At 73.1% G+C, this 57,671-nt stretch carries 42 protein-coding genes and 2 pseudogenes (2 of these 44 cut by a window edge); 31 read left to right on the plus strand and 13 right to left on the minus strand.

Features of this window, described 5'->3' with window-relative positions; all coding sequences use genetic code 11:
* A protein-coding gene (locus ACFYM0_RS30030) for a chitinase (RefSeq protein ID WP_388506752.1) crosses the window boundary here: on the plus strand, positions 1-734 show its 3' portion. It extends 1,078 nt beyond the left edge of the window; 734 of the gene's 1,812 nt are visible here — the last part of the coding sequence; its start codon lies off the left edge, out of view; its stop codon occupies positions 732-734.
* On the opposite strand, the gene ACFYM0_RS30035 is transcribed toward ACFYM0_RS30030, so the two are convergent.
* Together ACFYM0_RS30035 and gabT are read right to left on the minus strand one after the other, a co-directional pair.
* The gene (locus ACFYM0_RS30035; protein ID WP_388506754.1) at positions 719-1,300 is read right to left on the minus strand and encodes a phosphatase PAP2 family protein; all 582 of its coding nucleotides are present in this window, start codon (positions 1,298-1,300) and stop codon (positions 719-721) included. The genes ACFYM0_RS30030 and ACFYM0_RS30035 overlap by 16 nt on opposite strands.
* Before the next feature lie 453 nt (positions 1,301-1,753).
* A complete protein-coding gene (gene gabT, locus ACFYM0_RS30040; RefSeq protein WP_388506756.1) occupies positions 1,754-3,088 on the minus strand; it encodes a 4-aminobutyrate--2-oxoglutarate transaminase in 1,335 nt (444 codons plus the stop codon).
* Positions 3,089-3,350: 262 nt separating this feature from the next.
* On the opposite strand from gabT, the gene ACFYM0_RS30045 reads away from it, so the two are divergent.
* The 11 genes from ACFYM0_RS30045 to ACFYM0_RS30095 all read left to right on the plus strand — a co-directional run bounded on the left by ACFYM0_RS30045 (position 3,351) and on the right by ACFYM0_RS30095 (position 20,297).
* Positions 3,351-5,525, plus strand: a complete 2,175-nt coding sequence (locus tag ACFYM0_RS30045; protein ID WP_388506758.1) for an ATP-binding protein — start codon at positions 3,351-3,353, stop codon at positions 5,523-5,525.
* Positions 5,526-5,684: 159 nt separating this feature from the next.
* Complete coding sequence (locus tag ACFYM0_RS30050) at positions 5,685-7,262, plus strand: PucR family transcriptional regulator (protein ID WP_388506760.1); 1,578 nt, start codon at positions 5,685-5,687, stop codon at positions 7,260-7,262.
* 534 nt (positions 7,263-7,796) lie between these two features.
* Positions 7,797-9,242 (plus strand): aldehyde dehydrogenase family protein, encoded by a 1,446-nt coding sequence (locus ACFYM0_RS30055; RefSeq protein ID WP_327255191.1) that lies wholly within the window; start codon positions 7,797-7,799, stop codon positions 9,240-9,242.
* A gap of 162 nt (positions 9,243-9,404) precedes the next feature.
* Positions 9,405-11,378: an acyl-CoA dehydrogenase family protein gene (locus ACFYM0_RS30060; protein ID WP_388506762.1), complete on the plus strand. Its 1,974-nt coding sequence runs from the start codon at positions 9,405-9,407 to the stop codon at positions 11,376-11,378.
* A gap of 102 nt (positions 11,379-11,480) precedes the next feature.
* Positions 11,481-12,797, plus strand: a complete 1,317-nt coding sequence (locus tag ACFYM0_RS30065; RefSeq protein ID WP_388506764.1) for a hypothetical protein — start codon at positions 11,481-11,483, stop codon at positions 12,795-12,797.
* 20 nt (positions 12,798-12,817) lie between these two features.
* The gene (dxr, locus tag ACFYM0_RS30070) at positions 12,818-14,071 is read left to right on the plus strand and encodes a 1-deoxy-D-xylulose-5-phosphate reductoisomerase (RefSeq protein ID WP_388506766.1); all 1,254 of its coding nucleotides are present in this window, start codon (positions 12,818-12,820) and stop codon (positions 14,069-14,071) included.
* A complete protein-coding gene (locus tag ACFYM0_RS30075) occupies positions 14,068-15,369 on the plus strand; it encodes a M50 family metallopeptidase (protein WP_388506768.1) in 1,302 nt (433 codons plus the stop codon). Before dxr ends, ACFYM0_RS30075 begins: the two co-directional genes overlap by 4 nt.
* Before the next feature lie 197 nt (positions 15,370-15,566).
* Positions 15,567-16,724, plus strand: coding sequence for a flavodoxin-dependent (E)-4-hydroxy-3-methylbut-2-enyl-diphosphate synthase (gene ispG, locus ACFYM0_RS30080; RefSeq protein ID WP_243337575.1), 1,158 nt, complete (start codon positions 15,567-15,569; stop codon positions 16,722-16,724).
* 291 nt (positions 16,725-17,015) lie between these two features.
* Positions 17,016-17,861 (plus strand): GNAT family N-acetyltransferase, encoded by an 846-nt coding sequence (locus tag ACFYM0_RS30085; RefSeq protein WP_388506770.1) that lies wholly within the window; start codon positions 17,016-17,018, stop codon positions 17,859-17,861.
* 88 nt (positions 17,862-17,949) lie between these two features.
* A complete protein-coding gene (locus ACFYM0_RS30090) occupies positions 17,950-18,519 on the plus strand; it encodes a GNAT family N-acetyltransferase (RefSeq protein WP_388506836.1) in 570 nt (189 codons plus the stop codon).
* A 74-nt stretch (positions 18,520-18,593) separates the two neighbouring features.
* Positions 18,594-20,297 (plus strand): proline--tRNA ligase, encoded by a 1,704-nt coding sequence (locus ACFYM0_RS30095; RefSeq protein WP_388506772.1) that lies wholly within the window; start codon positions 18,594-18,596, stop codon positions 20,295-20,297.
* A 143-nt stretch (positions 20,298-20,440) separates the two neighbouring features.
* Here the strand turns inward: ACFYM0_RS30095 and ACFYM0_RS30100 are convergent, their stop codons facing one another.
* Genes ACFYM0_RS30100 through ACFYM0_RS30115 form a run of 4 tightly spaced genes read right to left on the minus strand, consistent with a single transcriptional unit; the run spans position 20,441 to position 23,422 of the window.
* Positions 20,441-21,364 carry a slipin family protein gene (locus ACFYM0_RS30100; protein ID WP_388506773.1) on the minus strand — a complete coding sequence of 308 codons (924 nt, stop codon included), beginning with the start codon at positions 21,362-21,364 and terminating at the stop codon, positions 20,441-20,443.
* Between the two features lie 42 nt (positions 21,365-21,406).
* The gene (locus ACFYM0_RS30105) at positions 21,407-22,309 is read right to left on the minus strand and encodes an aminoglycoside phosphotransferase family protein (protein WP_388506775.1); all 903 of its coding nucleotides are present in this window, start codon (positions 22,307-22,309) and stop codon (positions 21,407-21,409) included.
* A gap of 52 nt (positions 22,310-22,361) precedes the next feature.
* Positions 22,362-22,823: a ferritin-like domain-containing protein gene (locus ACFYM0_RS30110; protein ID WP_388506777.1), complete on the minus strand. Its 462-nt coding sequence runs from the start codon at positions 22,821-22,823 to the stop codon at positions 22,362-22,364.
* A complete protein-coding gene (locus ACFYM0_RS30115) occupies positions 22,820-23,422 on the minus strand; it encodes a hypothetical protein (RefSeq protein ID WP_388506779.1) in 603 nt (200 codons plus the stop codon). Before ACFYM0_RS30115 ends, ACFYM0_RS30110 begins: the two co-directional genes overlap by 4 nt.
* A gap of 154 nt (positions 23,423-23,576) precedes the next feature.
* Here ACFYM0_RS30115 and rimP point away from each other — a divergent pair, with 154 nt between their 5' ends.
* The 9 genes from rimP (at position 23,577) to ACFYM0_RS30160 (ending at position 35,937) form a co-directional block, all read left to right on the plus strand.
* Positions 23,577-24,074, plus strand: coding sequence for a ribosome maturation factor RimP (gene rimP, locus ACFYM0_RS30120; protein ID WP_388506781.1), 498 nt, complete (start codon positions 23,577-23,579; stop codon positions 24,072-24,074).
* Between the two features lie 2 nt (positions 24,075-24,076).
* Positions 24,077-25,168 (plus strand): transcription termination factor NusA, encoded by a 1,092-nt coding sequence (nusA, locus tag ACFYM0_RS30125; RefSeq protein ID WP_388506783.1) that lies wholly within the window; start codon positions 24,077-24,079, stop codon positions 25,166-25,168.
* Positions 25,169-25,356: 188 nt separating this feature from the next.
* The gene (locus ACFYM0_RS30130) at positions 25,357-25,644 is read left to right on the plus strand and encodes a YlxR family protein (RefSeq protein ID WP_266881406.1); all 288 of its coding nucleotides are present in this window, start codon (positions 25,357-25,359) and stop codon (positions 25,642-25,644) included.
* A gap of 151 nt (positions 25,645-25,795) precedes the next feature.
* Positions 25,796-28,954 carry a translation initiation factor IF-2 gene (gene infB / locus ACFYM0_RS30135; protein WP_388506785.1) on the plus strand — a complete coding sequence of 1,053 codons (3,159 nt, stop codon included), beginning with the start codon at positions 25,796-25,798 and terminating at the stop codon, positions 28,952-28,954.
* 163 nt (positions 28,955-29,117) lie between these two features.
* Positions 29,118-29,411: a DUF503 domain-containing protein gene (locus ACFYM0_RS30140; RefSeq protein WP_030161467.1), complete on the plus strand. Its 294-nt coding sequence runs from the start codon at positions 29,118-29,120 to the stop codon at positions 29,409-29,411.
* Positions 29,412-29,439: 28 nt separating this feature from the next.
* On the plus strand, positions 29,440-29,898 hold the full coding sequence (rbfA, locus tag ACFYM0_RS30145; protein WP_327255205.1) for a 30S ribosome-binding factor RbfA: 459 nt from the start codon (positions 29,440-29,442) through the stop codon (positions 29,896-29,898).
* The gene (gene truB / locus ACFYM0_RS30150) at positions 29,895-30,803 is read left to right on the plus strand and encodes a tRNA pseudouridine(55) synthase TruB (RefSeq protein ID WP_327255206.1); all 909 of its coding nucleotides are present in this window, start codon (positions 29,895-29,897) and stop codon (positions 30,801-30,803) included. Before rbfA ends, truB begins: the two co-directional genes overlap by 4 nt.
* A 326-nt stretch (positions 30,804-31,129) precedes the next feature.
* Entirely contained in the window at positions 31,130-34,924 is a 3,795-nt protein-coding gene (locus tag ACFYM0_RS30155) for a serine protease (protein ID WP_388506787.1), read from the plus strand.
* Positions 34,925-34,980: 56 nt separating this feature from the next.
* A complete protein-coding gene (locus ACFYM0_RS30160) occupies positions 34,981-35,937 on the plus strand; it encodes a bifunctional riboflavin kinase/FAD synthetase (RefSeq protein ID WP_388506789.1) in 957 nt (318 codons plus the stop codon).
* Positions 35,938-35,991: 54 nt separating this feature from the next.
* Here ACFYM0_RS30160 and ACFYM0_RS30165 read toward each other — a convergent pair.
* From ACFYM0_RS30165 to eccE, 4 genes and pseudogenes are all read right to left on the minus strand, one after another.
* A pseudogene (locus tag ACFYM0_RS30165) lies at positions 35,992-37,709 on the minus strand (AAA family ATPase); the annotation flags it as partial.
* A gap of 666 nt (positions 37,710-38,375) precedes the next feature.
* Positions 38,376-38,648, minus strand: a pseudogene (locus tag ACFYM0_RS30170) (SCO5717 family growth-regulating ATPase); the annotation flags it as partial.
* Positions 38,649-39,640: 992 nt separating this feature from the next.
* Positions 39,641-40,369, minus strand: a complete 729-nt coding sequence (locus ACFYM0_RS30175; RefSeq protein WP_388506791.1) for a hypothetical protein — start codon at positions 40,367-40,369, stop codon at positions 39,641-39,643.
* The gene (eccE, locus tag ACFYM0_RS30180) at positions 40,366-41,670 is read right to left on the minus strand and encodes a type VII secretion protein EccE (RefSeq protein WP_388506793.1); all 1,305 of its coding nucleotides are present in this window, start codon (positions 41,668-41,670) and stop codon (positions 40,366-40,368) included. Before eccE ends, ACFYM0_RS30175 begins: the two co-directional genes overlap by 4 nt.
* A 221-nt stretch (positions 41,671-41,891) precedes the next feature.
* Here eccE and eccB point away from each other — a divergent pair, with 221 nt between their 5' ends.
* From eccB to ACFYM0_RS30200, 4 genes are all read left to right on the plus strand, one after another.
* On the plus strand, positions 41,892-43,526 hold the full coding sequence (gene eccB / locus ACFYM0_RS30185) for a type VII secretion protein EccB (RefSeq protein ID WP_388506795.1): 1,635 nt from the start codon (positions 41,892-41,894) through the stop codon (positions 43,524-43,526).
* The gene (gene mycP, locus ACFYM0_RS30190; RefSeq protein WP_388506796.1) at positions 43,526-44,767 is read left to right on the plus strand and encodes a type VII secretion-associated serine protease mycosin; all 1,242 of its coding nucleotides are present in this window, start codon (positions 43,526-43,528) and stop codon (positions 44,765-44,767) included. The genes eccB and mycP overlap by 1 nt, the downstream gene beginning before the upstream one ends.
* A gap of 93 nt (positions 44,768-44,860) precedes the next feature.
* A complete protein-coding gene (locus tag ACFYM0_RS30195; protein ID WP_388506798.1) occupies positions 44,861-45,202 on the plus strand; it encodes a WXG100 family type VII secretion target in 342 nt (113 codons plus the stop codon).
* Between the two features lie 67 nt (positions 45,203-45,269).
* Positions 45,270-45,578 carry a WXG100 family type VII secretion target gene (locus tag ACFYM0_RS30200; protein ID WP_388506799.1) on the plus strand — a complete coding sequence of 103 codons (309 nt, stop codon included), beginning with the start codon at positions 45,270-45,272 and terminating at the stop codon, positions 45,576-45,578.
* Between the two features lie 92 nt (positions 45,579-45,670).
* Here the strand turns inward: ACFYM0_RS30200 and ACFYM0_RS30205 are convergent, their stop codons facing one another.
* Together ACFYM0_RS30205 and eccCa are read right to left on the minus strand one after the other, a co-directional pair.
* A complete protein-coding gene (locus tag ACFYM0_RS30205; protein WP_327255216.1) occupies positions 45,671-45,916 on the minus strand; it encodes a DUF397 domain-containing protein in 246 nt (81 codons plus the stop codon).
* Positions 45,917-46,057: 141 nt separating this feature from the next.
* On the minus strand, positions 46,058-50,041 hold the full coding sequence (eccCa, locus tag ACFYM0_RS30210) for a type VII secretion protein EccCa (protein WP_388506802.1): 3,984 nt from the start codon (positions 50,039-50,041) through the stop codon (positions 46,058-46,060).
* Positions 50,042-50,288: 247 nt separating this feature from the next.
* Here eccCa and eccD point away from each other — a divergent pair, with 247 nt between their 5' ends.
* The 6 genes from eccD to ACFYM0_RS30240 all read left to right on the plus strand — a co-directional run bounded on the left by eccD (position 50,289) and on the right by ACFYM0_RS30240 (position 57,456).
* Positions 50,289-51,794, plus strand: a complete 1,506-nt coding sequence (eccD, locus tag ACFYM0_RS30215; RefSeq protein WP_388506803.1) for a type VII secretion integral membrane protein EccD — start codon at positions 50,289-50,291, stop codon at positions 51,792-51,794.
* A gap of 172 nt (positions 51,795-51,966) precedes the next feature.
* A complete protein-coding gene (rpsO, locus tag ACFYM0_RS30220; RefSeq protein WP_243337509.1) occupies positions 51,967-52,254 on the plus strand; it encodes a 30S ribosomal protein S15 in 288 nt (95 codons plus the stop codon).
* A gap of 297 nt (positions 52,255-52,551) precedes the next feature.
* On the plus strand, positions 52,552-54,783 hold the full coding sequence (locus tag ACFYM0_RS30225) for a polyribonucleotide nucleotidyltransferase (protein ID WP_388506837.1): 2,232 nt from the start codon (positions 52,552-52,554) through the stop codon (positions 54,781-54,783).
* Positions 54,780-56,159, plus strand: a complete 1,380-nt coding sequence (locus ACFYM0_RS30230; protein WP_388506806.1) for a M16 family metallopeptidase — start codon at positions 54,780-54,782, stop codon at positions 56,157-56,159. The genes ACFYM0_RS30225 and ACFYM0_RS30230 overlap by 4 nt, the downstream gene beginning before the upstream one ends.
* Before the next feature lie 72 nt (positions 56,160-56,231).
* Positions 56,232-56,984: a 4-hydroxy-tetrahydrodipicolinate reductase gene (gene dapB, locus ACFYM0_RS30235; protein WP_388506808.1), complete on the plus strand. Its 753-nt coding sequence runs from the start codon at positions 56,232-56,234 to the stop codon at positions 56,982-56,984.
* Between the two features lie 19 nt (positions 56,985-57,003).
* Positions 57,004-57,456: a hypothetical protein gene (locus ACFYM0_RS30240; RefSeq protein WP_388506810.1), complete on the plus strand. Its 453-nt coding sequence runs from the start codon at positions 57,004-57,006 to the stop codon at positions 57,454-57,456.
* 59 nt (positions 57,457-57,515) lie between these two features.
* Here ACFYM0_RS30240 and ACFYM0_RS30245 read toward each other — a convergent pair whose 3' ends face one another.
* A protein-coding gene (locus ACFYM0_RS30245; RefSeq protein ID WP_388506812.1) for a PH domain-containing protein crosses the window boundary here: on the minus strand, positions 57,516-57,671 show its 3' end. Its footprint extends 402 nt past the window's final position; only the last 156 of its 558 coding nucleotides appear in the window; its start codon lies beyond the right edge, outside the window — the gene reads right to left on this strand; the stop codon is at positions 57,516-57,518.

The following is a 57,671-nucleotide window of genomic DNA, read 5'->3' on the forward strand; positions in this document are numbered from 1 at the left end:
GCACCACGGCGGCCCGCGACACCTTCGTCTCCTCGGTCGGCAAGATCATCGACGAGTACGGGCTCAACGGCCTCGACATCGACTTCGAGGGCCACTCCCTCTCCCTCGCCACGGGCGACACCGACTTCCGCGCCCCCACCACCCCGGTGATCGTCAACCTGATCTCGGCCGTGAAGACCCTGAAGGCCAAGTACGGCCCGGACTTCATCCTGACGATGGCCCCCGAGACCTTCTTCGTCCAGCTCGGCTACCAGTACTACGGATCCGGCCCCTGGGGCGGCCAGGACCCGCGCGCCGGCGCCTACCTCCCCGTCATCCACGCCCTGCGCGACGACCTCACCCTGCTCCACGTCCAGGACTACAACTCGGGCTCGATCATGGGCCTCGACAACCAGTACCACTCCATGGGCGGGGCCGACTTCCACATCGCCATGACGGACATGCTGCTCACCGGCTTCCCGGTGGCCGGCAACACCGCCCGCGTCTTCCCGCCGCTGCGCGCGGACCAGGTCGCCATCGGCCTGCCGGCCACGACCAACGCGGGCAACGGCCACACCTCCCCGGCGGAGGTCAACAAGGCGCTGGACTGCCTGACCAAGAAGACGAACTGTGGCCCGTACCAGACCCACGGCACCTGGCCCGCCCTGCGCGGCCTCATGACCTGGTCGATCAACTGGGACCGCTTCGGCAGCTGGGAGTTCTCGAAGAACTTCGACGCCTACTTCGGCGGCTGACCCTCGGACGCGTGACCGTCGGACGCGGCAGGGCCGGGGCGCGCACGCCCCGGCCCTGCCGTGCGTCCCCGCCTCGCCGCGCTTCGCACCGCGAGCAGCAGCGGCGTGCACATCAGGAGGCTGGCCAGGACGTCCAGGGGCCAGTGGTAGCCGCGCAGGATCAGCCCCGTCGCCGTCAGGGCGGTGAGGGCGGCCGCGAGGGGGAGGGGCCAGCGGCCCCGGGCGTACGGGCGCACGAGCAGGGCCGCGCCCGCGTACGCCACGTACGCGGTGGCCGTGTGGCCCGAGGGGTAGTAGCCGGAGGCCCAGGGCTCCAGGGGGCCCGGACGGCCGGTCCACTCCTTCAACGGGACGATCAGGGCCGGCACCAGGGCCATGGCCAGCGCCGCGGCCGCCGCGCCCCGGCGGTTGCCGCGCCGGACGGCGTAGAGGACCGCGAGGAGCAGGACGGGAACCGCGACCGGGACGTTGCCGAGGTCGGAGAGGCGCTGGGTGACCGCGTCGGGGACCGTGCGCACCAGCAAGCGGCTGAGGGCGGCGTCCGGGACCAGCAGGGGCCCGGACACGAGGACCTGCCAGGTGGTCAGGGCGAAGAGCGCTACGCAGAGTGCGGAGATCGCGTAGGCCGCCGAGGTCCCGGAGATCCCGGAACGGAGAGTGGCCGGCCGCCCCGGAACAGGGGGGGTGGTTCCGGGGCGGCCGCCCGGATCGGGTTGCCGGGCGCCCCGGGGGGTTTGGGGCGTGCGGCCGTCCGATCGCTGAGGAGTGTGCGCGAACGCATGCCCAGTGCGGCGCTGGGGAAGCCCGGTACTGGTGTCGCCCCCGGTTTCCCGGAAGCGGGGTGTCTCACTCATCTGCAGAAACCGTACGGCAGCGGAAGGGGGACCGACAGCAGGAAAACGTTCCCGCCATCGGCCCCCCACACCTTCTTCACAGCGCCCGACCGTTACCCGCGGTAGTGAACGCTTGGTGATCGAGGATTGCGTCCCCGCGTTCTACCGCCTGTGTCAGACGTTCGATCAGAGGGTCGCGAACGCGGCCTCGATGACGTCCAGGCCCTCGTTCAGCAGGTCCTCGCCGATGACCAGCGGCGGCAGGAAGCGGAGCACGTTGCCGTAGGTGCCGCAGGTGAGGACCAGCACGCCCTCGGCGTGGCAGGCCTTGGCGAGCGCGCCGGCCGCCTCCGGGTTCGGGGTCTTGGACTCGGGGTCCTTGACGAGCTCGATCGCGATCATGGCGCCGCGGCCGCGGATGTCGCCGACGATGTCGTACTTCTCCTGGATGGCCGTCAGACGGGCCTTCATGATGGACTCGATCTTCTTCGCCGCGGCGTTGAGGTCGAGCTCCTTCATGGTCTCGATGGAGCCGAGGGCGCCGGCGCAGGCCACCGGGTTGCCGCCGTAGGTGCCGCCCAGGCCGCCGCCGTGCACGGAGTCCATCATCTCGGCGCGGCCGGTCACCGCGGCGAGCGGCAGACCGCCCGCGATGCCCTTGGCGGTGGTGATGAGGTCGGGGACGATGCCCTCGTCCTCGCACGCGAACCACTGACCGGTGCGGCAGAAGCCGGACTGGATCTCGTCGGCGACGAAGACGATGCCGTTGTCGTTGGCGAACTTCACGATCGCCGGGAGGAAGCCCTTGGCCGGCTCGATGAAGCCGCCCTCGCCGAGGACCGGCTCGATGATGATCGCGGCGACGTTCTCGGCGCCGATCTGCTTGACGATGTTGTCGATCGCCTGGGCGGCGGCCTCGGGGCCGCAGTTCTCGGCGCCGGTCGGCCAGCGGTAGCCGTAGGCGACCGGGACGCGGTAGACCTCGGGGGCGAACGGGCCGAAGCCCTGCTTGTACGGCATGTTCTTCGAGGTCAGGGCCATCGTGAGGTTCGTACGGCCGTGGTAGCCGTGGTCGAAGACGACGACGGCCTGGCGCTTGGTGTACGAACGGGCGATCTTGACGGCGTTCTCGACGGCCTCGGCGCCGGAGTTGAACAGTGCCGACTTCTTGGCGTGGTCACCCGGGGTGAGCTCGGCGAGGGCCTCGCAGACCTCCACGTAGCCCTCGTAGGGGGTGACCATGAAACAGGTGTGGGTGAAGTCGGCGAGCTGCGCGGCGGCGCGGCGCACGACGGCCTCGGCGGAGGCGCCGACCGAGGTCACGGCGATGCCGGAGCCGAAGTCGATCATGCGGTTGCCGTCGACGTCCTCGATGATGCCGCCGCCCGCGCGGGCCGTGAAGACGGGGAGCACGGAGCCCACGCCACCGGCCACCGTCGACAGACGGCGGGCCTGCAGCTCCTGCGACTTGGGGCCGGGGATCGCGGTGACGATGCGGCGCTCCTGCGGGACAGCGGTCATAGGGGGCTCCTGGGGGGTGTTTTCGGACGCACTTGTGTCTTTGTCCGCAGGCTAGGCCCGGGAGGCGTGGTCCTGCATGCTCCGTTCGGGAGTGGTGCCCGCGTGTCCTTGTCCGTGACGGCCATAGGAAGGAATCCGCGGCATGTCTTGTGGATCATGACCGGGTACGGGCCGCGGGGCGGCGGCGGCCACTAGATTGAGCGCGCGGCGCGGTGCAGGGCGGCGCAGGGCAGTGCGGTAACGGGCAGGGGGCAGGGGTTACATGGACACCGACGGCACGCAGGGCGGGGAGCGGCGGACGCCGTTCGCGGCCGGGCACGTCCCGCGCCCGGCCGGCCCCCCGGGCACCCAGGGCCTCCCGCCGAAGCCCGCCCACGCCCCGGCCCCGGGAACGGCCACCGGGGCGGCGGCGGGCCCGGCGGCGCAACCGGTGGCAGGCGCTGTGGCAGGCCCCACCCTCGCCGACTGGCTGCGCGTCCCGCGCCCGGACGCCGGCCCCGGCGTCTGGTCGTACGGGCACGTCCCCCGTGCCGCGCAGGAGCCCGAGGTCACCCCGACCCGCCAGCTGGTCAGCGGGGCGCTCATCTCCCTGCTGGCCGGACTGCTGCTGTGGTCCCTCCTCTGGAACGGCTACCTAGGCGGCTTCTGGCTCTGGCCGCTCTACATGTTCACCCCCGACTCCTGGGCGGGGACGCTCCCCGCCGTCGTCGCCTCCTACATCTGGTACGCCATCGTCGCGGCGACCCTCACCATCGGATTCGGCCGGCTCGGCCGCTGGCCCGAGCTGGCCCGCCGGATCCTCGGCGGCCGCGCCGCCGCGCGGACCCAGGCCCCGCCGCCGCGGCCGGTGGAACCGGGCGGCCCCGACGACCCCGCGGCCTGGACCGAGGTGCGGGCGGCCGGGCTGCTGGAGGCGGCCGACCGGCTGGGGGCGGAGGTGCGGGCCGGGCGGATGAACGACGTGGACCACGTGCGGATCCGGCGTGCCTGGCAGACCGTACGGGCCGACCCCTCGCGGACGCGGGCCTTCGCCGACGCCGTACGGGACAAGGGGGCCGGGGCCTGCGTCCACCCGTCGGGGGCGCGCGATCTGCCCGTCCGCGCCGCCCGGCACGATCTGCTCGCCCGGCAGGTGCTGCTCGGCACCGTCCAGGACGGCGAGCGCAACCCGTACGCCCGCCGCGGCAGCGGCCTCGCCCTCGACCCCACGGTCCTCGGCACCTCACTGCTCGCCATCGGCCCCTCCGGCGCCGGCAAGACCTCCCGCCTGGTCCGCCCCGTCGTGGAGTCGCTGGCCCTGCAGGCGCTGGCCGGCCAGGCCGCCGTCGTCGTGGTCGCCTCCGCCGGAACCGCCCTCGGACCCGACGCGGGCTACGACGTCGTCGTCCGCGTCGGCGACCCCGACTCCGTCTACGACCTGGACCTCTACGGCGGCGCCACCGACCCCGACGAGGCCGCCATGCTCCTCGCGGAGGGGTTCGTGGGCGACCTGCCGGGAATCGACGTACGCCGCGCCGCCACCGCACTCGCCCAGCTCCTCGGACCGTTCCGGGCCGCGTACGGCCGCTTCCCCGCCGTGCCCGAGCTGCGGGAGCTCGTCGACCGCGTGCCCATGGCCCTCGCCGCCCTGCGCGAGGCCCTGGAGGCCGCCGGGCAGCAGCGCATGCTCCGCGAGCTCGACGCGCGCGAACGCCAGCACGGCGCCCCCGCCGATCCGGGCCCGGCCCTCGCTGACCGGATCGCACTGCTGGACCGGCCCGCCTTCGCGGGGTTCTTCGACACCACCGGCGCCGGGCGGCCGTTCTCCCTGCGGGCCCTGGAACACCCGCTGCGGGTCCGCGTGGACCTTCCCGAGCGCGGGCACGCCGACGCCTCCCGGATGCTGGCCCGGCTGCTGCTCGCCCAGTTCAACGCCTCAGCCGCGGCCCGTACCGACCGCACGCTCTTCGCGCTCCTCGCCTTCGACGACGCCTCCCACACGCTCACCCCGGAAGCCGTACGCGGCATCCAGCGGCTCCGCTCGGCCAACGCGGGCGTCCTGCTCACGCTGCGCACCCTGGACGACGTGCCGGAGGCCCTGCGCACCCCGCTGCTCGGGGCCGTGGGCTGCCGGATGGCCTTCTCCGGGGTCACCACCTGGGACGGCAAGCGGTTCGCCGAGACCTGGGGCACCGAATGGGTGGAGACCCGCGACGTCACCCACCGGACGGTCTTCGCCGACCAGCCGCTCACCCGGGCCATCCACGCCTTCCGGAAGCTGGTCTCCGGCAAAGCGGTGACCACCGACGCCGTGACCGTGCGCCAGGTGGAGCGGGAACGCTGGTCGGCCTCCGACCTGGCGCACGTGGTGCCCCCCGGCCACGCCGTGCTCTCCCTGACCTCCGTCCGCGGCGAGCGGGCCGCCCCGCTGCTGGTGCGGCTCGGGGGACAGGGCTGAGCGGGGATGCGACCGGAGGGAGCGAACCCGTACGGGGTGGCAGAATCAAGGGAGCCGTTCGTACGACACGGCGAAATCCGCGGTGGTGGTCCACGGCGAGAATCCTCCGTCGGCACCTCGCCGCCGAACCCCTCCTCTCCCTAAGGCGCCCCGGTACCCATGCCGCTCACCCTCGCCTCGCTCGTCCAGCACTCGGCGCTCAAACTCAGCGTCCGGGCCGGGGAGGGCCGTCTCGACACCCCCGTGCGCTGGGCCCACGTCAGTGAGCTCGCCGACCCCGTCCCGTACATGGAGGGCGGTGAGCTCCTCCTCATCACCGCGATGAAGCTGGACGCGGACGACCCCGAGGAAATGCGGCGCTACGTCCGCAGGCTCGCGGCGGCCGGGGTCGTCGGCATCGGCTTCGCCGTCGGCGTGAACTACGACGCCGTGCCCGAGGCGCTCGTGGAAGCCGCCACCGCCGAGGACCTGCCGCTGCTGGAGGTGCCCCGGCGCACCCCGTTCCTCGCCATCAGCAAGGCGGTCTCCGCGGCACTCGCCGCCGACCAGTACCGGGCCGTGACCGCGGGCTTCGAGGCGCAGCGCGAGCTGACCCGGGCCGCGCTGTCCGCCGACGGGCCCGCCGAACTGCTGACGAAGCTGGCGGCGCACGTGCACGGCTGGGCCGCGCTCTACGACACCTCGGGCGCCGTCGTCGCGGCCGCACCCGACTGGGCCGCGCGCCGGGCCGCCCGGCTCACCCCCGACGTGGAACGGCTGCGGGAGCGGCCGGCGCCGGCCAGCGCCGTGGTCGGCGGCTCCGAGGACCGCGTCGAACTCCAGTCGCTGGGCACGGGGCGGCGGGCCCGCGGAGCCCTCGCGGTCGGCACCGGGGCCCCGCTCGGCACGGCGGAGCGGTACGCCGTCCACTCCGCGGTGGCCCTGCTGACCCTCACCACGGAACGCTCCCGCTCCCTGCACGACGCGGAGTCCCGGCTCGGCGCCGCCGTACTGCGCATGCTCCTCGCCGGCCAGGCGGAGCACGCCCAGGCCGTGGCCGGGGACCTGTACGGGGCCCTGCTCGACGCACCGTTCCGGATCCTCGTGGCGGAACCCGCGCTGGCCGGCACGGCGCAGCCGGAGGGCCTGGCGCTGCTGGCCGACGCCGTGGAATCGGCGGCGGCGCGCACGGGGGAGAGCCTGCTGGTGGTGCCGGAGCCCGGCCGGCTCGTGGTCCTGGCGGCCGACGGGGGCTCGGCGGTCCAGGCGTGCGCGGAACACGCGGAGGCCCTGGAATCCCGGCGCGGCCGGGAAGCGGCCGAACCGGAGCCGGACGAGCTGGTCCTCGGCCTGTCCGCGCCCGCGGTGGCCTCCGGCGTGGCGGCGGCCTTCAAACAGGCCGACCAGGCCCTGGCCGTGGCCCGGCGGCGCGGCCGCCCCATGGTCGAACACGAGGACCTGGCGGCGGGCTCGGTGCTCCCGCTGCTCGCCGACGACGCGGTACGGGCCTTCGCGGACGGCACGCTGCGGGCGCTGCGCGAGCACGACGAGAAGGGGCGGGGAGACCTGGTGGCCTCCCTCCAGGCCTGGCTGTCCCGCCACGGCCAGTGGGACGCGGCCGCCGTCGACCTGGGCGTCCACCGCCACACCCTGCGCTACCGCATGCGGCGGGTGGAGGAGATCCTCGGCCGCTCCCTGGACGACCCGGACGTCCGCATGGAGCTCTGGCTCGCCCTGAAGGCGACCACACCTTCTTGACGCGCTCCTCGCACCGCTGCGCGGGCTTCGTCGCGCTGCGCCGGACTCCGTCCGGCGGCGGCTGGGCGGGGTGCCCGCCACTGCCGTCCCGGCCTGGGGTGCGTGGGCGGGTGGGGCTGGGTCGGCCCTGCGGGGCTGTCCCCTACCCGCCCTTCGCCCGTACCCCGGGCTCTGCCCGGACCCGGTCCTCAAACGCCGGACGGGCTGAAAAGATCGGCATCGCCGGCGTGTGAGGCGCGGGGTCCGGGGCACAGCCCCGGGGAACGGGCGAAGGGCGGGTAGGGGACTTCGGCCCGAGTGGCGGGGCCCCGCGTGGCGCAGCCGAGCCCGCCCGCCCCGCCCAGCAGTGCGGCCGGCTGCCCCGTACGAGCCCCCGGCGGGGCCCCGCACGGGCTGCGGGCGCCCCGACACTGACAAAGCGGCGCGCCGCGCCACGCACGTACTCCACCCCGGACAAACGCCGAAACCCCGGCGGAGTCCTACGGTGGAGGGGACAAGGACCCACCGCACACACTCCGAAGGGCCGGGATCAGCATGACTTCCACCCACGCCTTCTGGCTCGCCGGCCGCCAGGCCACGGGCGACGACAGCTTCGACGTCCACTCCCCGTGGGACGGCCGCCTCGTCGGCACCGTGAGCGTCCCGACCGACGCCCAGGTCGAAGAGGCCGTGGCCGCCGCCTACGCCGTGACGGCGGAGTTCTCCGCGACCCCGGCCCACGTACGCGCAGAGGCCCTGGCCCACGTCGCCCGCCGGCTCGCCGAGCGCACCGAGGAGATCGCGCTGCTGATCTCCGCCGAGAACGGCAAGCCGATCAAGTGGGCCCGCGGTGAGGTCGGCCGTGCGGTGTCCGTGTTCCGCTTCGCTTCCGAAGAGGCCCGCCGCTTCAACGGCGGAGAGGCCCAGCGCCTGGACACCGACGCCGGCGGCGTCGGCCGTCTGGCCCTGACCCGCCGCTTCGTCAAGGGTCCGGTCCTCGGCATCGCGCCCTTCAACTTCCCGCTGAACCTGTGCGCCCACAAGGTGGCCCCCGCCATCGCCGTCGGCGCGCCGATCATCCTGAAGCCGGCCCCGGCCACCCCGCTCTCCGGTCTGATCCTCGGCGAGCTGCTCGCCGAGACCGACCTGCCGGCCGGTTCCTGGTCCGTGCTCCCCGTCGCCAACGACAAGATGCCGGAGCTGGTCAAGGACGAGCGCCTGCCCGTCATCTCCTTCACCGGTTCCGACAAGGTCGGCTACGCCATCCAGCAGGCCGTGCCCCACAAGCACTGCACCCTGGAGCTCGGCGGCAACGCCGCGGCCGTGGTCCTGGAGGACTGGTCCTCGGAGGCCGACCTCGACTGGGCCGCGACCCGCATCGCGACCTTCTCGAACTACCAGGCCGGCCAGTCCTGCATCGGCGTGCAGCGCGTGATCGCGGACGCGACGGTCTACGACCGCCTCGTCGAGAAGGTCGTCGCCAAGGTCCGCGAGCAGGTCACCGGCGACCCGAACGACTCCGCCACCGACGTCGGCCCCCTCGTCTCCGAGGACGCCGCCAAGCGGGTCGAGTCCTGGGTCGACGAGGCCGTGGCCGCCGGAGCCAAGCTGCTCACGGGCGGCAAGCGCGAGGGTGCCTCGTACGAGCCCACCGTCGTCGCGGAGGTGCCCGCGGGCGTCACCCTGGCCACCGAGGAGGTCTTCGGACCGGTCCTCACGCTGCGCCGGGTCGAGAACACCGACGAGGCCTTCGCCGCCGTCAACGACTCGAAGTTCGGTCTGCAGGCCGGCGTCTTCACGCGGAACATCCAGACCGCGTTCCGCGCCCACCGCGAGCTGGAGGTCGGCGGCGTGATCGTCGGCGACGTCCCGTCCTACCGCGCCGACCAGATGCCGTACGGCGGCGTCAAGCAGTCCGGCGTGGGCCGCGAGGGCGTGCGCTACGCGATGGACGACTACACCTACGAGCGGGTCCTGGTCCTCAGCGGCCTCGACATCTGACCCCACTCGTACGGCCACCAAGCCGACGGCCGGAGCCTACTGTGCGGGGGCTCCGGCCGTCCCCCTTTTACCGCCGCTTCCCCGCCGCCCGAAACGGGTACGACTCACTGGTAGCACCCACCGGTAAGCACCCCCTCTCTCGGCGGCGAGGTGAGCCCCCTCATGTCCGCAACACAGCCCGGCGACAGCGAGACCCAGCCCGAACGGCCCGTACGGCCCAAGGTGACCGAGCGCGAGGCACGGCAGGTCGCGGAAGCGGCCCGGGAACAGAACTGGCAGCGGCCGAGCTTCGCCAAGGAGCTGTTCCTCGGACGGTTCCGGCTCGACCTGATCCACCCCCACCCGCTCCCCGCCGACGAGGACGTCCGGCGCGGAGAGGCCTTCCTGGCCCGGCTGCGGGAGTTCTGCGAGACCTCCGTCGACGGGGCGCGCATCGAGCGCGAGGCGAAGATCCCCGACGAGACGGTGCGCGGGCTCAAGGAGCTCGGCGCGCTGGGCATGAAGATCGACCCGAAGTACGGGGGCCTCGGTCTCACCCAGGTGTACTACAACAAGGCGCTCGCCCTCGTCGGCTCCGTCAGCCCGGCCATCGGCGCCCTGCTCTCCGCCCACCAGTCGATCGGCGTACCCCAGCCGCTGAAGATGTTCGGCACGCAGGAGCAGAAGGACGCCTACCTGCCGCGCTGCGCGACCACCGCGATCAGCGCCTTCCTCCTCACCGAGCCGGACGTCGGCTCCGACCCGGCACGCCTGGCCACCACGGCGGTCCCGGACGGGGAGGACGCGTACGTCCTGGACGGCGTGAAGCTCTGGACCACCAACGGAGTCGTCGCCGACCTGCTCTTCGTCATGGCGCGGGTCCCCAGGAGCGAGAACCACCGCGGCGGGATCACGGCCTTCGTCGTCGAGGCCGACTCGCCGGGCATCACCGTCGAGCACCGCAACGCCTTCATGGGCCTGCGCGGCCTGGAGAACGGCGTCACCCGCTTCCACCGGGTCAGGGTCCCCGCGGCCCAGCGCATCGGCGCCGAGGGAGCCGGGCTGAAGATCGCGCTGACCACGCTGAACACCGGCCGGCTGTCGCTGCCCGCGATGTGCGTGGGCGCGGGGAAGTGGTGCCTGAAGATCGCCCGCGAGTGGTCGGGCGTACGCGAGCAGTGGGGACGGCCGGTCGGCCTGCACGAGGCCGTCGGCGCCAAGATCTCCTTCATCGCGGCCACCACCTTCGCCCTGGAGGCCGTGGTCGACCTCGCCTCCCAGATGGCCGACGAGGACCGCAACGACATCCGCATCGAGGCCGCCCTCGCCAAGCTCTACGGCTCCGAGATGGCCTGCCTGATCGCCGACGAGCTGGTCCAGATCCGCGGCGGGCGCGGCTTCGAGACCGCCGAGTCCCTCGCCGCCCGCGGCGAGCGGGCCGTCCCGGCCGAGCAGATGCTCCGCGACCTGCGCATCAACCGGATCTTCGAGGGATCCACCGAGATCATGCACCTGCTGATCGCCCGCGAGGCCGTGGACGCCCACCTGTCGGTGGCCGGCGACCTCATCGACCCGGAGAAGGCACTGGGCGACAAGGCGAAGGCGGGCGCCCGCGCCGCGGGGTTCTACGCCCGCTGGCTCCCCAAACTGACCACCGGGCCCGGCCAGGTCCCCGGCACCTACCGGGCCTTCCACCCGAACGGCCACCCCGACCTCGCCACCCATCTGCGCTACGTCGAGCGCGGATCGCGCAAACTCGCCCGCTCGACCTTCTACGCCATGTCCCGCTGGCAGGGCCGGATGGAGACCAAGCAGGGGTTCCTCGGCCGGATCGTCGACATCGGCGCCGAGCTCTTCGCGATGAGCGCGGCCTGCGTGCGCGCCGAGCACCTGCGGGCCTCCGCAGAGCACGGCCGCGAGGCCTACCAGCTGGCCGACGCCTTCTGCCGGCAGTCCCGGCTCCGCGTGGAGGAGCTCTTCGGGCGGCTCTGGGACAACACCGACGACCTGGACCGCAAGGTCGTCGCCGGGGTCCTGAACGGCACCTACACCTGGCTGGAGGAGGGAGTGCTCGACCCCTCCGGCGACGGCCCGTGGATCGCCGACGCCACCCCCGGCCCCTCCACCCGCGAAAACGTCCACCGGCCGCTGCGCTGACCTGAAATCATCGCCGGACATCGGACAGATGTACGAGGATGAGTACGGGACCGGTACGGGTACTGGTACGCGTACGAGCACAGCGCGAGGCGGACGAGAACGATGCCCACGGCCGAGGAAGACCGCGCCAGCCGACGGCTGGCCTGGTGCGTGGCGCACGTCCTGCGCCACGCACCGGACCACGTCGTCACCGACATGATCGGCCGGCTCGACGAGCCCGCCTTCAAGTACCTGTGCCGGGACGAATGGCTGGCGGCCTCGACCGTCACCCTGCTGCTCCGCCACGGAAACGAGGCCGCCCGCAGCTACGTCGCCCGCAACCCCCGCGTCGTGGGCCGGCCGCTGCCCGGCCTGCCCGGGCCCGCCCGGTACGCCCGCCGCCGGACCCCGCCGGAGCTCCTCCCGGTGCTCCGCGCCGAGCTCGGCCGCGACCCCGAGGAGGACCCGCTCACCGCGGCCGAGCTCATCGGCCTGCTGCGCCGCCACGGCCGCCGGCCGCGGGTCGCGCTGGACATCCTGGCGCTCCGCCACGACCCGGACCCGGAGCCGCTGCTCGCGGAACACCTCCGCCTGCCCCTGCCGGCCGGCTCCGTCGAAGCCCTGCTGCTCGTGGCGGACCTGTCCCGGGACGCCGTCCACGGGCTGCTCGCCACCGCGGCGCCGGAGATGCGCTTCTGGTACCGGCCCGCCGTCCGCGCCGTGCGGATGGGCCGGGTCACGCACGAGGAGCTCGTCGCCCACGTGGCCCCCGCGCACCGCACCCTGCTCCTCACCGACCTGTCCGGGGCCCGCGGCCTGCGCTGGACCCTGCCCGAGCGGACCGGGATGCGCACGGCCGCCGCCCGTGCCCTGCGCCCCCTGCGCGACGACCCCCGGCTCTGGGCGGAGCTGCTGCGCCACGCCCCCGCCTTCCCGGGCACCCTGCCGGTCCTGGTCGCACGGATCGTGCGCGGCACCCTGCCGGAGCCCGCCGGGGGACCAGCCGTTCCCGGGCTCGCGGAGGCGGTGCGCTCCGTGGCGCCCGGGTCCGCCGAGCCCGTCGCGGGCGTGGACCGCGAACTGGCCCTGGCGAGCCTGGCCGTGCCCATGGAGTCCGTCCAGGAGGACATCCGGTGGGTGCGCGACTGCCTCGCCCGCGGGCTGCTCACCGGCGAGGACGTGATCCGGCACAAGGCGCCCGCCTGCTGGGCCCTGGACGAGGACCACTGGCTGGGAGAGGTGGACCACCCCGACCGCCACGAACCGTCCGCCCCGGTGGTCGCCGCGCGGTCCGAGGCCGACCGGCTGTTCGCGCTGGCCCTGGGCTCCGACCCGGACGCCTGGTGGCGGGTGGCCAGCACCCTGCCGGACTTCGCCGGGACGCTCCCGCACCTTCTCCTTCGGGTCACGGATGGGGGCTCAGTGTCCGGACGCCCCTGAGTTGCGGCAACAATGGGTCCATGAGCGACCGCCCATCCCCCCTCGCCGATCCGCACCTCCTCTTCGACCCCGCGGCCGGCCGTAGGGACATCGTCATCCTCGGCTCCACCGGGTCCATCGGGACCCAGGCCATCGACCTCGCCCTGCGCAACCCGGACCGGTTCCGGGTCACGGCCCTGTCCGCCGCCGGCGGCCGGGTCGCGCTGCTGGCCGAGCAGGCCCGGCTGCTGCGCGTGAAGACGGTGGCCGTCGCGCGCGAAGACGTCGTACCGGCCCTCAAGGAGGCGCTGGACGCCGAGTACGGCGCCGGTGAACCGCTGCCCGAGATCCTCGCCGGACCGGAGGCGGCGACCGAGCTGGCCGCCTCCGAGTGCCACACCGTGCTCAACGGCATCACCGGTTCCATCGGCCTCGCGCCCACACTCGCCGCGCTGAAGGCCGGGCGGACGCTGGCCCTCGCCAACAAGGAGTCGCTGATCGTCGGCGGCCCGCTGGTGAAGGCCCTGGCGAAGCCCGGCCAGATCATCCCGGTCGACTCCGAGCACGCGGCGCTCTTCCAGGCCCTCGCCGCGGGCACCCGCGCCGAGGTGCGCAAGCTCGTGGTGACCGCCTCCGGCGGGCCCTTCCGCGGGCGCACCCGAGCCGAGCTGGCCTCGGTCACGGTGCAGGACGCACTGGCCCACCCGACCTGGGCGATGGGACCGGTGATCACCGTCAACTCGGCGACCCTGGTCAACAAGGGGCTGGAGGTCATCGAGGCGCACCTGCTCTACGACATCCCCTTCGAGCGGATCGAGGTCGTGGTCCACCCGCAGTCCTACGTGCACTCCATGGTGGAGTTCACGGACGGCTCCACGCTGGCTCAGGCCACCCCGCCGGACATGCGCGGCCCGATCGCGATCGGTCTCGGCTGGCCCCAGCGGGTCCCGGACGCGTCCACCGCCTTCGACTGGACCAAGGCGTCCACCTGGGAGTTCTTCCCGCTGGACACCGAGGCCTTCCCCGCGGTGGGCCTGGCCCGGCACGTCGGCGCCCTGGGCGGTACCGCGCCCGCCGTTTTCAATGCGGCGAACGAGGAGTGCGTAGAGGCGTTCCTGGCCGGTCGGCTCCCGTTCACAGCAATCATGGATACGGTCTCTGCCGTGGTCGACGAGCACGGAACCCCTGCCGGGGGAACTTCCCTCACGGTCGCGGACGTCCTTGAAGCGGAGACCTGGGCCAGGGCCCGGGCACAGGAGATGGCGGCACGGGCCGCAGTGGAGGCGCGCGCATGACCATACTGCTCACCTTGATCGGCGTGCTCGTCTTCGCGGTCGGGCTGCTCTTCTCGATCGCCTGGCACGAGCTCGGCCACCTCTCCACGGCCAAGCTCTTCGGCATCCGCGTGCCCCAGTACATGGTCGGCTTCGGCCGGACCATCTGGTCGCGCAAGAAGGGCGACACCGAGTACGGGCTCAAAGCCATCCCGATGGGCGGGTACATCCGCATGATCGGGATGTTCCCGCCGGGCGAGGACGGCAAGGTCACCGTCCGCTCCACGTCGCCGTTCCGCACGATGATCGAGGACGCGCGCTCGGCGGCGTACGAGGAGCTGCAGCCGGGCGACGAATCGCGGCTCTTCTACACGCGCAAGCCGTGGAAGCGCGTGATCGTGATGTTCGCGGGACCGTTCATGAACCTGGTCCTGGCGATGGCGATCTTCTTCGGCGTGTGGATGACCTTCGGTGTGCCGCAGACGACCACCCAGGTCCAGACCGTCACCGACTGTGTGATCAAGCAGAGCGAGAACCGCGACAAATGCGGGGCCGGCGACCCGGCCGCCCCGGGCAAGGCCGCCGGCCTGCTCGTCGGCGACAAGATCGTGGCCTTCCAGGGCAAGCCGGTCGAGGACTGGGCCACCCTCCAGAAGAACATCCGCGACACCATCGGGCCCGTCACCCTCACCGTCCTGCGCGACGGGCAGAAGGTGACCCTGCACGCGAGCCTCGTGGAGAACCGCGTGGGCAAGAGCGACGGTCACGGCGGCTACGTCAAGGGCGAGTACGTCTCGGCCGGCTACCTCGGCGTCGGCCCGAAGTCCGTGATCGCCCCGCTCACCTTCGCCCAGTCCGCGGACCGGGTCGGGGAGGTCGTCGAGAGCAGCCTGCAGGGCCTGGCCCAGCTCCCGGGCAAGATCCCGGCCCTGTGGAACTCGGTCTTCAACGGCGCCGAGCGGGAGCCAGACTCCCCGATGGGCATCATCGGCGCGGCCCGGATCAACGCGGAGGTCGCGAACCTGGACATTCCGAGCGAGCAGCGGATGTCGATCATGCTGAACGTCCTGGGCATGTTCAACCTCTCGCTCTTCCTGTTCAACATGCTGCCCCTGCTGCCGCTGGACGGCGGGCACATCGCGGGCGCCCTGTGGGAGTCGGTGCGGCGGGCCTTCGCCCGGGTCTTCCGGCGTGCCGACCCGGGCCCCTTCGACGTGGCGAGGCTGATGCCCGCCGCGTACGTGGTGGCCGGGGTCTTCCTCTGCTTCACCTTGCTGGTGCTGGCCGCGGACGTGGTCAACCCCATTAAAATCACCTGATCGAAAGATCGGCGGATCGTCGTACGGGATACCCGTACAGCATGGGGACCGGAGCCGGGCACGCATCGTGCCCGGCTCCCTACGTTCGGGTGGCACACCCCCTGCGATGCGTGGGAGACGTGCCGGTTGGCGTAATCTCGGACCCTGGGGCCCGCCGATCCCGGCACCTATATCCACACCTTGGGGTTGCACAGCAGATGACTGCCATCTCTCTCGGAATGCCGGCCGTGCCGACGAAGCTCGCCGACCGCAGGGTCAGCCGCAAGATCCAGGTCGGCTCGGTGGCCGTCGGCGGCGACGCCCAAATCTCCGTGCAGTCGATGACCACCACCAGGACCTCCGACATCGGGGCCACGCTCCAGCAGATCGCCGAGCTGACCGCTTCCGGCTGTGACATCGTCCGCGTGGCATGCCCGACGCAGGACGATGCCGACGCGCTCGCCGTGATCGCGAAGAAGTCGAACATCCCGGTCATCGCGGACATCCATTTCCAGCCGAAGTACGTGTTCGCCGCGATCGACGCCGGCTGCGCCGCCGTCCGCGTGAACCCGGGCAACATCAAGCAGTTCGACGACAAGGTGAAGGAGATCGCGCGCGCCGCCAAGGACGCCGGTACCCCCATCCGGATCGGCGTCAACGCCGGCTCGCTCGACGCGCGTCTGCTGAAGAAGTACGGCAAGGCCACGCCCGAGGCGCTGGTCGAGTCCGCGCTGTGGGAGGCCTCCCTCTTCGAGGAGCACGGCTTCAGCGACATCAAGATCTCGGTCAAGCACAACGACCCGGTGGTCATGGTCAACGCCTACCGCCAGCTGGCCGCCCAGTGCACCTACCCGCTGCACCTCGGCGTCACCGAGGCAGGCCCGGCGTTCCAGGGCACGATCAAGTCCGCCGTCGCCTTCGGCGCGCTGCTCTCCGAGGGCATCGGCGACACGATCCGCGTCTCCCTGTCGGCCCCGCCGGTGGAGGAGATCAAGGTCGGCATCCAGATCCTGGAGTCGCTGAACCTCAAGCCGCGCCGCCTGGAGATCGTCTCCTGCCCGTCCTGCGGGCGTGCGCAGGTGGACGTCTACAAGCTGGCCGAGGAGGTCACGGCGGGCCTGGAGGGCATGGAGGTCCCGCTGCGCGTCGCCGTCATGGGCTGCGTCGTCAACGGCCCCGGCGAGGCCCGTGAGGCCGACCTGGGCGTCGCCTCCGGCAACGGCAAGGGCCAGATCTTCGTCAAGGGCGAGGTCATCAAGACCGTCCCCGAGTCGAAGATCGTCGAGACCCTCATCGAAGAGGCGATGAAGATCGCCGAGCAGATGGAGAAGGACGGCGTCATGTCGGGCGAGCCGACGGTCGCCATCGGCGTGTAGCTCCCCGCGGGGAGCCGCGCGGCTCCGCAGCAGGAACGGTGACGGGCCCGGGACCGCAGGTGCGGTACCGGGCCCGTCGGCGTGCGGGCCCCTGGCGTGCCGTGCGGGCCCCCGGGCTGCGTGCGGGCCCCTGGCGTGCCGTGCGGGCCCCGCTCGGACCTCCCTCGGCCTCCCGGTGGTCGGCACCGGCCCGGGGAGGGGCCCGGGAAGCCCTCCGAGGGGCCTCGGGGGCATCTCGGAGCCGGTCCGGGTACAGTGCGGAGATCAGCAGACTTGCATGGTGAGGCCCCAGTGTTGACGCAGACCACCACCCGGGTCCTTGAGCCCAGTGATCTTGACGCCGCGCTCGACATCCTCGGCCGCGAGCCGGTCGAGAACGCCTTCGTCACCTCCCGGGTCCAGATCGCCGGGCTCGACCCGTGGCGTCTGGGCGGCGAGATGTGGGGCTGGTACGCCGACGGCGAGCTCCGCTCCCTCTGCTACGCCGGTGCCAACCTGGTGCCCGTCTGCGCCGAACCCGACGCGGTACGGGCCTTCGCCGACCGCGCCCGGCGCACCGGCCGCCGCTGCTCCTCCATCGTCGGCCCCGCCGCGGCCACCGGGCTGCTCTGGCAGCTCCTGGAGCCGAGCTGGGGTCCGGCCCGCGACGTCCGCTCCCGCCAGCCGCTGATGGTCATGGAACAGCCGTCCACCACGGTGACCGCGGACCCCGGGGTCCGCCGGATCCGCAAGGACGAGATGGACCTGATCATGCCCGCCTGCGTGGCCATGTTCACCGAGGAGGTCGGCATCTCCCCGATGACCGGCGACGGCGGCCTGCTCTACCAGGCCCGGGTCGCCGAGCTGGTCGCCAGTGGCCGTTCCTTCGCCCGCGTCCAGGACGGCAAGGTCGTCTTCAAGGCCGAGATCGGCGCCGCGACCTCCCGCGCCTGCCAGATCCAGGGCGTCTGGGTGGCCCCCGAGTTCCGCGGCCGCGGGCACTCGGAGACCGGGATGGCAGCCGTCGTCGCGTACGCGCTCCGGGACGTGGCCCCCGTGGTCAGCCTGTACGTCAACGACTTCAACACCGCCGCGCGCGCCTCCTACCACCGGGTCGGCTTCCGCGAGGTCGGCGCGTTCATGAGCGTGCTGTTCTGAGCGCATCGCCGCCCGGGCGTGCCGATGTGTGCGTCCTGTTCCGATCTTCCTGTTCGACTCCGCGGTCGGCCAGTAAAGTCGCCGCATGATGCCAACCCCCGCGGGAGACGACCCCGGCCGGCCCGCCGGACTGCGCATCGGGCCCCTCGACCTCGCCGCCCGGGTCGACGAGGCCCTGCGCGTGCAGGCCATGGCCTTCGGGCTCAGCGAGGAAGAGGTCGGCATCCGGCGCTACATCGTCCAGCGCCACATGACCTGCCGAGGAGCCCGAGCGCTCGGCGCGTTCACCGAGGACGGGGGGCTCGCCGGGTTCGTCTACGGCATGCCCAACGACCGCACGCACTGGTGGTCCGGAATCGTCGAGCCCTACCTGCGCACCGGCGGGCACGAGAGCTGGCTCGACGGCTCCTTCGTGATCACCGAGCTCCACGTGCACCCCGGGTTCCAGGGCAAGGGCGTCGGCCGCGCCCTCATCACCCTCATCACCGACACCGCCGCCGAGGAACGCTCGATCCTCTCCGCGATCGACACCGACAGCCCCGCCCGCGGCCTCTACCGCTCCCTCGGCTACACGGACCTCGCCCGTCAGGTCCTCTTCCCGAGCGCGAGCCTCCCGTACGCCGTCATGGGCGCCCCGCTGCCGCTGCGCAGGCCCTGATCCCCGGCCGCCCCGACCCCGTGGGCCCTCAAACCGGTTTCCGCGGCCCCCGCGGGCCCCGGTAGCCTCCCGTCATGTCAACGCAACACGTGCAGCGCATGTCCCGCCTCATGGCCAAGACCCTCCGCGAGGACCCCGCCGACGCGGAAACCCTCAGCCACCGCCTGCTGGTCCGGGCCGGCTACGTCCGGCGCAGCTCCGCCGGAGTATGGAGCTGGCTGCCGCTCGGCAAGCGGGTACTGGACAACGTCTCGCGCATCGTCCGCGAGGAGATGGACGGGATCGGGGCGCAGGAAGTGCTGCTCCCGGCACTGCTGCCGAAGGAGCCGTACGAGGTCAGCGGGCGCTGGTCGGAGTACGGGGACCTGCTCTTCCGGCTCAAGGACCGCAAGGGCGCGGACTACCTGCTCGGCCCCACCCACGAGGAGATCTTCACCCTGGTGGTCAAGGACCAGTGCACGTCCTACAAGGACCTGCCGGTCATGCTGTACCAGATCCAGACCAAGTACCGGGACGAGGCCAGGCCCCGCTCGGGCGTCCTGCGCGGTCGCGAGTTCCAGATGAAGGACTCGTACTCCTTCGACGTGTCCGACGAGGGCCTGGCGGAGTCCTACCGGCTCCACCGCGAGGCCTACGTACGCATCTTCGAGCGGCTCGGCCTCGACCACCGGGTGGTGTCGGCGGTCTCCGGCGCGATGGGCGGCTCGGCGTCGGAGGAGTTCCTGGCACCGGCCCCGGCCGGCGAGGACACCTTCGCGGACTGCCCCTCCTGCGGCTACGCGGCCAACACGGAGGCAGTGACCTTCGCCCTGACCCCGGCTCCGGGGGAGCACGGCCCGCTGGAGGAGATCCCCACCCCGGACACCCCCACCATCGAGAGCCTGGCGGCGCACCTGGGCGTCCCCGCCTCCGCGACGCTGAAGAACCTGCTGGTGAAGGTCGACGGCGAGATCACCGCCGTCGGCGTACCCGGCGACCGCGAGGTCGACCTGGGCAAGCTCGGCGAGCACCTGGCCCCGGCGGTCGTGGAGCTGGTGACGGCTGAGGACTTCACCGGCCGGCCCGACCTCGTACGGGGCTACGTGGGCCCGCAGGGCCTGGAGAAGGTCCGCTACCTCGCCGACCCGCGCGTCGCGCCGGGCACCTCCTGGGTGACGGGGGCCAACAAGCCCGATACGCACGCCCGCGACGTGGTCTGCGGCCGGGATTTCGAGGTGGACCAGTACCTGGACGTGGTCGTCGTCGAGGAGGGCGACCCCTGCCCCTCCTGCGGCGCCGGGCTGCGGCTCGACCGGGCCATCGAGATCGGGCACATCTTCCAGCTCGGCCGGAAGTACGCGGACGCGTTCGGACTCGACGTCCTCGGCAAGGAGGGCAAGCCGGTCCGGGTCACGATGGGCTCCTACGGGATCGGCGTCTCCCGCGCGGTGGCCGCGCTGGCCGAGCAGACGGCGGACGAGCGGGGCCTGTGCTGGCCCGCCGCGGTCGCCCCGGCCGACGTCCACGTCGTGGCGGCGGGCAAGGCGGTGCCGCTCGCGCTGGCGGAGTCGGCGGCGGAGTCCCTGGCCGGGGCCGGTCTCCGGGTCCTCCTGGACGACCGGCCGGGCCTGTCACCCGGGGTGAAGCTGACGGACGCGGAGCTCATCGGGGTCCCGTGGATCCTGGTCGCGGGCCGCCGGTCGGCGGACGGGGTGGTGGAGCTCCAGGACCGCCGCTCCGGCGCCCGCGAGGAACTCCCCCTGGCCGAGGCCCTCTCCCGCCTGACCGCCGGCGCGTAGCCCTGCGGGGGCGAGGTCCCCCACCCACCCTTCGCCCGTTCCCCGGGGGCCGGCCCCCGGCAGCGGCGCCGCACGCGGCAACGGGTCCGGGCGGAGCCCGGGGAACGGTGGAAGGGCGGGCAGGGGACAGCTCCGCGCAGCGCCTAGCCGCGCACGTCCGGCTCCGCGGGGGGCGGCGGGGACCCGTCCAGGCAGGGCTCCGCGACGGCCCCGGGGCCGAGCCCCGCAGCGGTGTCCGGAGGCGGCGCCGCCGGAGCGGGGGCCGCGGTGAGAGGACCCGGCGCCGCCGGCGAAGCGGCCGCGGGCGCAGGGGCCGCGCGCTCCAGGAAGCGCAGGAGTTCCACCGGGAACGGGAGGACCAGGGTGGAGTTCTTCTCCGCCGCCACGGCCACGACCGTCTGGAGCAGGCGCAGCTGAAGCGCGGCGGGCTGCTCCGACATGACCTCCGCCGCCTCCGCCAGCTTCTTCGAGGCCTGGAGCTCCGCATCCGCGTTGATGATCCGCGCCCGCCGCTCCCGGTCGGCCTCCGCCTGCCGGGCCATCGACCGCTTCATCGTCTCCGGGAGCGAGACGTCCTTGATCTCCACCCGGTCGATCTGGACGCCCCAGCCCACCGCCGGACTGTCGATCATCAGCTCCAGGCCCTGGTTGAGCTGCTCCCGGTTGGACAGCAGATCGTCCAGGTCGGACTTGCCGATGATCGACCGCAGCGAGGTCTGCGCCATCTGGGAGACGGCGAAGCGGTAGTCCTCGACCTCGATGATGGCGCTGGCCGCGTCCACCACCTTGAAGTACACGACCGCGTCCACCCGCACCGTGACGTTGTCCCGCGTGATCCCCTCCTGGGCGGGCACCGGCATCGTCACGATCTGCATGTTGACCTTGCGCAGCCGGTCGAACCCCGGGACCACGAAGGTGAATCCGGGGCCCCGGACGCCGTCCCGCAGCCGGCCGAGGCGGAAGACCACGCCCCGCTCGTACTGCTTCACCACCCGGGCGGCGGCGCCCGCGTAGGCCGCGATCCCGACGCCCGCGACGGCGCCGGCTGTCAGCAGTTCCTGGAGCATGGCGGCCTCCTGCCGGGCAGGTCCCCCCAAAGGACTTATGCCCTACAACCAGCCCGCGAACTCCAGCAGCAGCTCCGCATCCCGCCGCCGGCCCGCGGCCAGCGCCCGGTTGCCCGATTCGACGGCCCGGAACAGCGTCCAGCCCCGCAGCCGGTCCCGGTCCACCTCCAGGGCGTCGGCCAGCTTGTTCACCCGCCGCCGGGCGCCCGAGGCCCCCGCCGAGGAGGCCATCTGGTCCTCCAGCCGGTCCCGTACCAGCCGTGCCAGGTCGTAGGCCCGCTCGCCGACCATGGGGTCGGGGCCCACCGCCAGCCACGGGGCGCGCTCGCCGGCGAGGACCTTGCCCTGCCGGAAGTTCCCGTGCAGCAACAGCTCCTCGGCCGGCGCCGCCGTCAGCTCCTCGCGGGCCGCGAGCGCAGCCGAGGCCAGCTCGGCCGTCTCGGGGGGCGCCTTGCGGAGCACCTCGGCCTGCTCGGCGGTCCGCTCGGCGACCGTCTCCCAGCCGTGCCCCTGCGCCGGGGCCACCCACAGCCTGCGCAGCGTGCCGCAGGCCTCCAGCAGTGCCTTCGCCTCCGGCAGCGAGCGCAGCGAGACCTCCGGGTGCAGCCGCTCCAGCAGCAGCGCCCCGTCCTCCTCGTGGTGGCGCGTGTCGAGGACCCGTACCGCCCCGAAGCCGCCCCAGTGCGCGAGCGCGGCCAGTTCCCGGTCGGGCCGGAGCCCCGGCGGGGCCAGCTTCAGCGCGGCCGGGGTCCCGTCGGCGTACCGGACGAGGACGACCAGGCTGCTGCGGCCGCCGGGGGCCTGCACCCGCTGGGCGTGCACCCCGCGCCGGGCCAGCGCCCCCTCCGCCAGCCGGGGGAGCTGCCCCAGCCAGTCCGAGACGTGCGCCGATTCCGGCAGTTCGCCGAGCGCCCGTACAAGCCGCTGCGGCGGTTCGAAAGCCATGCGTGCGTGGTCCCTTTCAGCTGTGCCCGGGCTCGTCGCGCATGCTTGCGCGCTAGGTCGGCGGTGTGTCCGCGCGTTCCGTGAGCCCAGGGAAGGCTACGCCGACACCGCGCCAGCGTGCCGCGCGCACGGCCGCGGCGGTGAGCGCGTCAGCCGCCTCGCGGCGCAACCGGCCCTCGGCGGCGCGCACCAGATCGGAGTACGCGCCCGCCACCCGGTCTTCGATCCCGGCGGCCAGCCGCTCGGCGTCGGCCGGCGTGCGCACGGTGAACGGCAGTGTGTACGCGGCCTCCGAAGGGCGGGGGGAACCTCCCAGCTCACGCACGGTACGGGCGAGCGCGTCGCGGCGCGCGAGGTGGCCGCCGTACGCCTCACGGGCCTCGGCGGAGCGGGTGGCCGAGGTCCGGGCCCCGATCACGCCGTAGCCGTACGCGGCCGCGTGCTCGGCGGCCAGCGCCGCCTGGGCGGCCTCCAGGACCCGGCCGGCGGGGGAGGGGACGGGGGCGGTGGTCACGAGGAGGCTCCCGGGTTCGAGGTCAGCAGGTACGCGTGCACGTGCCCGCACGCCGCCACCGAGGCCAGCATCCGCGCCAGCTCCCCGGGGGCGCCGGCCAGGGCGATCGTCCGGGCCTCGGCCAGGCTCCGCTCGGCGTCCGCGAGGGCGGTCAGCGCGTCGGCGGGCGCGGGGGGCACCGGTACGGCCCCGGAAGCGGGCGGGGCGGCGGCCGCGGCGCCGGACGGGACGGACGAGGGGGAGGCGGAGGAGGAAGCGGACGAGGAGGCGGAGGCCGGGGCCGCGGGCCGGGAAGGCGAGGCCGAGGACGACGCGGCCGACGACCCCTCGTCGGCCAGGGCCGCCGTGTGCGCAGCGACCGAGGCGCGCAGCGGTGCGAGGCGCTGCGCGAGGGCCGGATGGGCCGCGGTCGTGGCGTCGTAACGTTCCAGCAGCCGCTCGCTCTCACGAACGGCCGTCTCGCGCATCCGCCGTTCGAGTGGAACCTCGGGGGCCGCGGCGGGCGGCCGGTCGTCGGAGCAACCGCTGAGCAGTGCGGCTCCGGCGATGCCCGCGGCACCGGCGAGCAGGCCTCTTCGCGACGGCAGGGTCGAGGGCACGGAGACGTCCTAGGGGTGATGGCGGGCAGGCTGTGATCACGGTACCCGGGGGCCCGTCCACAGGGCGGACGGCAACACCCCCCGCGACCGGATACCCTTTGACCTGACGCACGACGGAAATCACAACAGCACACGCGGCCGAGGAGTCACCCGGATGAGCACCACCCAGAGCGACAGGCTGCGCGCATTGCTGGAGCCGCTCGTCGCCGCCAAGGGCCTGGACCTCGAGGAGATCGAGACGTCCAAGGCGGGCAAGCGCCGGATGCTGCGCATCATCGTGGACTCCGACGAGGGCGTGGAGCTGGACGCGTGCGCCGAGCTGAGCCGCGAGGTCTCCGACCTGCTGGACGAGACCGACGCGATGGGTGAGGACGAGTACGTCCTCGAAGTCAGCTCGCCGGGCGCGGACCGCCCGCTGACCGAGCACCGTCACTACATCCGGGCGATCGGCCGGCTCGTGAAGTTCCAGACGTCGGACGGCGGGGAAATGATCGCCCGCATCCTCGACGTCGACGACGAGGGCATGGACCTCGAAATCCCGGGCGTGAAGGGCCGCAAGGCGACCGCCCGCCGCATCGTATTCACCGACATCGCCAAGGCGCGTGTCGAGATCGAGTTCAACCGCAAGGACAAGAAGGAAGAGGAGGCGTAGTCGTGGACATCGACATGAGTGCCCTGCGGGGTCTGGTTCGGGAGAAGGAGATTTCCTTCGACCTGCTCGTCGAAGCGATCGAGTCGGCCCTCCTCATCGCGTACCACCGCACCGAGGGAAGCTTCCGGCGCGCACGCGTCGTGCTCGACCGCACCAACGGTCACGTGATCGTGTGGGCGACCGAGGACCCGAGGGACCTGGAAGAGGGCCAGGAGGCCAAGGAGTTCGACGACACCCCGTCGGACTTCGGCCGCATCGCCGCGACGACCGCCAAGCAGGTGATCCTCCAGCGTCTTCGCGACGCCGAGGACGACCTGACCTTCGGCGAGTTCCTGGGCCGCGAGGGTGATGTCATCACCGGCGTGGTGCAGCAGGGCAAGGACCCGAAGAACGTCCTCGTCGACATCGGCAAGATGGAGGCCATGCTGCCGGTGCAGGAGCAGGTCCCCGGCGAGGAGTACACGCACGGACTGCGCCTGAAGTCGTACGTCGTGCGGGTGGCGAAGGGCGTCCGCGGTCCGTCCGTGACGCTGTCGCGCACCCACCCGAACCTGGTGAAGAAGCTGTTCGCGCTGGAGGTCCCGGAGATCGCCGACGGCAGCGTCGAGATCTGCGCGATCGCCCGTGAGGCCGGTCACCGCACCAAGATCGCCGTCCGCGCCAACCGCTCCGGCCTCAACCCCAAGGGCGCCTGCATCGGCCCGATGGGCAGCCGCGTGCGCAACGTGATGGCCGAGCTGCACGGCGAGAAGATCGACATCGTCGACTGGTCGGACGACCCGGCGGAGATGGTCGCCAACGCCCTGTCACCCGCCCGGGTGAGCAAGGTCGAGGTCGTGGACTGGGACACCCGGTCCGCGCGGGTGACCGTGCCCGACTACCAGCTCTCGCTGGCCATCGGCAAGGAGGGCCAGAACGCCCGCCTCGCCGCCCGCCTGACCGGCTGGCGCATCGACATCCGTCCCGACACCGAGCAGCCCTCGGACGGGGACGACCGCGACCGCGGCGAGCGCCGCGACGACCGGGGCAACGGCCGCGACGACCGGGGCGACGACCGCCGGGACGACCGGCGCGACGACCGCCGCGGGGAATAAAACCGGTACCGCCCGGAGCTGTCCGAGCGGTACACAAGAGCTGCAGGGGCGACAAGAGCCCTGCTCGACGTGCACGGCCGTCCGCCGCCGAGGTTTCGGCGGCCGGACCCGGCACTCGTGATCACGACAACATCCGTTCGATTTTTCGCCCGAAGGGGTGAGGTCGGTGCGGGGAGGTAGACTTAAGCGTGTCTGGCCGGACGCAAGCCCGCGCATGCCCCGAACGCACCTGTGTGGGGTGTCGGGAGCGAGCGGCCAAGAGCGATCTGCTGCGCATCGTGGCGGTCGGTGACAAATGTGTCTCCGATCCTCGCGGTACGCTGCCCGGCCGGGGTGCCTACGTGCACCCCGCCGTGGTCTGCCTCGACCAGGCTGTCCGCCGTAGGGCGTTCTCCCGGGCCTTCAAGTCCGCAGGACCGTTCGACACGGCGGAACTGCACAATGCCGTGGCCGATGAGGCCGAGGCGACACCGTAAGCACGTAGTACGGCACGGATCACCGTGCGGTCAGGTACCTCGCGAGTTGGAAGTAGGTCGAGATTGCGATGAGCACCCCTCGATGAGTACGCGATGAGTACGAGCATGAAGTAGAGACGGTCCGGCGTAACCCGGACCTAAAAGGAGCGAAGTGGCTAAGGTCCGGGTATACGAACTCGCCAAGGAGTTCGGAGTTGAGAGCAAGGTCGTCATGGCCAAGCTCCAGGAACTCGGTGAGTTCGTCCGTTCGGCGTCCTCGACGATCGAGGCGCCGGTCGTACGCAAGTTGACCGATGCTTTGCAGGGCCCCGGCGGCAACGCCGGCAAGTCCGCTGCGAAGCCGGGTGAGCCCCGCAAGGCCGCCCCCGCCAAGCCCGGGGTTCCCACCCCGGGTGCTGTTGCACGTTCTGCTGCCCCGAAGCCCGGCGCACCGGCCCCCAAGCCGGTCGTTGCCGAGGCCCCGGCCGTCAGCGCCCCCGCCCCGGTGACCCCGACCGCCGCCCCCGGTGGTCCGCGTCCCGGTCCCAAGGCTCCGGCCGCCCCGAAGCCCGCTCCGGCGGCTCCCGTGGCGACCGAGTTCTCCGCGCCTCCGGCGGCTCCGGCCGCCGCGGCTCCGGCGCGCACCGAGCGTCCCGCCGGTCCCGGCGCGACCCCCGGCCCGCGTCCGGCGCAGCAGCGCCCCGAGCGTCCGGCGGCCGGTGGCCAGTCCGGCGCCCGTCCCGGCGCCCCGCGTCCGGCCGGTGCCGCTCCGGCGCGCACCGAGCGTCCCGCAGGTCCCGGTGCCTCGGCCCCGCGTCCGCAGGGCGCCCGTCCGGCCGGTCCCCGTCCGGGCAACAACCCGTTCACCTCTGGTGGCTCCACCGGCATGGCGCGCCCGCAGGCGCCCCGTCCGGCCGGCGCTCCCCGTCCCGGTGCCCCCGGCGCCGGTGGCGGCCAGGGTGCTCCCCGCCCGCAGGGCGGCCCCGGCGGCGCTCCGCGTCCCCAGGGTGCCGGTGCAGGTCGTCCGACCCCGGGCGGCATGCCGCGTCCGCAGGGCGGCGCCCCGCGTCCCGGTGGTGCCCCCGGTGGTAACCGTCCCAACCCGGGCATGATGCCGCAGCGTCCCGCTGCCGGTGGTCCCGGTCCCCGTCCCGGTGGCGGCCCCGGTGGCCGTGGTCCCGGTGCGGGCGGTCCCCGTCCCGGTGGCGCCGGTGGCGCCGGTCGTCCCGCGGGCGGCGGCTTCGCCGGTCGTCCGGCCGGTCCGGGCTCGCGTCCCGGCGGCGGTGGCGGCTTCGGCGGTCCCCGTCCCGGTGGCGGCGGCTTCGGCGGCGGTCCGGCTGGTGCCGGTGGCGGCGGTCGTCCCGGCTTCGGCGGGCGTCCCGGTGGTCCCGGTGCCCGTGGTGGCACGCAGGGTGCCTTCGGCCGTCCCGGTGGTCCGGCGCGTCGTGGTCGCAAGTCCAAGCGCCAGCGTCGCCAGGAGTACGAGGCCATGCAGGCCCCGTCGGTCGGCGGCGTCATGCTGCCGCGCGGTCACGGCGAGACCGTTCGCCTGTCGCGCGGTGCGTCCCTCACCGACTTCGCGGAGAAGATCAACGCCAACCCGGCGTCGCTCGTCGCCGTGATGATGAACCTCGGCGAGATGGTCACTGCCACGCAGTCCGTCTCCGACGAGACCCTCGAAATGCTGGCCGGCGAGATGAACTACGTCGTTCAGATCGTCAGCCCGGAGGAAGAGGACCGCGAGCTCCTCGAGGGCTTCGACATCGAGTTCGGCGAGGACGAGGGCGGCGAGGAATTCCTCATGCCGCGTCCGCCGGTCGTGACCGTCATGGGTCACGTCGACCACGGTAAGACCCGACTGCTCGACGCCATCCGCAAGACGAACGTCGTTGCGGGCGAGGCCGGTGGCATCACGCAGCACATCGGTGCGTACCAGGTCGGTACCGAGGTCAACGGTGAAGAGCGCAAGATCACCTTCATCGACACCCCGGGTCACGAGGCGTTCACCGCCATGCGTGCCCGTGGTGCCAAGTCGACCGACATCGCGATCCTCGTGGTCGCGGCCAACGACGGCGTGATGCCGCAGACGATCGAGGCGCTCAACCACGCCCAGGCCGCCGGCGTCCCGATCGTCGTCGCGGTCAACAAGATCGACGTCGAGGGTGCCGACCCGGTCAAGGTGCGCGGTCAGCTCACCGAGTTCGGTCTGGTCGCCGAGGAGTACGGCGGCGACACGATGTTCGTCGACATCTCCGCCAAGCAGGGTCTGCACATCGACTCCCTGCTCGAGGCCGTCGTCCTCACCGCCGACGCCTCGCTCGACCTGCGCGCCAACCCGGAGCAGGACGCTCAGGGTATTGCGATCGAGTCCCACCTCGACCGCGGCCGCGGTGCCGTTGCCACCGTCCTCGTCCAGCGCGGTACCCTCCGCGTCGGCGACACGATGGTCGTGGGCGACGCCTACGGCCGCGTGCGCGCCATGCTCGACGACAAGGGCAACAACGTCGAGGAAGCGGGTCCCGCGACCCCCGTCCTGGTCCTGGGTCTCACCAACGTCCCCGGCGCCGGCGACAACTTCCTCGTCGTCGACGAGGACCGCACCGCCCGTCAGATCGCCGAGAAGCGTGCTGCGCGTGAGCGCAACGCCAACTTCGCCAAGCGCGTCCGCCGGGTGTCCCTGGAAGACCTCGACTCGGTCCTCAAGGCCGGTCTGGTCCAGGAACTCAACCTCATCATCAAGGGCGACGCGTCCGGTGCGGTCGAGGCTCTCGAGTCCTCGCTGCTCCAGCTCGACGTCGGTGAAGAGGTCGACATCCGCATCCTGCACCGCGGTGTGGGTGCGGTCACCGAGTCCGACATCAACCTGGCGATGGGCTCCGACGCCATCGTCATCGGCTACAACGTCCGTGCGGCCGGCCGTGCCGCGCAGATGGCGGAGCGCGAGGGTGTCGACGTCCGCTACTACTCGGTGATCTACCAGGCCATCGAGGAGATCGAGGCGGCTCTCAAGGGCCTCCTCAAGCCGGAGTACGAAGAGGTCGAGCTCGGTACGGCGGAGGTCCGCGAGGTCTTCCGCTCGTCCAAGCTGGGCAACATCGCCGGTGTCCTCATCCGGTCCGGCGAGGTCAAGCGCAACACCAAGGCGCGGCTCCTGCGCGATGGCAAGGTCATCGCCGAGAGCCTCACCATCTCCGGTCTGCGCCGCTTCAAGGACGACGTCACCGAGATCCGCGAAGGCTTCGAGGGCGGTATCAACCTCGGCAACTTCAACGACATCAAGATCGACGACGTCATCGCGACGTACGAGATGCGCGAGAAGCCCCGCGCGTAAGCGCGAGGCGGTTCGCACCGTGTCGTAGGCAGCTGTAACACCGGGGCCGGTCGGCGGAATATCCGTCGATCGGCCCCGGCCGTTGCGTGTACGGTTCTGATGACCCTGCCGCGCGACGGCCGGCAGGCCACCGAACCCGCACCGGCGGGATATCCGGAACTGCATGTACGTGGGGACTCTGTCCTTCGATCTGCTCCTCGGCGACGTTCACTCGCTGAAGGAGAAACGCTCCGTCGTCCGGCCCATCGTGGCCGAGCTCCAGCGCAAGTTCTCTGTGAGCGCGGCCGAAGTGGGCGACCAGGACCTGCACCGCAGGGCCCGTATAGGGGTCGCTCTGGTGAGTGGGGACACGGGGTTCCTCTCGGATGTACTGGACCGCTGCGAGCGGCTGGTCGCGGCACGTCCGGAAGTGGAGCTGCTGTCGGTACGACGACGGCTCCACGGTGATGAAGACTGACCGCAAGACTTGAGAAGGAGACGGACCAGTGGCCGACAATGCGCGGGCGAAGAAGCTGGCGGACCTCATCCGGGAGGTGGTGGCCGAGAAGCTGCAGCGCGGCGTCAAGGACCCCCGCCTCGGTACGCACGTGACCATCACGGACACCAGGGTCACCGGCGACCTGCGGGAGGCCACGGTCTTCTACACGGTGTACGGCGACGACGAGGCGCGGGTCAGCGCGGCGGCGGGCCTGGAGAGCGCCAAGGGCGTACTGCGCTCCGCGGTCGGCCGGGCGGCGCAGACCAAGTTCACGCCGACCCTGACGTTTGTGGCGGACGCCCTTCCGGAGACCGCCAAGAGCATCGAGGACCTCCTCGAGAAGGCGCGGACCTCCGACGCCCAGGTGCGTGAGGTCTCCTCGGGCGCCCAGTACGCCGGCGAAGCCGACCCGTACAAGAAGCCCGACGAGGACGACGACTCGGACGAGGACGCAGCCGCGGAATGAGCACCAACGCAGAAAAGACTCCGGACGGCCTGGTCATCGTCGACAAGCCGTCCGGATTCACTTCGCACGACGTGGTCGCCAAGATGCGCGGGATCGCCAGGACCCGCCGCGTCGGCCACGCCGGCACGCTCGACCCGATGGCGACGGGCGTGCTGGTCCTGGGCGTCGAGAAGGCCACCAAGCTCCTCGGCCACCTCGCGCTCACGGAGAAGGAGTACCTCGGCACCATCCGGCTGGGCCAGAACACCCTGACGGACGACGCCGAGGGCGAGATCACCTCGTCCACCGACGCCACCGGGGTCACCCGCGAGGGCGTGGACGCGGGCATCGCCAAGCTGTCCGGCGCGATCATGCAGGTCCCGTCCAAGGTCAGCGCCATCAAGATCAAGGGCGTGCGCTCCTACAAGCGCGCCCGTGACGGCGAGGACTTCGAGATCCCGGCCCGACCGGTGACCGTCTCCTCGTTCCAGGTGTACGACATGCGGGAGGCGGAGGCGGAGGACGGCACCAAGGTCGTCGACCTCGTCGTCTCCGTGGTCTGCTCCAGCGGTACGTACATCCGCGCCCTCGCGCGGGACCTCGGCGCCGACCTCGGCGTCGGCGGGCACCTCACGGCGCTGCGGCGCACGCGGGTGGGTCCGTACAAGATCGACCGGGCGCGCACGCTCGACCAGCTCCAGGAGGAGCTGACCGTCATGCCGATCGGCGACGCGGCGGCCGCCGCGTTCCCGCGCTGGCAGCTGGACGCCCGGCGGGCGTCGCTGCTGGCGAACGGCGTGCGGATCGACATGCCGGAGGAGTACGAGCCCGGCAAGGCGGTCGCGGTCTACGGGCCGGACGGGCAGCTGCTCGGGCTCGTCGAGAGCAAGAACGGCAAGGCGAAGTCGCTCGCCGTCTTCGCCTGATCCGTCCCCCTGGTGCTGTTGACCGGCCGGCCTTCGGGCCGGCCGGTTCGCGTTTCCGCCCGGTTCGCGTGTCCGCCCGGTTCGCATGTCCGGCCGGTTCGCGTTCGACGTGGAGCGGTGAGCGCACAAGGACTGCTGCTCACCGCTCCACGACCCCCCTCGGGTAGGTCTCTATCCACCCGGACCCCCTTATTCACCCGTGCGAGCAGGCGCTCGGAGTGAATGGAGGGAGCGTAAGGGGGCGCTTTCGCCACGCGTGCTGTTCCCGCTGATCTTCATCTGCCTACCGTCGTGCCTACGGGGCACGCGCGGCGGGGAGTGGTGCGGTGACGGCGGAACTGATCAGGATCTGCGATCTCGCCGGGCGGCCGCGGGGGAGCGGGTTCGTCGCGGACGACCGCGGGACGGTGCTCACCAGCCACGAAGCCGTGGACGGACTGGCCCGGCTGGTCCTGCACGGGCCGGCGCCGGGGGAGCGGACCTGGACGGCGGGCGCCTCGGACGTGACCGCCCTGCCGGAGCTGGGGCTGGCGCTCGTACGCAGTGACGGGCTGGGGGCGCGGCCGCTGCCGGTCGCGCCGCGCGGGGCGATCGCTCCCGGCACGTACGTACGGCTGGCCGCGCGCGGCTGGCGCCAGGCGCGGGTGCTCGGCGCCGCCGAGGCCGGCTACCCGGCGGCAGACCGCCCCCACCTGCTCCCGGCCGCACTGGAACTCGCCATCGGGACCGACGGGCGCGACGCGCTGCGGCTCGGAGGCGAGGCCTGCGGAGGCCCGGTGCTGGACGCCGGAACCGGAGCGGTGCTCGCGGTCCTGTGCACCGCTCTGCAGGCGGAACACCGCTCCGGGGGCTTCGCCGTGCCCCTCGCGGCCGCGGCCGCCGCTGATCCGGGCGGACCCCTCGCCGCCCTGCTGGAACGCAACGCCGCCACCGTGCCGGGCCACGGTGGCGACCTGAACCTCGCCGGAGCCCTGCAGCTCACCGGCACCACACTCGGAGCGGCCCTCGCCACCGGGGGACCGGAGCCGGTGCACCGCCCGGAGATCGCCGCCGAACTCGACGCCTTCACCGCCGGTGACCGCCCGGTCCTCGCCCTCGTCGGACGGCCCGGCACCGGCCGCACCACGGCCCTCGCCGCCCTGGCCGTCCGCCGCGCCCGCGGCCCGCGCCCCGCCCCGACCCTCTGGCTGCGCGGCGCCGACCTGCGGGCCGACGACACCTCGCTGGCCGACGCCGTGTCGCGGGCACTGACGGAGGCGGGCCGGATCCTGGAGGTGCCCGCGGCCGGCCCGGGGCCTGACCCCGCGTCGGCGCTGGCCGCGCTCGTGGCCTCGGCCGGGCGGCCCCTGCTCGTGGTCCTGGACGGGCCCGAGGAGATGCCGCCGCGGCTCGCGGGGCGGGCAGTGCGGTGGACCGGTGCCACCGCCGCCTGGCTCGGCGCGAGCGGGGCCCGGCTGGTCGTGGCCGCCCGCCCCGAGCACTGGGAGGCGGCCGGGCGGCTCTACCCGCCGCGGATGCTCCACACCCCGGCGCGGCCGGCCCTGCGGCTGCCGCCCGCGGTCCCGATCGGCGACCTGACCCCGGAGGAAGCGGAAGCGGCCCGGGCCCGGCTGGGGATCCCGGCCGGCGCCGTCGACGGAGCCGACGCCCGGCACCCGCTCACGCTGCGGCTGCTCGCGGAACTCCGCGCGGCCGGGGTCACCGCGGGCCGTCCGTCGCGCGACGAGGTGTTCGCCGCGCACCTGGACCTGCTGTGCCTGCGCGTGGCCGTCCGGGTGTCGGCCGCGCTCCCGCAGCCCCGTAGACCCCGCGGGGCCGTCGGGCCGGACGGCACCGGCGGGGAGGGCATCGGCGGGGAAGGCGCCGGCGTGGAAGGCGCCGGCGGGGACGGCATCGGGTGGGACGGCGCCGGCGGGGAGGACCCGGCCGGGGCGTACGGGCCCGGCATCTTCGGGCCCGGTGTGTTCGGGCCCGGCGCGGGCAGGCTGGCCGCACGGGTGGCCGGGCGGGTGCACGAGGCCGCGCGGCGCTGTCTGGGCCCGGGACAGGGGCAGTTGGACCGCGGCTCCTTCGAGGAACTGTTCCCGTGGCGGTCGGGATGGGCCTCCGCGGTGCTCGCCGAGGGGCTGCTGGTGCCCGGTGGGGAGGGCTACCGCTTCGCCCACGAGGAGTTCGCCGACTGGGTGCAGGCCGCCCACCTCGACCTCCCCGCCGCCCTGGACACCCTGGGCCGGGACGTCCCCCGGCACCGCATCGGGCCCGTACTGGAGGGCGTGCGCCTGCTGCCGCCGGGGGAGCGGGGAGCGGTGCTGGAGCGGCTCGTGGCCGTGCTCGGCGGAGCCACCGACCCGGAGGCCCTCTGGTGGGCCGCCCGGCTCCTCGGTGAGACCCTCCTGCGGGTCCCCGACGCCACGCCGTACCTCCCGGTCCTGCACGCCCTCGCCGCCCACCTGACCCGGCCCGCGCCGTCCGGGGCGGAAGAAGCGGAACCACCTCCGGCAGCTCCCGCACCGCCTCCGCCGCCGGCCGGCTCCGCGGCGTACGCGGGCGCCCTGGGTGCCCCGGCTCCGGCCGACGCCACCCGCTGGGCGCCGCCCGGTACCGCCGGACCCCTGCGGGTCCCCGCGCAGGGCGGAGCCCCGGTGGCCGGCGGACCCGGCCGGGGGGCCGGGAAGCTCCGCCCCGGAGCGGCCGCCGATGACACCGGTCGCTCCGGGGGCCGGGGGACCGGCGGACTCACCGGGCCCGGCAGCCCGCCCGAGCCCGGTCAGGGCCGGGAGGACGAGGGGGAGTTCGGGGGCTGGTTCTGGACCCGGGTCCGAGTCGCCGAGGAGGACCGGTTCGAGCTGCTGCGGCGGTTGGTGCCCCACGACCACCGCCTCCTCGACGCCGCCGCGCGGCGGCTGGTCCGGGCGCCGCGGCTCGTGCAGCCGTTGCTCTGCGGCTGGTTCCGAGACGAGCGGCGGCTGCTCGGGCGGCCCGGGGCCACCGTCGCCACCGCCGCGCAGGCGCTGCTGCACACCCACCGCGGCCTCGCCGTCGACGACCTCACCGAGGCACTCGTCACCGCCGCGCACCCCCGCTCCGACGAACTGCTCGCCGTACTCGCCGAGGACGAGCCCTCCGCCCTCAGCCGGGCCGTGGACCGCTGGGCGCACGACGAGCGGCCCGGCCGCCGGGTCGCCGCCGCCGCGTACGGGCCGCTCACCGCCCCGCACGTGCGCACCCCCGCCGACCGCGAGCTGCTGCGCTACGCCGCGCAGGCCCTCCTCGCCCGCCCCGCGGACGCCTCCCTGCACGGCAGCGCCCTCGGCATCCTGCTCCGCGACCCCCAGGTGCGGGCCCGCTACCTCCCCGAGGCCCTCGCCTGCTTCCGCGATCCCGGGCGCGGCCGGCCGCTGCCCGCCGCCGCGCTGGTCGCCGCGCTCCCCGTGCTGCCGGACCCGGACGCGGTGTTCGCGGCCCTGCGGGAGCGGGCCGACGGGGAGGTGGTGCGCGCGCTGGCCGCGCTGACCACGCCGGGCCTGGCGCGGCGTGCGGCCGAGCTCGTACGGGACCACCTGGCGCGGCACCCGCAGGACGCCGCGCACGCCGCCGAGTTCGTGGACCGGCGCCTCGAACAGGGGCTGGCCGCCGCCCCCGTGCTCCGCCCGCTCGTACGGGACCTCCTCGGCTCCGGTCCGCCCCCGGTGCGGGCCGCGCTGGCCGGCGTACTGGCCGCCCCGGGCACGGAGTCCTCGTACACGCTCCGCGGCGAGCTGGCCGAGTCGCTGCTCCGCGAGGAGCTGGACCCCTCGGTGCTCGACACCTTCCTCGGAGCGCTGGCGGCGGGGGCGGCCACCGGCGCCCCGGACCGTACCCGGGACCTGCTGCGGCGTACCGGCCGCCAACTGCTGCGGGCACCGGGCGGCCCGGCGGTCTTCGAGCGGCGCACGGTCGAGCTGGCCCGGGCCGAACCGGCCTTCGGCGCACTCGTGGCCTCCTGGCTGGCTCGAGCTCCGCAAGAGGCGGCGGCGCTGCTGGGGCCCGGCGCGCGCCGGACCGTGGAGACCCTCGCTCACAGTGCGTCCCCGTCGGAAGACGCCGATGATGGGCAGCGGCCACCGGCATGGCAGTCTTAGACCTGCAATCGGCAACCAGGACAGGGCCTACAGGGTTCGGGCGAGGAGCGGTCACAGTGCAGCGCTGGCGTGGCTTGGAGGACATCCCCCAGGACTGGGGACGCGGCGTCGTCACCATCGGCTCCTACGACGGGGTCCACCGGGGTCATCAGCTGATCATCGGACGGGCCGTGGCCAAGGCCCGCGAGCTGGGTGTCCCCTCCGTCGTCGTCACCTTCAGCCCGCACCCGAGCGAGGTCGTCCGCCCCGGCAGCCACCCGCCGATCCTGGCCCCCTACGACCGGCGCGCCGAACTGATGGCCGGGCTGGGCGTGGACGCGCTGCTGATCCTGCCGTTCACGGCGGAGTTCTCGCAGCTGTCCCCGGCCGACTTCATCGTGAAGGTGCTCGTCGACAAGCTGCACGCGCTGGCGGTCATCGAGGGACCGAACTTCCGCTTCGGCCACAAGGCCGCCGGAAACGTCGAGTTCCTGCGGCAGCTCGGCACCACCTACGACTACGAGGTCGAGGTCGTGGACCTGGTGGAGCGCGGCGAGGCGGGCGGCGGCGTGCCGTTCTCCTCCACCCTGGCGCGCAAGCTCGTGGCGCAGGGCGACATGGACGGCGCGGCCGAGATCCTGGGCCGCCCGCACCGGGTCGAGGGCGTCGTGGTGCGCGGTGCGCAGCGCGGGCGCGAGCTCGGCTACCCGACGGCGAACGTGGAGACGCAGCCGCACACCGCGATCCCGGCCGACGGGGTGTACGCGGGCTGGCTGACGGCTGACGGCGAGCGGATGCCGGCGGCGATCTCGGTCGGCACGAACGTGCAGTTCGACGCGACCGAGCGGACCGTGGAGGCGTACGCGATCGACCGGGTCGGGCTGGACCTGTACGGCATGCACGTGTCCATCGACTTCCTCGCCTACGTGCGCGGGATGGCGAAGTTCGAGTCGCTGGACGGGCTGCTGGAGGCCATCGCGGACGACGTGAAGCGCGCGCGGGGGCTGACGGACTCGTACGACGCGGAGCGCTGACGGCCCGCCGGCCCGGCGGTCTGACCGCCTGCGGCTGACGAGGTGCTGGACAACGGGTGAGGGCCCGTACCGTCCCGGGGATTCCGGGGGCGGTACGGGCCCTCGTGCGCGTGCCGGCTCCGTCAGCCCAGGCGCGGGTCGCGCGGGGGCCCGCCGGCCTGCGGCTGACCGGGCTGCTGGGGCCAGGCCTGGCCGGGGGTGGGGTACTGCTGCTGCCCGTACGGGGACTGGGGCTGTTGCGGCTGCTGTTGCTGCTGGCCCCAGTGGTTCTGGGGCGTTTGCTGCTGGGCGCGGATGAAGTCCTCGGCGACCAGTGCGGAGAGGTTGAAGTAGGCCTCGCGCGTCTTGGGCCGGAGCATGTCGAGGTCGACCTCGGCGCCGGCCGCGAGGTGGTCGTCGAACGGGACGACGACGACACCGCGGCAGCGGGTCTCGAAGTGCCGCACGATGTCCTCGACCTTGATCATCTTGGCGGTCTCGCGGACCCCGGAGATGACGGTGAGGGAGCGCGAGACGAGGTCGGCGTAGCCGTGCGCGGAGAGCCAGTCGAGGGTGGTGCTGGCGCTGCTCGCGCCGTCCACCGACGGGGTCGAGATGATGATCAGCTGATCGGCCAGGTCCAGGACCCCGCGCATGGCGGAGTAGAGGAGGCCGGTGCCCGAGTCGGTGAGGATGATCGGGTACTGGCGGCCGAGCGTCTCGATGACGCGGCGGTAGTCCTCGTCGTTGAAGGCCGTCGAGACGGCCGGGTCCACGTCGTTGGCGATGATCTCCAGACCGGAGGGCGCCTGGGAGGTGAACCGGCGGATGTCCATGTACGAGTTCAGGTACGGGATCGCCTGGACCAGGTCCCGGATCGTGGCTCCGGTCTCGCGGCGCACGCGGCGGCCGAGGGTTCCGGCGTCGGGGTTCGCGTCGATGGCCAGGATCTTGTCCTGGCGCTCGGTGGCGAGGGTGGCGCCGAGGGCGGTGGTGGTCGTGGTCTTGCCGACGCCGCCCTTGAGGCTGATGACGGCGATCCGGTAGCAGGACATGACCGGCGTGCGGATCAGCTCCAGCTTGCGGCGCCGTTCCGCTTCGGCCGCCTTGCCGCCGAAGCGGAACAGGCCGCCGCCTCCGGGGGCGTTGTTGCCGCTCTTCGCCTTCTGCTTGCCGCGGAGCAGGCGGTCGGAGGAGAGCTCGACGGCGGCGGTGTAGCCGAGGGGGGCACCGCCGGAGGGCTGGGAGGCGCCGTAGCGGGGGTCCTGCGGGCCTTGCGGCCACTGGCCGCTGCGGGGGTCGGCGTACGGCTGCGGCTGCTGCGGCTGCTGCGGCGGCTGTTGCTGCTGTGCGGGCGGGGGGAACCCGTAACCGTCCGGCGTCTGGGGCTGCGGCGTCTGGGGCTGCGGCGTTTGCTGAGCGGGCGGGAATCCGTACCCGGCGTCCGGCGTCCGGGGCTGGGGCTCGGGCTGGGGCTCGGGCTGGGGCTCGGGCTGCTCGGGCGGGAGGATGTCGTAGCCGGCCCGCGGATCGATGGGCGGGTACAACTCGGAGGGCCGCTGCGGGAGTTCGGCGTCGGACGCCGGGCCGGATCCGGCGGGTCCCTCGAACGTGTTCGCCGCGTGCGGCGTCGGAACGGCCGCCCCCGCGGGCGGCGTGGGCGTACGCACGTCAGCGGGCGGCGTGCGGTCGTGCTCCGCGTCGGCCGGCGCGGACGCGTACGGGTTGCTCGACGGGACCCGGTCGGCCGGGGACCCGACGGGCGGGGCGTCGCTCGGATACGGCGCCGGTGCGTACGGCTCGCCGGCGGATCCCTGTGCGCCCACGGGCGCGGAGGCGCCCGCGGAACCCGAACCGGCCGGGCTCTGCGGGGCCGGCGGCAGGTCGGTGCCCGACGCCGGGACGTGGGGCGGGGCAGCGGTGTCCGAAGCGTCCGAAGTGTCCGAGGAAACAGGGGAGGGCGCGGCGGGGGCACCCGGGTACGACGGCGGTCCGGAGTCCGGGCCCGGCGTGTGCGGCGGGACGGGGCCGTCCGCGGTCGACGGGGTCGACGGCCGGGCGGCGCTGTCCGGGGCCGACGGGTATGACGGCCTCGCGGTGTCCGGGACCGGCGGGTGGGGAGGGACGGCGGCGTCCTGGAGCGACGGGTACGGCGGGGCGGAGGTGTCCGCTGCCGGGACGTACGGAGCGCCCGCGGCCGGAGCGTACGGTGCGGCGGTCGTGGAGTCCGGGGTCGGCGCCGTGGGTGCGCCGGGGGTGGCCGGATACGGCATGGGCGGTGCCGGTGCCTGTGCCGGTACTGGCGCCTGTGCCGGTGCGTCGGAAGGGGCCGTGCGCGGAGCCGGTCGGGCGATGCGCATCGTCGGAGGGGTCTCCAGGTCCGACGGCGGCAGGTGGGGCTCGAAACCACTGCCTTCGGGCAGGCCCGGGATCGCGGCGGCCGCCGGGTCCGCGCCCTGCGCGTACCAGGCCGGTGTGGTGTAGTCGATGGTGAACTCGCCCGTCAGCTCGGGCTCCGCGTCGGACTGATCGTCCGTCGGGACGTCCCACGTCCCGCCGCGCCTCTCGTTCCGATCGCCGCTCACTGGTCCTCCTGGTCTATCGAACACTGGTCCGGCGTCCCACCGCGCCACGCCGCCGCCCAGCCTAATCGTGTCCCGTAGCCGGAATCCGCCCCCGTCGGCCCCTACCGGGGTCGCCCACGGGCCGGGGGCCGCCTCCATCCTGCCCATACGGCCGGGCCCCCGGCCAATCCCCGCCTCCCCGACGTGCCACGTCACCGCGTCTCGGTCCTGTCCCGGTCCGTCCGCCGGAAGGTGTGTGCCGGTTCCCGCCCGCCGGTTCCCGCCCGTTCCGACGCTGTGCGTTCTCGCCTGGTGGTTCGGAGCTTGCGTGCTCTTGGCTGGTTGGTGCCGGGCTCGTTCGGCTCGGCTCGGCCTGGCGGTGCCCGGTGCGTCGCCGCTCGTGTGGTGCGGGTGGGTCGGCCCTGCGGGGCGAAGTCCCCTACCCGCCCTTCCACCGTTCCCAGGGCTCTGCCCTGACCCGGTCCCCGAACGCCGGACGGGCCGGCGGGGCCCCGGCCCGTCCGGATCGGCCCTGCCGATGTCGGCCTGCCCGTCCGGCCTCGCCGGTTCGGGGCCCGTCCGTCAATGCCACGCCCGTGCCGGTCGTTTGGTTCCAGGTCGGCTCGGTTTCGCGGGTCTCGGCTTGCCCGGCCAGGGCTGCCGGTTCCCGGTGTGCACTTTCCGAGCCGGTCGGTGGGTGGGTGGGTGGGTGGGTGGGTGGGTGGCACGCGTGACCACGCCCCGCCCGTTCCCGGAGCACCACTCCGTGGGACGGCTCCCTCATGGCCGCCCCGGGCGCTTGACCGCGCCCGATCGGCCTTGACCAGCCAACCCGTTCCGGCCTGCCGGTTCCCGAACTCCGGTTCTCGAGCTGCCGTTCACCGGCAGGTGGTCCCCCGAACTGGCGGTCCGTGGAAGTCCTGAGTGCCCCGCAGGTGGGGGCACGCCCCACCTGCGCCCCGAGCCACGATCCCCCGAACCGGTACCTCCCGAGTGTCCACCCCGCGACCCCGGGTCCCCCGTGGGGATGAACCTTGCGGCCCCCGGCTCGGCGGGCGGACAACCCGGCACGCCCGGCTCCGAGGGGTGCGGGATCCCAGGCACCCTGGGCTCCCGCACCCCTCGGGCTCTGCCCGCACGCCTTGGGCTCCGCCCGCGGTTCAGTCGATGCGCCGTGCCGGACCCAGCAGGCCCGTCTCCCCGTCCGTCGGCTGCGTCATCACGAACTGCCGGTCCTGCCCGGTGCACCACAGCGTGACCCCGTCGCCCAGCGTCGGCAGCGACTCCGCCGCCGCCGCGGGCAGTCGTAGCAGGCGGCCGAGTTGCTCCGCCTCGTCCGGGGAGACCCGCTGGAGGCCGACCAGGGAAGCGTTGCGCACCAGTCGGGGGGCCGTCGGGCTCACGTACGGGAGCAGGGTCAGGACCGACTGCCAGGGTCCCGCCGCCACCCGGCCCCGCGGCGGCCGCATGCCGCAGTCGCGGACCACCAGGACCGGACTGCCCGCCGACGCTCCCTGCGGCGGTACCCGGCCCACGTCGTGCAGGGTCACGCACTGCTGGCCCCCGCCCGCGGCCTGCGCCAGGCCGGACCACACCTGGGCGCGCCCGGTCTCGACCGCGACCCGCGCGCCCGTGGCGGCCGCCCGCAGGGCCAGGACCTGCGCCGTCCACAGGCCGCCGATCAGCGTGACCTCGTACGGTGTCGGCCGGTTGATGCCGAGGACCGCCGGGCGGCCCGTCGGGTCCACGCCGATCACGACCCCGTCGTCCCCGACCGGCAGCGCGAGCGCGTCCAGCTCCGCCGCCCGGACCACGTGCCGCTCCCGGCGCGGGCCGACCAGCCCGAAGCCGCCGCGCACCGGGCGCGAGCCCGGTCGAGAGCCCCTCATCGCGCTCCTCCCAGCGGCAGCGACGCCAGCAGCCCCGGCACCTGCTCCCGGTCCAGCCGCACCAGCCCGGCCTTGATGTCCCGAGCCGTCTGTTCCAGTCCGCGCCGCGCGGTGACCAGTTCCTCGTCGCTGCGCCCGGTGACGCGTACGTGCCCGGTCAGCGTCACCTCGTGGCGCGCGGCCGGGGCCATCGTCAGGCTGAAGTTCGTCGCCAGCGCCGGTAGCGAGGTCAACTGCGCCACGAACTCCGGCAGTCCGGCCCAGCTCCCGCCCAACGGGGGCCAGCGGCCGATCCAGTACGTGGTGTGCCGCCGGTCGTCGCAGCGCCAGGTCCGCGAGGTCTCCTCGGTACGCCGTCCCGTGGCTGCCGACCGCCCCGCCTGGGTGATCGCCATCGGGTTCGCGCACGAGGAGGTGGCCAGCGCGCCCGTCAGTTCCTGCTCCGTGAGCACCGTCGCGCGGAACCCGGCCCCCGCGAGCCTGCTCGCCAACTGGTCCGCGACCCGCACCAGACACCGCTGGGCCCCGGGCAGCCCGCCCCCGCGCGCGGTGACCGCGTCGGGGCACAGCTCCGGGTCCAGCTTGAGCGCGATCCAGGTGAGGCGTACGGCCGGGGTTCCGGTCAGGGCCTGGAGCGGGGCGTAGTTGAGTGCTGCCAGCGACCGGGCCGGCAGGTGCGGCGCCGGCGCCGGCTGGGTGTGCTGCACGAGCTGCGCCGACTCCAGCCGGATGCCGTCCACTTCGAGGACGTCTCGTACGAGGGACAGTGCAAGCGGCCGCGCCGCCCGGTCGGGCCGCAGCGCGGTGGCGTCCGTGTCGACCTGGACCACCGCGGTCAGGAAGGTGCCGTCGCCGACCATCCCGACGGGTCGCCGGTCCCGGTTCCGGCCCCGGTCCCGATCCCGGTCCCGCTCACTGAACGAGAGCGTCCGCAGCGCCGGATCGGCCTCGACGAGCGGGGCGAGCCCCGGTTCCGTGCCGGCCGGCGCCGCCGTGGCGGCGGCCCGGTGACGGCGTGCGCGCAGTGCCAGCGCGCCGCCGATCCACTCGGGCAGCGAGCGCCGGTGTCTGCGTACGACCGCGAGCAGGGCGAGGACCAGGGCGAGCGCCCCGGCCGGCGCGAGCAGCAGTGGCTCGACCACCCAGGCCGTCAACAGCGCGGCCGCGGCGATCTGAAGGAGGACGAGTTGTTGCAATCGAAACGGACCGAAACGTCCTGGGCCGGACTTCGACTCCGGTGCCACTCCGGCGCGCTCGGGTGCGGGCGCCCCGGTACGCGGCCTCACGGCCGTGGCCGTCACTCGCGCACCTCACCTTTCCGGGGTTCATTCCCCTGGCCCCCGGGATCCCTCGACCCGCGCCAACACCCCTGTTGGTTCCGGCCCGGTGGGCCTGGAGAGGCTGCCTCACCCTACCCGTGGCGCACCCACCCTCCGGCAACGGGCATAGTGGGTTCCGGTCGGACGACAGAGGCCCGGGGACCGTATCCACCGACCGGGCCGTGCGGGAGAATCAGGCGGTCATGGCCTCACGACGTGACGAGCTCAACGCGTACACCTTTGCGAAGCGACGTACGGTGGCCGCGTTCCTTCAGCCCTCCGCGAGCGGCTCCGAGGAGGGTGCCCCGCGACCGCTGCGCGCCGTTCTGCCCGGTGTGATCACCGCGGCGCTCGTCCTCGTGGGCTTCGGTGCCTGGGGGATGGTCAAGCCGACGGCCCCCATGGGATGGGACACCCCCGGCGACCACGTCATCGTCGGCAAGGAGTCGACGACCCGCTACGTCGTCCTGACCACCGAGGCCGGCGGAAAGGACCGGACCCGGCTGCACCCGGTGCTGAACCTCGCCTCCGCACGGCTGTTGCTCGACCCGTCCAAGGGCAAGGTCGTCCAGGTCGCGGACAAGGTGCTGGACGCGGGGAAGCTCCCGCGCGGTCCCGTCATCGGCATCCCGTACGCCCCCGACCGGCTGCCCGCCCCGGCGGACGCGGGGACGGCCAAGCGCTGGGCGGTGTGCCAACAGCCCGGCGGCAACGGCAAGGGTGTGCAGACGGCCGTCTTCGTCCTGGCCGACCGCGAGGCGAAGCTGATGGACGACGGGCACCGGCTCTCCGACTCCCAGGCCCTGTACGTGCAGAGCGCCGGCCCGGACAAGGCCCGCTACCTCGTCGACGCGGCGGGCTCGAAGTACAAGTTCCCCGAGGGCACCGCGGACGCGCGCACGATGACCCGCGCCCTCGTCGGTGGCGGGGCCGTCCCGCAGCCGGTCACGGAGGAGTGGCTGGCCACCCTCGGCTCCGGCGACGACCTGGCCTTCCCCGAGCTGCCGGGCGCCACGGCCGGGACGGCCGCCGGGGTCGAGGGGCTGTCCGGCACGGACGACAGGGTCGGCATGGTCCTGAAGGCCGTGACCGGTTCGGGCGTGCAGCACTACCTGGTACTGCCCGGCGAGGTCGTCCCCGTCTCGGACTTCGTCGCCTGGCTGATGATCTCCTCGCCCGCGACCGACCGGCTCGACATGTACGGCAAGGCCCACGAGGTGGACCTCCAGTCCGTCAACCCGGACCGCACCTCCTTCAAGGGCGGCGCGAAAAGATGGCCGCAGAAGAAGACCGACCGGGTCAACGAGGTCCACGCCTCCACCCCCGACTCCACCCCCGACTCCGCAGGCGCCTCAGCCTCGGCCTCAGCCTCCGCCGCGGGCGCCGGCCGCGACACCATCTGCAGCGTGCTGCGCTCCGTCGACGCCCAGGGCGGCCAGACCCTGAGCACCTGGGCCGGCACCGGATTCCCCGTGGACATCACCGCCGGCGGCAGGGGCGCCTACGTCACCCCGGGCACGGGCCTGCTCTACACCCAGGCGCAGGGCCGCCAGACCACCGCGGGCGGCACGCTCTTCCTGGTCACCGACACCGGCCTGCGGTACGCCGTCCAGGCCAACGGCGACAGCGACGCGACCCGGCCCTCACCCGTGCCGGGCGCGAGCACCGGCCGGGGCGGGGCGGCCACCGCCGACGGCCGCCCCGAGCCGAGCCAGGCCCAGGACCGGCTCGGATACGCGGAGGTGGTTCCGGTGACGGTGCCGATCGCGTGGTCGGAGTTCCTCTCCAAGGGGCCCCGACTCGACAGCAACTCCGCCCGCCAGCCCCAGGGTTCGTGATGCGGAGCGCGGCGGCGGCGAACGCGCCGAAGTCCGTCCTCGCCGCCCTGCTGGCTGCTGGTGCCCTCACCCTGGGCGCCGCGCCGCAGCCCTCGTACCCGATGCGCCGCGCGGGCGCCGGCGAGTGCACCTTCCCGATGAAGAAGCAGCTGGAGGACCGGCCCTGGTCGCTCCAGCGGCTGCTGCTCGACGAGCTGTGGGCGGAGACCAGGGGCCGGTCCCAGGACGGCAAGAGCGTCCGCGTGGCCGTCATCGACACCGGCGTCGACCGGGTCAACCCGCAGCTCGGCGGCGCCCTCGACATCGGGGCCGGCCGCGACTTCCTCGACGCCGAGGGCGACGGCACCGCGGACACCGTCGGGCACGGCACCAAGGTCGCCGGGCTGATCGCGGCCCGTCCCCAGCCCGGTACCGGCTTCGTCGGGCTCGCTCCCGAGGCCACGATCATCCCGATCCGGCAGAACGACGGGCGGGGCGGCGGCGACGCCGGGACCCTGAGCGAGGCCATCGCGCACGCGGTGGCCAAGGGCGCCCGGGTCATCAACATCTCGCAGGACACCGAGGCGCCGATGCCCCGGGACTCCAGGCTCGGGCAGGCCGTCAAGAAGGCCGTGGAGGCCGACGTGGTCGTCATCGCCTCGGCGGGCAACGACGGCCTGACAGGGGAGAAGCGCCCCACCTACCCGGCGGCCTTCCCCGGCGTCCTGGCCGTGGGCTCCTCGGACCGCAACAACGAGCGCGCCGCCTTCTCCCAGCCGGGCGCCTTCGTCGGGATCGCGGCGCCCGGGGTCGACATGGTCTCCACCGTCCCCGGCTTCGGCCAGTGCGTGGACAGCGGCACCAGCTTCTCCGCCCCCTACGTCGCGGGGGTCGCCGCCCTGCTGCGCGCCAAGCACCCGCGGTGGACCGCGCGGGAGGTGATCTGGCAGCTCCAGAACACCGCCGAGCGCTCCGTCAACGGCCACGACGACTACGTGGGCTGGGGCGTGGTCGACCCGGTCCGCGCGCTCACCCGGTCCGCGGCGGGCGCCGAGCCCCCCAAGGCCCCCGTACCGGACCCGGGGCCGCCCCGCGCGGCGGCCCCGGAACCGGCCGTGATGCAGGCGAGCGAGACGGCGCGCGAACGCGACGAGCGGATCGGCACGTACGCGCTGGGGATCGGCGGCGTGCTCATCGCCGTGATCGCCGGGACCGCGACGGTGGTCCGGGATGCCGGGAACCGGGGACACCGTCCGCATTGAACGTTCGCGGGTCCGCCAACAGGCCCAAGAGATCCAGACCCCAAGAGATCCAGACCCCAAGAGATCCAGACCCCAAGAGATGAGGAGCTTCGGATGACCAGCAATTTCGGACTCGCCGACGACCCGGTCAAGCAGGCACTGAACAAGATCTCGGAGACCGCCGACAGCGTCACCCGGCAGTCCCGGGAGCTGGCGGACATCCTCGCCACCGTCGGCGCGGGCTGGACCGGCGTGGGCGCGTCGGGTTTCACCTCCGCGCAGACGGTCGTCAACGAGGACCACGACGAGATCCGACGGCTGCTCGGCGTCCTGCACCACGCGGTCGACCAGACCAAGAACCTGAGCAACGCGCAGGACGACGACGTGGTCTCGGCGTTCCAGACGGTCAAGGCCGGCAGCGGCGGGGGCAACACCTCTGCCCTGAACGGAATCTGACGCGCTTTCCCACCCACCTGCCCCCACCTGCCACCCACCTGCCCAGCCCCGTGCGAAGGAGAAGAGCATGACCGCGAACGACGGGCACACCAAGGTCCGGTACGAGAGCCTCCAGGGGATGGCGGACCGCATCCGCATCGTCTCGGACAACATCAAGAAGGACCTCGACGAGATGGGCGCGGCCCTGACGGTCGTCACCGACACCTGGGACGGCGAGGCGCACGCCCAGTACGTCGAGCTGCAGCGCAAGTACAACGGCAAGGCCGACCACATGCGCGCCCAGCTGCGCCTCGTCGCGGACCTCATCGAGCGCGGCAAGAGCGACTACCGCGCCACCGACGTGAAGGCCTCGCGCCTGTTCACCGAGGCCTACTAGTCCCGCGGCGGCGCGAAGCCCCCGCAGACGACGCAGGGGCGCCGCCCGCACCGGGCGCGCCCCTCCGTCCGTCCGCGGGGGCCGTACGGGTCCTAGCGGGGACCCCGGTCGAGATCGAACTCCCCGTCCCTGGCCCCGAGTACGAACGCCTCCCACTCGGCCGCGGTGTAGCGCAGCACCGTGTCCCGGTCCAGCGAGGACCGCATCGCCACCGCGCCCTCGGGCAGCCGGGCGATCTCGACCCGCTCCTCGTCGGGAGAGGTGCCGGGAGGGCCCTCCCACTCGACGGCGCTGATGTCGAGCCCGTACAGCTCGTCCTTCTCCTGCTGAGTGCCCATGCGAGGCCTCTCCTTCGGTGGTGCGATCCCTGTCGATTATCGACGGTGGCCGGCCGCGCGCGGGAGGCTTTCCCGAACCCTCCCAGCCGCCAGCCGCCAGCCGCCAGCCGCCAGCCGCCGCGCCCCGGCCGGCGCCCCGCCCTACATCCCCGGCATCCGCCCGATCTGGATCAGCGAGGTCCCACGCCTGCGCGAGACGAAGGAGGCCCGGCCCGCAGGCATCGGGCGCGGCCGCACGGCGCCGACCAGATCTCCCTCGGACGGATCGCCGGACAGCACCACGCCCTGCGCGCCCAGCTCCTTGATCCGCTGCATGAACGGCTCGTACAGCGCCCGCGAGGCACCCGCCGAACTGCGCGCGATGATGAACCGGACCCCCGTGTCACGCGCGAACGGCAGGAACTCCACCAGCTGCGCCAGCGGATTGCCCTGACTCGTCGCCACCAGGTCGAAGTCGTCGATGATGATGAACACGTCCGGGCCCGTCCACCAGCTGCGGTCGCGCAACTGCTGCGGAGTGACGTCCTGCGGGGGCTGCCGACGGGCGAACACCCCGGCCAGCGCCTCCATGTGCATCCGCAGGGAGCCCGCCATCGGCGCGTACTCCAGCAGGTGTTCCTCCGGCAGCGTGCCGAGCAGGCCGCGCCGGTAGTCGCCGACCACCAGCCGTGCCCGGTCCGGGCCGTAGCGCTCCGCGATCCGCTGCGCGATGAGCCGCAGCAGGTTCGTCTTGCCCGACTCGCTCTCGCCGAACACGAGGAGGAACGGGTCGGTCTCGAAGTCGACGAACACCGGCTCCAGCTCGGTCTCGTCGATGCCGATCGCGATCCCGCGCTCCGGGAACTCCCCGCCCCCGGGGAGCCGGTCCGCGTGGAGCAGCCGCGGCAGGAGCCGTACGCCGGGGGCCGCCCGGCCCGTCCAGTTCCGCTTCACGGCGTCCACGAAGGCGGCCGTGGCCTCCGACAGGTCCTGCGCCGCGTGCGAGCCGTCGATCCGCGGCAGTGCCCCCAGGAAGTGCAGCTTCTCCGCGACCTGGCCGCGTCCCGGCATCCCCGTCGGGACGTTCGCCGCGACCTTGCGGTCGAACTCGGAGTCCATGACATCCCCGAGGCGCAGCTCCAGGCGCCCGAGGATCTGGTCCTTCAGCGCGGCCCTGACCTCCATGTACCGGGCGGCGGTGATCACCACGTGGATGCCGTATCCCAGTCCGCGGGACGCGATGTCCGTGACGACCTGCTCCAGGGCCTCGTACTCGCCCCGGAAGCCGCCCCAGCCGTCGACGACCAGGAACACGTCGCCCCAGGCCTCCCCGGGCAGCTCGCCCGAGGCCCGCCGGCGCCGGTAGGTGCCGATCGAGTCGATGCCGTTCGCGCGGAAGAACTCCTCGCGCCGGCGCAGCACCCCGGCCACCTCCGCGACCGTGCGCCGCACCCGCTCCGGGTCCAGCCGGGAGGCGATCCCGCCCACGTGCGGCAGTTCGGCCAGCGAGGACAGACCGCCGCCGCCGAAGTCCAGACCGTAGAACTGCACCTCGCGCGGGGTGTGCGTCAGTGCGAACGACGAGATCAGCGTCCGCATCAGCGTGGACTTGCCCGACTGCGGACCGCCGACCACCATCATGTGGCCCGCCGCACCCGAGAAGTCCCGGTACAGCACCTCGCGCCGCTGCTCGAACGGCTTGTCGATGAGCCCGAGCGGCACGACCAGTCCGCCCGGCCGCGTGTACCCCTCCGCGTGCAGCCCGCGCTCGGCGTTCGGTGCCGGTGCCGGAAGCAACTGGTCCAGGGGTGGGGCCTGGTCCAGCGGCGGCAGCCACACCTGGTGCGCCGGCACCCCCTGCCCCTCCAGCCGTGCCACGATCACGTCCAGCACGGTGTCCGCCAGTGCGTCGTCGCCCCGTGCGGCCCGCTCGGCCTCCGCCGCCCGCGCCGAGAGGTGGGCGGGGTCCGGAGCCGCGTAGACGACCGGCACCGGCGCCGCCGTGAACAGCACGGGCCGCCGCTCCACCGGGAACGGCCCGACCGGCAGGTCCGGCCCGCCCGGGCGGTAGGTGCCCGAGACGTACGCCGCCTTGAAGCGCGTCATCTCGTCCGTACCGAACTTCAGGTAGCCCGAACCGGGCACCGGCGGCAGGTGGTAGGCGTCCGGCACGCCGATCGCGGTCCTCGACTCCGCCGCCGAGAAGGTCCGCAGACCGATCCGGTACGACAGGTACGTGTCCAGCCCGCGCAGCTTGCCCTCCTCCAGCCGCTGCGAGGCCAGCAGCAGGTGCACGCCCAGCGACCGGCCGATGCGGCCGATCTGGATGAACATGTCGATGAAGTCCGGCTTCGCGGTCAGCAGTTCGGAGAACTCGTCGATGACCAGCACCAGCGAGGCCAGCGGCTCCAGCGGCGCGCCCGCCGTGCGGGCCTTCTCGTAGTCGTGGACGTTCGCGTAGTGGCCGGCCGAACGCAGCAGCTCCTGCCGGCGCTGCAGTTCGCCGCGGATCGAGTCGCCCATCCGGTCCACGAGCGTCAGGTCGTCCGCCAGGTTGGTGATGACCGCCGCGACGTGCGGCATCCGCCCCATCCCGCTGAAGGTCGCACCGCCCTTGAAGTCGGCGAGTACGAAGTTCAGCGTCTCCGAGGGGTGCGTCACGGCCAGCCCCAGCACCAGCGTGCGCAGCAGCTCCGACTTGCCCGAACCGGTCGCGCCCACGCACAGCCCGTGCGGCCCCATGCCCTCCTGCGCGGCCTCCTTCAGGTCCAGCATCACCGGGGAGCCGTCCTCGCCGACCCCGATCGGCACGCGCAGCCGCTCGCCGGCGGAGCGCGGTCGCCAGGTCCGGGCCACGTCCACGGCGGCCGCGTCGCCCAGGTTCAGCAGATCGGTGAAGTCCAGGTCGGCCAGCAGCGGCTCGTCCTCGTCCCCGCCGCCCGTCCGCAGCGGCGCCATCTGCCGGGCCAGCGCCTCGGCCGCGGGCAGCGACAGGGTGTCCGGCAGCCCCTCGTACGCGATGCCCGCACGCGACTCCAGCAGCAGCCGGCCCGGCCGCACCACGACCGACAGCCCGCCGCGCGCCTCGTCCAGCTCGCCCGCCACCACCTCGAGGACGGTGACCCCCTGCAGACCCTCGGCCGCCGCGAACCCCGAGTCCGGCGGCACCAGACCGCCACGGGAACCCGAGTCCAGTACGAGGACCACGTGCGGCTGGTCCGGCACCGGCGAACCCTCCGGGCTGAACCGGGGCCGTCCCTCCAGCCGGGAACCGAGCAGCCCCTCCAGTTCGCCGAGGTCGTCGCCGAACAGCCGCTTCGTCCCGGCCCCGTCGATGTGACCGGGCACCCTGGTGTGCGGCAGCCACTTCACCCAGTCCCACTCCGCCACCACGCCCGGCGCCGCCACCACGGCCACCACCAGGTCCTCGGGGGAGTGCAGCGTCGCCAGTTGCGCCACCAGCGCCCGCGCTGCGCCCCGCGCGGACTCGGGCTCCCCGGAGACCGTCACGTGGTAGAACGCCCGCACCGACACCGCGATCGGCAGCCCGTCCAGCGAGGAATGCACCTGCAGGAACCGCTGCATGGCGCCGGCGGCCAGCGGCTCCAGCTCGTCCACCGGCGCCGTGTCCGGAGCCACCAGCGGGGTCGCCAGCCCCTGCACGCCCAGCCCCAGCCGGGCCTGTCCGAAGTCCGCGTCGCCGACCCGCCGCTCCCACAGCCGCGAACCCTCGGCCACCACCGACCACAACTGATCGGGAGCCGGGTGCAGATACAGCTGCGCGTCACGCTGGGCCCGCGCCGTCCGCCGTACGCGACGACGGGTCTGGGACAGGTACGCGAGGTAGTCCCGCCGGACGTCGGCCATGTGCCCTTGGGTACCGCGGCGGTGCCGCACCAACTGCGCCACCAGCATGCCCACCGTCGACACCATCATCAGCACGCCCATGATGCGCATGAACGCGGGGATGCCCGGCAGGAAGAAGAAGACGGCGGACGAGCCCATCCCGAGCATCGGGAGGAGCTGCATCAGCACGCCCTCCTGTTGCCCCCGGGGGAGCTCCGGCGGTGCCTCGAGCCTCAGTTCGCCGGAAGGGACTTCGGGCGGCAGCGCCCGCGGCGGGCGCTTGACGACGATCTGGCTCACCGGAGCATCAATCCCTAGAAAACAAACGGGCGTTCGCACCGGATGCTCTCAAGTCCCGGATGCGAAGGGGGCTCTTCTGTACAAGGGGGTGATGTTACTTGCCGACGGTCATCCGCACTCCCGGTAAGGTTCCTCGCGGCATGCGCATCCGCGAATCGGCCGCGCGCCGGCGGGCCGACCACGGCAGCCGGCGCACCCGCGAACACCAGTACGCACACCCACCGCACACACCCATCGGGGGCACCAGGTGAACACCGCCGAGGCGACGGGCTTCCGCAGGGTCACCGTCGTGGCTCCCGACAGCCGCATGGACGTCGCCCTCCCCGAGGACATCGCCGTCGCCGACATCTACCCCGAGCTGCTGCGCCTCACCGGCCAGACCCAGCCCGTCGGCGCACCCACCGGCTTCCACCTGGTCCTGCGCTCGGGCACCGTCCTCGACGGCGCCCGCACCCTCGCGGCCCAGCAGGTCCTGGACGGCGAAGTGCTGAGCCTGCGCCCCTTCGCCGAATCCCTGCCGCCCGCCGTCTTCGACGACGTCCCCGACGCCGTCGCCGCCGCCGTGGTGCGGGGCCGCCACCGCTGGAGCGACGACATGCTGCGCGGCGCGGGCCTGACCGGCGCCGCCGTCCTCTTCGTCCTCCTCGGCTTCCTCCTCTGGTGCGCCGACCCCGTCCTGCACGACATGCGCGGACTGCCCGGCGTCATCGCCGGCTCCGTCGGCGCGCTCCTCACCGCCGCAGCGGGCGTCCGCGCCCGGGTCTACCGCGACCGGGGCTCCGCCGTCGCCCTCGGTCTCGCCGCCGTACCGCACCTGCTGCTCGCCGGCTCCGGCATCGCCGCCCCCGCCGCCGGCCAGGGCCCCGGCCGGCTGCAGTTCCTCCTCGGCTGCGTCTGCGTGCTCGTCGCCTCCGCCGTCCTGGTCGCCCTCACCCCCGACGGCGACGCCCCCTTCGTCGCGGTCGCCTTCCTCGCCGCCACCGGCACCCTGGCCACCTTCGCCGCCATCACCGCCGACGCCGCCGCGACCTCTGCCGCGGCCGTCTGCGCCCCCGCAGCCATCGGCCTCGTCGCCTTCCTCCCCGGTCTTTCCGCCCGCTTCGCCCGCCTCCCCATCGGCTACGCCGCCCCGCGGAGCGGCGCAGCCGGGTACGCGACCCCGGACCGCCACGAGAGCGAGCCGTACGGTGAGGGCTCCGCCGCCGACGGGCCCGCATCCGGAGCCGCGCTCGACGCCGGGGCCATCGCCGCCCGGGCCCGCCGCGGCCACGAGATGCTCCTCGGCCTCGTCGGCGGCTGCGCGGCCGTCACCGTCGGCTCCGCCGCCGTCCTCGGCTTCGCGGACGACACCTGGGCCCGGCTCCTGGCCCTGGCCACCGGACTCGCCATGCTGCTGCGCGCCCGGCTCTTCCGCTACACCGCCCAGGTCGCCTGCGCCCTCGTGGCCGGCTTCGCCGCCCTCGGCCTGCTCGTCCTGGGCCTCGCCCTGCACCCGCCGGACGCCCTGCTCAAGCAGCTCGCCCGGTACGGGGACCACAGCGGCCTGGAGACCCGTACGCTCTGGCTCTCCGCCGCCGTGGCGGCCGGCGCGGCCCTCCTCGCCGGAATTGCATTGGTCATTCCCCGCAAAGGTCTGTCACCCTTCTGGGGGCGGCTGCTCGACCTCATCGAGGCGGCGGTCCTGCTCTGCCTGGTCCCGCTGACCCTGGCCGTGCTGGACGTCTACGCCCGGGCCCGTGCTCTCACCAGCTGAGACGAGGGCCTGCGGCAGCCTGGTACGCTGTGTGACGGCCGTTTGTGTACGCGCCCCCGGAATCATCCGGAGGCTGCGCTCAGCGGATCCCGCCTCCCGAGTTACGGAAGATCCCCAGAGAATTCGACCTGGGGCACTCGGTGGCTATGTAGACCTATTACAAGGAGTACGCGTGCCGCTCGACGCCGCAGTCAAGAAGCAGCTCATCGCAGAGTTTGGTGCCAAGGAGGGCGACACCGGCTCCCCCGAGGTCCAGGTCGCGATGCTGTCCCGCCGCATCTCGGACCTGACCGAGCACCTGAAGTCCCACAAGCACGACCACCACTCCCGTCGTGGTCTGCTGATCCTGGTCGGCCAGCGTCGCCGCCTGCTGCAGTACCTGGCCAAGAAGGACATCCAGCGCTTCCGTACGCTGGTCGAGCGCCTCGGCATCCGCCGCGGTGCGGCCGGCGCCAAGTAAAGACGCTGTGAAGGGAGCGGTTCCCACATTGAGGGGGCCGCTCCCTTTGCTGTACGTGCGCGACGTACCGGACGCTTTGTAGTCTGGAAGCGTCCGCGTCGCGAGACGCGCACAACTGAAGAGGAGGAGCGCCCTCCCTACGCCGCCGGTCCTCGGTAGTGGCATCCGGAAAGCCCGCACGCGGCTTCGCCCGGCTGCTTCGATCGAAGACCGGCCCGCACGCCAGGAGCGCTTCTCCGCAACCGTCCACCACCACACGGGTGGCGGACGGAGACGACGAAAATGGAGAAAACACTAGTGGAGAACGAGACCCACTACGCCGAGGCCGTCATTGACAACGGTTCCTTCGGCACCCGCACCATCCGCTTCGAGACGGGCCGTCTGGCCCGCCAGGCCGCCGGCTCCGCCGTTGCCTACCTGGACGACGACACGATGGTGCTTTCCGCCACCACCGCGTCGAAGAAGCCCAAGGACCAGCTCGACTTCTTCCCCCTGACGGTGGACGTCGAGGAGCGGCAGTACGCGGCCGGCAAGATCCCCGGCTCCTTCTTCCGCCGCGAGGGCCGCCCCTCCGAGGACGCGATCCTCACCTGTCGCCTGATCGACCGCCCGCTGCGCCCGTCCTTCAAGAAGGGCCTGCGCAACGAGATCCAGGTCGTCGCGACGATCATGGCGCTCAACCCCGACCACCTGTACGACGTCGTGGCGATCAACGCCGCCTCCGCGTCCACCCAGCTGGCCGGCCTGCCCTTCTCCGGCCCGATCGGCGGCGTCCGCGTCGCGCTGATCCGCGGCCAGTGGGTTGCCTTCCCGACGCACACCGAGCTCGAGGACGCCGTCTTCGACATGGTCGTCGCGGGCCGCGTGCTCGAGGACGGCGACGTCGCGATCATGATGGTCGAGGCCGAGGCCACCGAGAAGACCATCGCCCTGGTCAAGGGCGGCGCCGAGGCGCCGACCGAGGAGGTCGTGGCCGCCGGCCTCGACGCCTCGAAGCCCTTCATCAAGGCCCTCTGCAAGGCCCAGGCCGACCTGGCCGCCAAGGCCGCCAAGCCCGAGGGCGAGTTCCCGGTCTTCCTGGACTACCAGGACGACGTCTACGAGGCCCTCTCGGCCGCGGTGAAGGGCGAGCTCTCCCAGGCGCTGACCATCGCGGGCAAGCAGGACCGCGAGGCCGAGCTGGACCGCGTCAAGGAGATCGCCGCCGAGAAGCTCCTCCCGGCCTTCGAAGGCCGCGAGAAGGAGATCTCCGCCGCGTACCGCAGCCTGACCAAGGCCCTGGTCCGCGAGCGCGTCATCAAGGACAAGGTCCGCATCGACGGCCGCGGGATCACGGACATCCGTACCCTCGCCGCCGAGGTCGAGGCCATCCCGCGCGTGCACGGCTCGGCGCTGTTCGAGCGTGGCGAGACCCAGATCCTGGGCGTCACCACCCTGAACATGCTCCGCATGGAGCAGCAGCTGGACACCCTCTCCCCGGTGACCCGCAAGCGCTACATGCACAACTACAACTTCCCGCCGTACTCGGTCGGCGAGACCGGCCGTGTCGGTTCGCCGAAGCGCCGCGAGATCGGCCACGGCGCGCTCGCCGAGCGCGCGATCGTGCCGGTCCTCCCGACGCGCGAGGAGTTCCCCTACGCGATCCGCCAGGTGTCCGAGGCTCTCGGCTCCAACGGCTCGACGTCCATGGGCTCGGTCTGCGCCTCCACCATGTCGCTGCTGAACGCCGGTGTGCCCCTCAAGGCCCCCGTCGCCGGTATCGCCATGGGCCTGATCTCGCAGGAGATCGACGGCAAGACCCACTACGTCGCCCTCACCGACATCCTCGGTGCGGAGGACGCCTTCGGCGACATGGACTTCAAGGTCGCCGGCACCAAGGAGTTCGTCACCGCGCTCCAGCTGGACACCAAGCTCGACGGCATCCCGGCCTCGGTTCTGGCCGCCGCCCTCAAGCAGGCCCGCGACGCCCGCCTCCACATCCTCGACGTGATGATGGAAGCGATCGACACGCCGGACGCCATGTCCCCGTTCGCCCCCCGGATCATCACCGTCAAGATCCCGGTGGACAAGATCGGTGAGGTCATCGGCCCCAAGGGCAAGATGATCAACCAGATCCAGGAGGACACCGGCGCCGAGATCACGATCGAGGACGACGGCACCATCTACATCGGTGCCGCCGACGGTCCGGCCGCCGAGGCCGCCCGCGCCACGATCAACCAGATCGCCAACCCGACCATGCCGGAGGTCGGCGAGCGCTACCTGGGTACGGTCGTCAAGACCACCACCTTCGGTGCCTTCGTCTCCCTCATGCCCGGCAAGGACGGGCTGCTGCACATCTCGCAGATCCGCAAGCTCGCCGGTGGCAAGCGCGTGGAGAACGTCGAGGACGTGCTCGCGGTCGGCACCAAGGTCCAGGTCGAGATCGCCGAGATCGACTCCCGCGGCAAGCTCTCGCTGGTCCCCGTCATCGACGGCGAGGCAGCCGGTGACGCCTCCGATGACGCAGGCAAGGACGACTCCGACAAGTGACGTCGCGTAGTTCCCGTGTGACGGCCCGCCCCTCTTCGGAGGGGCGGGCCGTCACACGTACCCAAACACTGCTCAAGGGCGCCAACGGCATCGGCACCGTCCGCCGCACGGTCCTCCCCGGCGGACTGCGCGTGGTCACCGAGACGCTGCCGTCCGTCCGCTCCGCCACCTTCGGGATCTGGGCGCACGTCGGTTCCCGGGACGAGACGCCTTCGCTGAACGGCGCCACGCACTACCTGGAGCACCTCCTCTTCAAGGGCACCGAGAAGCGCAGTGCCCTCGACATCTCCTCCGCGATCGACGCGGTCGGCGGAGAGATGAACGCCTTCACGGCGAAGGAGTACACCTGCTACTACGCACGGGTGCTCGACACCGACCTGCCGCTGGCCATCGACGTCGTGTGCGACATGCTCACGGGCTCGCTGATCCTCGAATCCGATGTCGACGCCGAGCGCGGAGTCATCCTCGAAGAGATCGCGATGACCGAGGACGACCCGGGCGACATGGTCCACGACCTGTTCGCCCAGACCATGTACGGGGACACCCCGCTCGGGCGCCCCGTCCTCGGCACCGTCGACACGATCAACGCGCTCACCGCCGACCGGATCCGCCGCTTCTACAAGAAGCACTACGACCCCACCCACCTGGTCGTGGCGGCCGCGGGCAACGTCGACCACAACAAGGTCGTACGCCAGGTCCGCGCGGCCTTCGAGAAGGCCGGCGCCCTGACCCGCACCGACGCCGAACCGGTCGGCCCGCGCTCCGGCACCAAGCGGATCCGCACCTCCGGCCGCGTCGAGCTGGTCAACCGCAAGACCGAGCAGGCCCATGTGGTCCTCGGCATGCCGGCCCTGGCCCGCACCGACGAGCGCCGCTGGGCGCTCGGCGTGCTGAACACCGCGCTCGGCGGCGGCATGTCCTCCCGCCTCTTCCAGGAGGTCCGGGAGAAGCGCGGTCTCGCCTACAGCGTGTACTCGTACACCTCGGGCTTCGCCGACACCGGCCTCTTCGGCGTCTACGCCGGCTGCCGCCCCAACCAGGTCCACGACGTACTGCGGATCTGCCGGGACGAGCTGGACAAGGTCGCCGCCGACGGGCTCACCGACGAGGAGATCCGGCGGGCCGTCGGCCAGCTGTCCGGCTCCACCGTCCTCGGCCTGGAGGACACCGGCGCGATCATGAACCGCATCGGCAAGAGCGAGCTGTGCTGGGGTGACCAGATGTCGGTCGACGACCTGCTGGCCCGGATCGCGGCCGTCACCCCGGACGAAGTGCGCTCGGTCGCGCAGGACGTCCTGGCGCAGCGGCCCTCGCTCGCGGTGATCGGCCCGCTGAAGGAGAAGCAGGCGGCCCGTCTCGACGAGGCCGTCGCCTAGCCAGGCATCTCAGGAGCACGTCGCCCGGGCCCCGGGACAGGGCCCGGGCCCGTACGCACTTTAAGGAATGACATGAGCAAGCTGCGCGTGGCAGTTCTCGGCGCCCAGGGCCGCATCGGCTCCGAGGCGGTCAAGGCCGTCGAGGCCGCAGGGGACATGGAACTGGTGGCCGCCCTCGGTCGCGGAGACAAGCTGGAGACGCTGGCCGAAGCCGGCGCCCAGGTCGCGGTCGAGCTGACCACCCCCGCCTCGGTGATGGAGAACCTGGAGTTCCTCATCCGCCACGGCATCCACGGAGTGGTCGGTACCACCGGCTGGACCGAGGACCGCCTCGCCCGGCTCGACACCTGGCTCGCCGCTTCCCCGGCGACCGGCGTGCTCATCGCCCCGAACTTTTCCATCGGCGCCGTCCTCACCATGAAGTTCGCCGCGCAGGCCGCGCGCTACTTCGAGTCCGTCGAGGTCGTCGAACTGCACCACCCGAACAAGGTCGACGCCCCCTCCGGCACGGCGACCCGTACGGCGCAGCTCATCGCGGCCGCCCGCGCGGAGGCCGGCCTCGGCGCGCAGCCGGATGCCACCGCCACCGCGCTCGACGGCGCGCGCGGCGCGGACGTCGACGGCGTCCCGGTGCACGCGATCCGCCTCCGCGGCCTGCTGGCCCACCAGGAGGTGCTCCTCGGCGGTGAGGGCGAGACCCTGACCATCCGTCACGACTCCCTGCACCACAGCAGCTTCATGCCGGGCATCCTGCTCGGCGCGCGCCGCGTGACGCAGACCCCGGGCCTCACCTTCGGCCTGGAAAACTTCCTCGAACTCGGCTGACGAGCAGGCGGCGGCACCCATGCGCGCGAAGATCCTCTACTTCATCACGGCCGCGGTCCTGGTCGTGTACTTCGTCCTGGCCGGCAGCAGGGGCCTGATGCTGATCCGGCACGGGACCTGGCTCACCGTCACCTTCGGGGTGGCCGTGCTGATCCTGCCGGTCATCGGCGTCTGGTTCCTCTGGAAGAACACCCGGTTCGTCACCAGGGCCAACCAGCTCGGAGCCGAGCTGGAGGCCGAGGGCGGACTGCCCGTGGACGAGCTGGAGCGGGACAAGTACGGCCGGATCCTGCGGGACTCGGCCGACGAGGTCTTCGCGCGCCGCAAGGCCGAGACCGAGGACGCGCCGGGGGACTGGCGCAGCTGGTTCCGCCTCGCCGTCGCCTACCACGACGCCCGCGACACCCCGAGGGCTCGCAAAGCCATGCAGCGGGCCATCTCCCTGCACGACGGAAAGCCCGTACAAGCCTGAGCCTGTACGGGCTTCCCGTGCGCGTGACGCCCCCGCTCAGGGGCGTTGGGGCGGCCGCCTCAGGCGGGCACGGCCCGGTACTCGTCGGCCCAGGCCTCGACCGAGCCGGCGGCCCGGTCGAAGGCCTCGGTCCGCGACAGGAAATCGGCGCTGTGGTCGGTCAGCAGCACCGGCAGCTCGGCGCCGCCGCGCGCTGCCACCGTCAGGGCCTGGCC

This window comes from Streptomyces sp. NPDC006487 (assembly GCF_042870555.1).
Taxonomy (GTDB): domain Bacteria; phylum Actinomycetota; class Actinomycetes; order Streptomycetales; family Streptomycetaceae; genus Streptomyces.

Coding starts and splice junctions, on each gene's coding strand:
- mycP (WP_388506796.1), top strand. CDS start 43,526: ATGCGGAGCGCGGCGGCGGCGAACGCGCCGAAGTCCGTCCTCGCCGCC.
- ACFYM0_RS30240 (WP_388506810.1), top strand. CDS start 57,004: ATGCGCGCGAAGATCCTCTACTTCATCACGGCCGCGGTCCTGGTCGTG.
- ACFYM0_RS30205 (WP_327255216.1), bottom strand. CDS start 45,916: ATGGGCACTCAGCAGGAGAAGGACGAGCTGTACGGGCTCGACATCAGC.
- rimP (WP_388506781.1), top strand. CDS start 23,577: ATGAGCACCACCCAGAGCGACAGGCTGCGCGCATTGCTGGAGCCGCTC.
- ACFYM0_RS30105 (WP_388506775.1), bottom strand. CDS start 22,309: ATGGCTTTCGAACCGCCGCAGCGGCTTGTACGGGCGCTCGGCGAACTG.
- truB (WP_327255206.1), top strand. CDS start 29,895: ATGAGCACCAACGCAGAAAAGACTCCGGACGGCCTGGTCATCGTCGAC.
- ispG (WP_243337575.1), top strand. CDS start 15,567: ATGACTGCCATCTCTCTCGGAATGCCGGCCGTGCCGACGAAGCTCGCC.
- gabT (WP_388506756.1), bottom strand. CDS start 3,088: ATGACCGCTGTCCCGCAGGAGCGCCGCATCGTCACCGCGATCCCCGGC.
- ACFYM0_RS30140 (WP_030161467.1), top strand. CDS start 29,118: ATGTACGTGGGGACTCTGTCCTTCGATCTGCTCCTCGGCGACGTTCAC.
- ACFYM0_RS30090 (WP_388506836.1), top strand. CDS start 17,950: ATGCCAACCCCCGCGGGAGACGACCCCGGCCGGCCCGCCGGACTGCGC.
- ACFYM0_RS30060 (WP_388506762.1), top strand. CDS start 9,405: ATGTCCGCAACACAGCCCGGCGACAGCGAGACCCAGCCCGAACGGCCC.
- ACFYM0_RS30065 (WP_388506764.1), top strand. CDS start 11,481: ATGCCCACGGCCGAGGAAGACCGCGCCAGCCGACGGCTGGCCTGGTGC.
- dapB (WP_388506808.1), top strand. CDS start 56,232: ATGAGCAAGCTGCGCGTGGCAGTTCTCGGCGCCCAGGGCCGCATCGGC.
- ACFYM0_RS30050 (WP_388506760.1), top strand. CDS start 5,685: ATGCCGCTCACCCTCGCCTCGCTCGTCCAGCACTCGGCGCTCAAACTC.
- ACFYM0_RS30175 (WP_388506791.1), bottom strand. CDS start 40,369: ATGAGGGGCTCTCGACCGGGCTCGCGCCCGGTGCGCGGCGGCTTCGGG.
- ACFYM0_RS30195 (WP_388506798.1), top strand. CDS start 44,861: ATGACCAGCAATTTCGGACTCGCCGACGACCCGGTCAAGCAGGCACTG.
- ACFYM0_RS30100 (WP_388506773.1), bottom strand. CDS start 21,364: ATGCTCCAGGAACTGCTGACAGCCGGCGCCGTCGCGGGCGTCGGGATC.
- eccB (WP_388506795.1), top strand. CDS start 41,892: ATGGCCTCACGACGTGACGAGCTCAACGCGTACACCTTTGCGAAGCGA.
- dxr (WP_388506766.1), top strand. CDS start 12,818: ATGAGCGACCGCCCATCCCCCCTCGCCGATCCGCACCTCCTCTTCGAC.
- ACFYM0_RS30095 (WP_388506772.1), top strand. CDS start 18,594: ATGTCAACGCAACACGTGCAGCGCATGTCCCGCCTCATGGCCAAGACC.
- ACFYM0_RS30045 (WP_388506758.1), top strand. CDS start 3,351: ATGGACACCGACGGCACGCAGGGCGGGGAGCGGCGGACGCCGTTCGCG.
- ACFYM0_RS30200 (WP_388506799.1), top strand. CDS start 45,270: ATGACCGCGAACGACGGGCACACCAAGGTCCGGTACGAGAGCCTCCAG.
- ACFYM0_RS30075 (WP_388506768.1), top strand. CDS start 14,068: ATGACCATACTGCTCACCTTGATCGGCGTGCTCGTCTTCGCGGTCGGG.
- ACFYM0_RS30055 (WP_327255191.1), top strand. CDS start 7,797: ATGACTTCCACCCACGCCTTCTGGCTCGCCGGCCGCCAGGCCACGGGC.